Here is a 55,852-nt window from a genome sequence, read left to right on the forward strand (position 1 = left end):
CAGCGCGGCGGCCAGCGCGTCCACCTCGGGTGCCACCACCCAGCCGGCCTCGCCGCGCTGCACCCCGGTCGGCAACGCGACCCGCCCGTCGCCCGGCACGGCGGTGGCCACCTCGGCCGGGCCGGTGCCGGCGGGCTCACGCGGGCCGTCCGCGCCCACCAGGTACGGGATGCCGCCGAGCGCGGTCCCGAGCACCGGCCGCCCGGCCGCCAGTGCCTCGATGATCACGGTGGGCAGCACGTCGTGCCAGGTGGAGGTGGCCAGCACCACGGAGCTGTCGGCGAGCGCCGCGCGTACCCCGGAGCGGTCGAGCTGGCCCAGGTAGAACACGTCGGGCCGCTCGGCGGCGGCCGCCTCGGCGATCGGACGCAGCTCGCCGTCACCGGCGACGCGCAGCGGGCCGAGCGCACCCACCGGGTGCCGCCGCCACGCCGCGAGCAGCAAATCCAGGCCCTTCTCCGGGCTGAGTCGCCCCATGAAGAGGAAGCCGTTCCCGGCCGGCGCCGGGGTGCCGGGGTCGGGCACCGCGTTCGGCTTGACCACGATCCGCTCGTCCGGGATGCCGTAGTCGCGCAGATGATCAGCGACGGCCGTGGTCAGCGCGACGTACCGGTCCACCGACTTCCACGTGGGGCGGTGCACGGCGAGGGTCGTCGCCATCAGCGCGCTCTGCGCCCGGGAGTCGCGGTAGCAGCGGTGCACGATCGCCGGCACGCCGAACGCCCGGCCCCGGCAGTCCTGGCAGATCACACCGTCGCGGAAGTAGAGGCCCGAGGAGCAGACCTGCCGGTAGTTGTGCACCGTCTGCACCACCGGCACGCCGCGCCTGTGCGCGGTCCGCACCACCCAGGGCGAGAGCAGAGGGTACGGGTTGTGCAGGTGCAACACGTCCGGCCGGTGCTCGGTGAGCAGGCGGTCGAGGTCGTGCTGGGCCTTCGGCGCCCAGATCGGCGAGATCGGCAGCAGCGCCTTGGCCGGCTTGGACATCGACGGGATCTCGTCCGAGCTGCGCAGGAACGGCAGCACCTCCACACCGGCGGCGGTGAGCTGGGCGATCTCCGCGTCGACGATGGTGTTCTCGCCGGAGGGCTGGGCTTCCCGGTACCGGTTGTGCGCCACCACGATTCTCACGGGAAAGAAGGCTACCGTTGGACGATGCCCGAACTTCCGGAGGTGGAAGCGCTCGCCGGTTACCTGCGCGAGCGTGCGGTGGGCCGCCGCGTCGAGCGGTTCGAGGTCGCCGCGATCAGCGCGCTGAAGACGTACGACCCGCCGCCGAGCGCGGTCGCCGGCCGTACGGTCACCGGCGCCGGCCGGTACGGCAAGTTCCTGGACGTCCGGTTCGACGAGGGACTGCACCTGGTGGTCCACCTGGCCCGGGCGGGCTGGCTGCACTACCGGGAGGCGTTCCCGACGGCGACCCCGCTACGGCCCGGCAAGGGCCCGATCGCGGTGCGGGTACGCCTCGACGACGGCTCCGGCTTCGACCTGACCGAGGCCGGCACCCAGAAGAAACTGGCCGCCTACCTGGTCACCGATCCGGCGCAGGTGCCGGGCGTGGCGAAACTCGGGCCGGACGCGCTGGAGGCGGACCTGCCGACCTTCGCCGAGCGGCTGCGCAGCCGCCGGGGTCAGGTGAAGGGTGTGCTGACCGACCAGTCGGTGCTGGCCGGGGTGGGGAACGCGTACTCGGACGAGATCCTGCACGCGGCGCGGCTGTCACCGTTCGCGATCACCGACCGGCTGACCGACGACCAGCTCGCCGGTCTGCACGCGGCGACGCGCGCGGTCCTCGGCGACGCGGTGAGCCGGTCGACGGGGCAGCGGGCCGCGGAGCTGAAGGGCGAGAAGCGTTCGGGCCTCAAGGTACACGCCCGGAAAGGCATGCCGTGTCCGGTCTGCGGCGACACCGTGCGGGAGGTCTCGTTCGCCGATTCGAGCCTCCAGTACTGCCCCACCTGTCAGACCGGCGGCAAGCCGCTGGCTGACCGAAGGTTGTCCCGCCTCGTACGGTGAGTAACCGGATTCGCCGGTTACCGAGTGGAATCGACCCGCGATCACCGAAGGTCCGGTCCGCCCCTCTACCCGAGCCGTCATCCATCGGTATAGTGGCTCGGTCCCCGGCTTCACAACTGATTCGGAGCCGGCCAGATCTCACCGAGTACCAACGGAACGGCTTCCTCGCGGGGGCCGGTCCGGGCCGGACCCGCGTGGGAGACTGGGACGGTGAGCGACCCGGGTCCTCACGGCGAGTGAGGGCGCGGGTCATGCGGGAGGACATGGGTTGAGGTGACGACAAGCCTCCAGCGCCCGGTAACCGACAGAGGCCGGAGCAAGAGCGTGCGGCACGTCGACAGCTTTGAGATCCAGCCGCCGACTCCGCCGTCGCACAACGGCGTACCCCGGTTGGCGTGGGCCCGCGCGCGGCGCCGGGTGTCCCGGTGGCACCGGCCCTACATCGCATTCCTGCTGCTGCTCGACTTCGGCGCGGCCGCCCTGGCCAGCTTCCTGGCCGTGCAGATCTTCGAGCAGGCCGCCTCCGGCTTCCGGGACGCGCCCGAGGCGTGGTTCTACACAGTGGCGTTCGCGCTCCTGCCGCTCGGCTGGGTGCTCATCCTCTGGGGCAACCGGGCCTACGACCGGCGCTACCTGGGCCTCGGCCCGGACGAGTTCAAGCGGGTGATCCGCGGCGGCGTCGCGGTCGCCGCGACGGTCTCGTTCCTGGCCTTCGCCACGAAGACCACCCTGTCCCGATGGACGGTCGGATTCGCGCTGCTCGGCGCGCTGCTGCTGATCCTGCTCGGCCGCATGATCGCCCGGGCCTGCCTGCACGCGCTCCGCCGCCGCGCCGGCCACGCCGGACACCGGATGGTGCTCGTCGGCACGCTGCCGGAGTGCCTGGAGGTCTTCACCACTGTCACCCGGAACCCGTCCGTCGGCCTCGTGCCGGTGGCCATCCACCTCACCGACGGGTACGCCGCCGCGCGCGGCCTGGAGACCCCGGTGCCGGTGTACGCGGGCCGGGACGTGCTGGCCCTGGTGCGTGAGGTCGGCGGCGACACGATCGCGGTCTGCGGCTCGGCCAGCGCCGAGCCGGGCGAGCTGCGCCGGCTGGCCTGGCAGCTTGAGGGCTCCGGCGTCGACCTGGTGGTCGCGCCCCAGCTCACCGACATCGCCGGCCCCCGGGTGCACATCCGCCCGATCGAGGGCCTTCCGCTGCTGCACGTCGAGGAGCCGACCCTGTCCGGGCCGGCGCTGCTGGCCAAGAACCTGATGGACCGGGTCGCCGCCGGGCTGGGCCTGCTGCTGCTGGTCCCGCTCTTCCTCGCCGTCGCCGTCGCCATCCGGATCTCCGACCGCGGGCCGGTCTTCTTCCGCCAGCCCCGAGTGGGCCACGAGGGGCGGACGTTCCGGGTCTGGAAGTTCCGGACCATGTACGTCGACGCCGAGGAGCGGCTGGCCGGCCTGGTCGACCAGAACGAGACCGACGGCATGCTGTTCAAGATGAAGCAGGACCCCCGGGTCTTCCCGGTGGGCCGCTTCCTGCGTGCCACGTCGCTGGACGAGCTGCCCCAGCTGATCAACGTGCTCTGGGGTGAGATGTCGCTCGTCGGCCCGCGCCCGCTGCCCGCCGACGACGGCGACTTCCTCGGCGACGTGCGGCGCCGGCTGCTCGTCCGGCCGGGCATGACCGGTCTGTGGCAGGTCTCCGGCCGCTCCGACCTGTCCTGGGACGAGGCGGTCCGGCTCGATCTCTACTACGTCGACAACTGGTCGCTGGCGTACGACCTGAGCATCCTGTGGCGGACCGTGGGCGTGGTACTGGCCCGCAAGGGCGCGTACTAGCGCTACCGGCCGGCACCCGGCAGGATCGCTGCGTGGGTGGCAACCTCTCCGCCGTCTTCGCCGTCGTCTCGCTGGTCACCGCACTGGCCGCGGCGCTCTGGGCGGTGCTGCGGCTGCGCGGCCGGCGGGGCATCGCCACCGCCACGCAGCGGGCCACGTACGAGGTGCTGCACACCGCGGGGCTCGCCGCCGAGCCGCTGCGCGCCGGCCTGACCGCGGCGGACGCGGCGAAGGCCGTACGCCATCTGCGGGCCCTGGTGGGCGCGGCCGGGCTGGCGCTGACGGACCGGAACGCGTTGCTCGCGGTCGACGGGCAGGGCGCGCACCACGGCGACCAGCTGGTCGCGGCGGCCCGGCGGGCGGCCGAGGCCGGGCGCTCCACGGTGCTGGGCGAGTCGGACCTGCGCTGCGATCTGGTCGACTGCCCGGTCCGCGGCGCGGTGGTGGCGCCGCTACGCGCCGACGGGCGGGTGGTCGGGGCGCTGGTGGCGGTGGCCGACGAACGCCCGGCTCCGGGTCTGGTGCAGGCGACCCTGGAGACCGCGCACTGGGCGGGTGACCAGCTCGCGCTGGCCGAGCTGGAGTCGTCGCGGGAGCGGCTGGCGCGGGCCGAGGTACGCGCGTTGCGCGCCCAGATCAGCCCGCACTTCATCTACAACGCGCTCACCGCCATCGGTTCGTTCGTGCGCACCGACCCGGAGCGGGCGCGGGAGCTGATCCTGGAGTTCGCCGAATTCACCCGGTACTCGTTCCGGGCGCACGGCGAGTTCACCACGCTCGCCGAGGAGCTGCGCTCGATCGACCGCTACCTGACCATCGAGCGGGCGCGCTTCGGTGAGCGGCTCCAGGTGCACCTTCAGATCGCGCCGGAGGTGCTGCCGGTGACGCTGCCGTTCCTCTGCCTCCAGCCGCTCGTGGAGAACGCGGTACGTCACGGGTTGTCCCGCAAGCCGGGCACCGGCATGGTGAGCATCGAGGCCCGGGACGCGGGCGCGGAGTGCCACATCACGGTGGAGGACGACGGGGTGGGAATGGATCCGACGACGCTCACCGCCGGCATCGCCGAGGTGTCCGGCGCGGCCGGCGACCCGGCCGACGACCCGGGGCAGCACGTCGGCCTCTCGAACGTGGACGAACGGCTCCGGTCGGTCTTCGGGGACGGTTTCGGCCTGGTCGTGGAGACCGGCCTGGGTTCGGGTACGAAGGTCAGCATGCGCGTGCCGAAGTTCCACCCGGGCGTCCGGGCGTCGTCGTGACCGTCACCGGCACCGGTTTCCTCCGGGTGCTGGCGGTGGACGACGAGCCGCCCGCGCTCGACGAGCTGGCGTACCACCTGCGCGCCGATCCCCGGGTGGCCCGGCTGCACACGGCCGGGGACGCGACCGAGGCGCTGCGCGTGCTGCGCGACGACGACGTCGACGTGGTGTTCCTCGACATCCGGATGCCCGGGCTGGACGGCATGGAGCTGGCCCGGGTGCTGCGCCGGTTCGCCCGGCCGCCGGCGATCGTGTTCGTCACCGCGTACGACGACGGCGCGGTGGACGCGTTCGACCTGGGCGCCACCGACTACGTGCGCAAGCCGGTACGCGCCGAGCGGCTGGCCGAGTCGCTGCGCCGGGTGATCGGCTCCCGGGTGGTGCCGTCGCATCCGGCCGCGCTGGCCCGGTCGGAGGAGGATCCGACCATCCCGATCGAGCTGGCCGGCACCACCCGGATGCTGCCCCGCTCGGCGGTGCGGTGGGTGGAGGCGCAGGGCGACTACGCGCGGCTGCACACGGCGGAGGGGTCGCACCTGGTCCGGGTCTCGCTGGCGACGCTGGCCGAGCGCTGGGCGGACGCCGGGTTCGTCCGGATCCACCGCTCCTATCTGGTTCAGCTGCGGCTCATCGCCGAGCTGCGGCTGGTCAACTCCGGCTACGTGGTGGTGATCGACGAATCCGAGCTGCCGGTGAGTCGCCGGCACACCCGGGAGCTGAAGGACAAGCTGGTCCGCGCCGCGAAACAGGACTGGAGCCGCTGAGGAACGGGGGCGTCGGGAGCACTGACGTACGATGTACGGCAGACCGTACGACAGGGTGGAGGACCGCATGTCCGACGACCGCTTCGACGCCGCTACCGAATTCGACCGCCAGCTCGACCGCCTCGTGCAGCTCGGGTACCCGGCACCGGCCGGGCAGACCGAGAATGAGTTCCGGGCGCTGCTCACCCCGCTGCGCGACGCGGCGGTGACCGGCTCCGCCGGGTCGGCCGGTCCCACCGACGCCCGGGTGCCGTTCCTGCTGGTAACCACGCGGGAACTGGTGCCGGTGCCGGAACGGATCGCGCTCACCACGCTCGCCGGCAAGCGCAAGACCGGCGTCCTCGACCGGAACTTCCCCGCCGACGACCTGCCCACCTTCCACCCGATCAAGGAGCTGGAGGTGCCGCCCGGGCCCGCGTACCTGCTCTTCGACGTGGACCGGGGCGAGGAGTACCGCAACGTGCCGCCGTCGGCCGCGCTCGAGGACATGACCACGAAGGACCGCCTGCCGATCACCATCGACGAAGGGCTGGCGTTCGTCACGCTGCACCCACAGGCGCTCGCGAGCAACAGGTGCTTCTCGCTCGTGGGGTCGCGCTGCGGCGACCGGCGGGTGCCCGCGCTGTGGATCAGCCAGGGTGCGCCGAAGCTCGGGTGGTGCTGGTTCGGCAACCCGCACACCTGGCTCGGCTCGGCGACCGCGAATCCGGTACGGGTGGGGCTGAGCTGACGCTGTCCACAACGACTCCACGCCATCCACCGGGTTATCCACAACCGTGAAGCGTTATCCACAGGTTGTGCACAGGGCTCGGAACCGTGCTCTTGACAATCCCGCTCAGCGGGCGAGACTGCCGGGGGTGACCGGAGCCGCGGAACAGCAACCGTCGGGGCGGCCCGCCGAGGCCGCCCCGGTTCCCGGCCCGCGCGCCTCCACACCGGCCGGCGAGCCGGAAAGCGGACCGGCCACCGCGCCGAAGCGGACCCGGATCGTGCTGGCCGAGGTCTCCCGGACGGGCGACCCGGCCGACCGCACCCGGTCCGAGCTGACCCAGCAGACCCCGGTCGGCGAGACGCTCGTACAGGGTCTGATGCGCGCCCAGCTCTCCCTCGCCCTGCGGCTCAGCCTGCTGGTGCTGATCGGGCTCGGCGGCCTGCCCTGGCTGTTCGCCATCGCGCCCGCCGTCGGCCGGGTCACGGTGCTCGGGGTCAACCTGCCGTGGCTGCTGCTCGGTGTCGTGTCCTTCCCGTTCCTGATCGTGGTCGGCTGGGCGTACGTGCGGCTGGCCGAACGCAACGAGCAGGACTTCGTCGACCTGATCCGACGGCCGGAACGCTGATGTCCAACGGCTACGTGGTCCCGGCGATCGTCGCCGTCACCCTGGTCACCGTCGGCATCGGCTTCTACGGGCTGCGGCTGGCGCGGACCACCTCGGACTTCCTGGTCGCGTCCCGCGCCGTCAGCCCGACCTGGAACGCCGCCGCGATCGGCGGGGAGTACCTGTCGGCGGCGAGCTTCCTCGGCGTCGCCGGGCTGATCCTCAAGTACGGCGTGGACGTGCTCTGGTACCCGGTCGGCTTCGCCGCCGGATACCTCGCGCTGCTGCTGTTCGTGGCCGCGCCGCTGCGCCGCTCCGGCGCGTTCACACTGCCCGACTTCTGCGAGGTACGGCTCGGCTCCCGCCGGCTGCGCACGCTCGCCACCGTCTTCGTGATCTTCATCGGCTGGCTCTATCTGGTGCCGCAGTTGCAGGGCGCCGGGCTGACGCTGGCCACGCTCACCGGCTCGCCGTACCCGCTCGGGGCGCTGCTCGTCGCCGTGGTGGTCACCGCGAACGTGGCGCTGGGCGGCATGCGGGCGATCACCTTCGTGCAGGCGTTCCAGTACTGGCTGAAGCTCACCGCACTCGCCGTACCCGCGATCTTCCTGGCGTTGCAGTGGCAGGCCGACGCCCGCCCGGCGGTGACTCCGCCCGACGGGCCGACGTTCCGGACCGCGACCACAGTGGTGGTCGAGCACCGCGCGACGCTCACCCTGCCCGACGGCGACATCCGGGAGGTACGCCCCGGCGACCGCCTGGAGTTCGCCGCCGGTGACCCGGTGCCGGAGGTGTCCGGCGCGGCTACCGGCGCCACCGAATGGCTGCTGCCGGACACCGCGGGCGAGGACGACCGGGGACTGTTCGCCACGTACTCGCTGATCCTGGCCACGTTCCTCGGCACGATGGGCCTGCCGCACGTGCTGGTCCGCTTCTACACCAACCCCGACGGCGCCGCCGCCCGCCGCACCACGCTGGTGGTGCTGGCGCTCGTCGGCGTCTTCTACCTGCTGCCCACCGTCTACGGCGTGCTGGGCCGCATCTACACCCCGCAACTGCTGGTGAGCGGCCAGACCGACGCGGTGGTGGTGCTGCTGCCCGGGGCGGCGCTCGGTGACGGCACGACCGGCCGGCTGCTGGCCGCGCTCGTCGCGGCCGGGGCGTTCGCGGCGTTCCTGTCCACCTCGTCCGGCCTGCTCACGAGCGTCGCCGGGGTGATCTCCACGGACGTGCTGGGACGCGGCTCGGTGCGCGGCTTCCGGATCGCCACGGTGATCGCCGGCGCGGTGCCGGCGGTACTCGCCCTGAACGTCTCCGGGCTGGACGTGTCGCAGGTGGTGGGGCTCGCGTTCGCGGTGGCCGCGTCCAGCTTCTGCCCGCTGCTGGTGCTCGGCATCTGGTGGCGCGGCCTGACCGACCTGGGCGCCGCCGCCGGGGTGCTGGTCGGCGGCGGCGCGGCGGTCGGTGCGGTGCTGCTCACCGTGCTCGGCCCGCCGCTGAGCGGGTGGCCGGCGACGCTCACCACCCAGCCGGCCGCGTGGACGGTGCCGCTGGCGTTCACCGTCATGGTGGTGGTGTCGATGGCGAGCCGGCGGCGGCTGCCCCGCGACGTCGGCGCGACAATGCTCCGCCTGCACACCCCGGAGTCGCTCCGCTTGTAAGGAAGGGCCCCCTCTTAACGCCTGCGGTAGAGCAGGGGCCCCCGCTTAACACTTCGGCGTGGTCCGCCTCGCCGGCGGACGGGAACACCGTCCTCCGGCGGGAGCGGGCGCTGGCCGGAGCCCGATACGGTCGGACCATGACCGACCAGCACCCGGCGCTCTCCCTCCGTGGCTTGGCCAAGCGCTTCGACACCAAGGTCGCGGTGGCGGGCGTCGACCTCGCCGTGCCGACCGGCTCGTTCTACGGCCTCCTCGGCCCGAACGGGGCCGGCAAGACCACCACCCTCTCCATGGCCGTCGGCCTGCTGCGGCCCGACGCCGGTGAGGCTCGGGTGCTCGGGTACGACGTCTGGGCGGACCCGGTCCGCGCCAAGAGCCTGCTCGGCGTGATGCCGGACGGCGTACGCCTCTTCGACCGGCTGAGCGGGGCGGAGCTGCTGGCGTACCACGGTCTGCTGCGCGGCATGGACCCGGCGGTGGTCGACCAGCGCGCGGCGGAGCTGCTCGACGTGCTGGCGCTCGCCGACGCCGGCCGCACGCTCGTGGTCGACTACTCGGCGGGCATGAAGAAGAAGATCGGGCTGGCCTGCGCGCTGCTGCACGGCCCGCGCCTGCTGGTGCTGGACGAGCCGTTCGAGGCGGTCGACCCGGTCTCGGCGGCGCTGATCCGCGACATCCTGCACCGGTACGTCGGCGGCGGCGGCACGGTGATCTTCTCCAGCCACGTGATGGAGGTGGTCGAGCGGCTCTGCTCCCACGTGGCGATCCTGGCCGAGGGCCGGATCAAGCGGGTCGGCACGCTGGCTGAGGTGCGCGGCGACCGGTCGCTGGAGGACGTCTTCGTCGAGGTGGTCGGCGGCCGTACCGCGACCGGCGAGGAGTTGTCGTGGCTGTCCCGGTGACCGTCCCCGAGCGTCCGGCCCGGCGCGTGTCGGCCTGGCACTTCGTCCGGCTGAAGCTGCGGGTGCTCGGCAACAACTTCCGGGGCCAGACCTGGCGGGTCGCGCTGTTCGTCCTCGGTGTGCTGTTCGGGCTCTGGTTCGCCGCCGTCGGGTTCTTCCTGCTCGCCGTGCCGGGGCTGGCCGGGGAGTCGCGGTACGCGCTGATGATCGCCGCCTTCGGCGGGGGCCTGCTGACGCTCGGCTGGCTGCTCCTGCCGCTCGTCTTCTTCGGCGTGGACGAGACGCTCGACCCGGCCCGGTTCGCGTTGCTGCCGTTGTCCCGCCGCACCCTGGTCACCGGTCTGCTCGCTGCCGCCCTGGTCAGCGTGCCGGCCCTGGCGACGGCGATCACGGCGGCCGGGCTGGTGGTCACCGCGGGCGTACTCGGTGGATGGGCGGCCGCCCTGGTCGGCGCACTCGGCGTGGTCCTCGGGCTGCTCGTCTGCCTGGCCGGCGCCCGCGCGCTCACCAGCGCGTTCGCGGCGATGCTGCGGTCCCGCCGGGTACGCGACCTGGCCGCCGTGCTGCTCGCGGTGCTGGCCGCGCTGCTCGGCCCGCTGCAGTTGCTGGTGCTCGCCGCGGTACGGCAGACCGACTGGGATCGGCTGGACGGCGTGGCCCGGGTGGTCGGCTGGACGCCGTTCGGCGCACCGTGGACCGCCGGTGTCGACGTGGCCGAGGGCCGGGCCGGCGCCGCGGTGGTGAAGCTGCTGATCGCGGTCGCGACGCTCGGCGTACTCCTGTTCTGGTGGTCGCGGTCGCTGGAGTCGGCGATGGTGGGCACCGCGAGCAGCGGCCCCGCGCGGACGCCGCGCGGGGTGGCCGGCGGCGCGGTCGCGCAGCTCTTCCCCCGCGCGGTGGGCTGGGCCCGGCGGGACCGGTTCGGCGCGCTCGTCGCCCGCGAGTGCCGCTACTGGTGGCGGGACGCCCGGCGACGGGCCAACCTGATCACCGTCGCCGTGGTCGGTGTGTTCGTACCGGTGATGGTGAACCTCGGCGGCTTCTCGTTCAGCACCGAGGGCGGGGCGGCGTTCGGCGGCGCCGACTCGTCGCCGGCCCTGGTGAGCCTCAGCATGATCTTCGTCGGCGCGCTCGCGGCGGTGACGCTCGCCAACCAGTTCGGCTTCGACGGCAGCTCGTACGCCGCGAACCTGATCGCCGGTGTGCCCGGGCGGGTGGAGCTACGGGCCCGGATGGCCGCGTTCTCGATCTACGTCGTGCCGATGCTCCTCGTGATAGCGGTCGCGCTGGCCGTCGTCCTCGGCCGGCCCGAATGGCTCGGCGTCATGGGTGGCGCGTTGTTCGCCGCGTACGGCTGCGGGCTGGCGATCAACGCGCTCGTGTCGGTGCTCGGCGCCTACTCGCTGCCCGAGTCGAGCAACCCGTTCGCCCTGAACAGCGGCGCGGGATTCACCAAGGGCCTGCTCACCCTGGTCTCCATGGTCGGCTCGGCGGTGGTGGCGGTGCCGTTCGTGGTGGGCGCCGCACTGCTCGGCGACGTGTGGCTCTGGCTGGCGCTGCCGGTCGGCCTGGCGTACGGCGGGGGCGCGGCGCTGCTGGGCGCGTACATGGCGGGGGACACGCTCGACCACCGGCAGCCGGAGCTGCTGGCTGATGTCACGCCGAGGCGCTGATGCCTGTCGGCCGGGGCGTGCGCACGTACACCCGCTCTGCCGCGTCACCGCGTGGCAGTGGTGGAACCGCCGGCGCCGTGGGCGTTCCGCCGAGCCTCGCCCGGTCGCGGGCGGCACAATGTTTCACGTGAATCCAGACCCGGGCGCGCAGATCCACTCCACCGACCCGTTCGCGGCGCCGGCCGCGCAACGCTCGCCGGTACGCCGGCTGCGCGGACGGCTGGCCGCGCCGGTGACGCTGTGGACCGCGCCCGGCCCGGCCGGGCTGACCGTCTCCTCCACGCTCGTGGCCGAGGGCGAGCCGGACCGGCTGCTCGGCCTGGTCGATCCGGAGTCGGACCTGTGGGCGGCGGTCGAGGAGGCGGGACGGTTCGCGGTGGCCCCGCTGGGCCCGCAGCACCGGCAGCTCGCCGACCGCTTCGCGGGCCTGTTCCCGTCGCCCGGCGGCCTGTTCGCGCTCGACGCCTGGACCGAGACGCCGTACGGCCCGGTGCCCGCCGACGCCGGCGGGTGGGCGGGCTGCCGCCTGGACACCGCCCGTGAGTACGGCTGGGGTCTGCTGGTCGAGGCCACCATCGAGTCGGTGGACCTCCCCCGGGACACGTCCCCGTTGCTGCACTACCGGGGCCGCTACCACGACCTCCCCGCCTGACCCCTCGCTCCGGCGGCGACCGGTTAGCGGAGTGACGTGGGTCACTGGGCGCAGTGGGGGTGCCGTTCGGCGCAGCCGTTCGCCGCCCGGCGGCGGAGCCTTCCCGGGCCGGGAGCGCGCTCTCTACCGTGCGCGAAACTCCCCCACGCCTGCGAAGGTGGTGATCCACAGATGTCCACGGACACTCCCGCGTCCGCACCCGCCGAGTCGGCGGCGGAACGGTACCTCGCCGTCCAGCGGTCGGACGAGTTCGCCGGGTTGCGTCGCGCGCTACGCGGCTTCGTCTTCCCGATGACCGTCGCGTTCTTCCTGTGGTACGCGCTCTACGTCATCCTCTCCGCGTACGCGCGGGGATTCATGGGCACGAAGCTGATCGGCAACATCAACGTCGCCCTGGTCTTCGGCCTGCTCCAGTTCGTCTCCACATTCGTCATCGCCTGGCTCTACTCGCGGTTCGCCAACCGACGGATCGACCCGGTCGCCGACCGGATCCGCGACGAGATCGGGGAGGTGACCCATGAACACGGTCCTCGCGGCTGAGGCGGGCAGCACCACCGCCCGGAACCTCACCATCACGCTGTTCCTGGTCTTCGTGGCGATCACGCTGGCGATCACCGTCTGGGCCAGCCGGCAGACCAAGACCGCCACCGACTTCTACGCCGGCGGCCGGTCGTTCTCCGGTTTCCAGAACGGCATGGCGATCGGCGGCGACTACATGTCGGCGGCGTCCTTCCTGGGCATCGCCGGCATCATCGCGCTCTACGGCTACGACGGCTTCCTCTACTCGATCGGCTTCCTGGTCGCCTGGCTGGTGGCGCTGCTGCTCGTGGCCGAGTTGCTGCGTAACTCCGGCCGGTACACGATGGCGGACGTCCTGGCGTTCCGGATGCGGCAGCGGCCGGTGCGGACCGCGGCGGCGGTCTCCACCATCACGGTGTCGATCTTCTACCTGCTGGCCCAGATGGTCGGTGCCGGCGCGCTCGTCGCCCTGCTGCTGGGCATCAAGCCGGGAACCACTTTCCTCGGCATGGACGCCGACACCGCCAAGGTCGCCACCATCATCCTGGTCGGCGCTCTGATGGTCATCTACGTGACGGTCGGCGGCATGAAGGGCACCACCTACGTCCAGATCGTCAAGGCGTTCCTGCTGATGGGCGGCGCGCTGGCGATGACGCTGCTGGTGCTCGCCAAGTACAAGTTCAACCTCTCCTCACTGCTCGGTGACGCGGCCAGCGCCTCGGGCAAGGGGGCGGCGTTCCTGGAACCCGGGCTGCGCTACGGCGTGGAGACACCCGGCGACGCGCTGAAGACGTTCTACAGCAAGATGGACCTGCTCTCGCTGGGCATCGCGCTGGTCCTCGGTACGGCCGGCCTGCCGCACATCCTGATCCGCTTCTACACCGTGCCGACCGCGCGGGCGGCCCGTAAGAGCGTGCTCTGGGCGATCGGCATCATCGGCACGTTCTACCTGCTCACCCTGGCGCTCGGCTTCGGCGCGGCGGCGATCGTCGGCGGCCAGGCGATCACCGAGCAGGACAAGGCGGGCAACACAGCGGCACCACAGCTCGCCGAGGCGCTGGGGGTGGACTTCCTCGGCGGGGACCTGGGCGGCGCGACACTGCTGGCGATCATCGCGGCGGTCGCCTTCGCCACGATCCTCGCGGTGGTCGCCGGGCTCACCCTGGCGTCGTCGTCCAGCCTGGCGCACGACTTCTACGCCAACGTGATGAAGAACGGGCAGGCGTCGGAGCGGCAGGAGGTGAACGTCGCCCGGATCTCCGCGCTGGTGATCGGCGCGGTCTCCATCGTCCTGTCGATCTACGCGCAGAACCTGAACGTGGCGTTTCTGGTCGCGCTGGCGTTCGCGGTCGCCGCCTCGGGCAACCTGCCGGCGATCCTCTACAGCCTGTTCTGGAAGCGGTTCAACACCTCGGGCGCGGTCTGGGCGATCTACGGCGGCCTGCTCGCCGCCGTGGTGCTCGTCTTCTTCTCCCCGGTGGTCTCCGGCGCACCGACGGCGATGTTCCCCGACCACGACTGGCAGTGGTTCCCGCTGTCCAACCCGGGCATCATCTCGATCCCGTTCGGTTTCCTGTGCGGCTGGCTCGGCACGATCCTGTCCAAGGAGAGCGACGAGGAGAAGTACGCGGAGCTGGAGGTGCGCTCGCTCACCGGAGCCGGCGCGCACTGATCACCACGGTCGAGCGGGGCCCCTGCCTTACGCGGGGGCCCCGCCTCGCGTGTATAGGCTGACCGCCATGAAGGTCGCTCCCCGCTTCGGTACCGGACACCGCATCCTCGTCACCGGCGGAGCCGGTTTCGTTCCGTCCCACCTGGTCGACCGGCTCGTCGAGCGCGGCTGCGACGTCGTGGTGCTGGACAACTTCGTCACCGGGTCCAAGGACAACGTGGCCCACCTGCTGGACAGGCCGACCTTCACGCTCGTCGAGGCGGACATCTCCGACGGCCTGCCGCAGCACCCGGCGATGGCCGAGCGGTTCGACGCGATCCTGCACATGGCGTCCCCGGCCAGCCCCACCGACTTCGAGAAGCTGCCGGTGGAGATCCTCCGGGTCGGCTCGGTGGCCACTCTGGCGCTGTTGGAGCGGGCCACCGACGACGGTGCCCGGTTCCTGATGGCCTCCACCTCCGAGGCGTACGGCGACCCGAAGGAGCACCCGCAGCGCGAGACGTACTGGGGCAACGTCAACCCGATCGGCATCCGGAGCGTCTACGACGAGGCGAAGCGCTTCTCCGAGGCGGCCACCATGGCCTACCACCGGAGCCGGGGCACCGACACCGCGATCGTGCGGATCTTCAACACGTACGGTCCGCGGATGCGCCCGGACGACGGCCGGGCCATCCCGACGTTCATCTCCCAGGCGCTGCGCGGCGAGCCGATCACGGTGCACGGCACCGGCAACCAGACCCGCTCGATCTGTTACGTCGACGACCTGGTACGCGGCATCCTGCTGCTGCTCGACTCGACGGAGACCGGGCCGATCAACTGCGGCACCGAGCACGAGATGTCGATGCGGCAACTGGCCGAGACGATCGTGTCACTCACCGGAAGCGCGTCCGAGGTGAGCTACATCACTCGCGCCTCGGACGACCCGGAGATGCGCCGCCCGGACCTGACCCTCGCCCGCGAACTGCTCGGATACGTGCCGAGCGTCACGCCCGACGACGGCCTCCGGCGCACGATCGAGTATTTCCGCGGGCGGCTCGGGTACTGAACCGGACGGGGACGCGGCTGACATCGGCGCGCGTACGAGGGCGTCGGTGGCCCCGCCGACCTACCCTCGGTTACATGTCAGCGACCTCGTCTGCCGGCGCGCCGATCCCCCGACACCTGACCCGGGGCGCGGGCCGCGCCCCGGTTCCCGGCTCCGGCCGGGCCGCCACCGGTCGCGCCCGGCCCTCGGACACCAGGTGGTACCCCGCACACGACGAGGCGCCCCGCTCGGGCGGTCCCGGCGGCCCGGTGGGACCGACCGGTCCCGGTGGTCCGGGTGGCGGCGGTCCGGGCCGGCCCGGGCGGCGTGGCCCCCGGCCGCACTGGGGGCGCATCGGCCTGGTGGCCGGCGTCGCGGTGCTGGTGCTGGCGCTGCTCGGCGGCCTCGGCGCCTGGTTCTACGCCCGCAACCTGGACGACGACCTGGCGCGCACCGACCCATTCGCCGGGATCACCGGTGGGCGGCCGGCCAAGCAGGTCGAGGGCGCGTTCAACATCCTGCTCGTGGGCAGCGACTCGCGGGATCCGGACGCCCCGGTCGACGGAAGCGGCAAGTGGCGCGCGGACACCGTGATCGTCATGCACATCCCGGCCGACCACAAGCGCGCCTACCTGGTCTCGGTACCCCGCGACCTGTACGTGCCGATCCCGGAGAGCGCCGGGGCGTCCTGCGACTCCGGCTCGCGCAACAAGATCAACGCAGCGTTCGCGTTCGGCGGCCTGCCGTTGGCGGTGAAGACCGTCGAGTGCTTCACCGACGTACGGATCGACCACGTCATGGCGATCGACTTCGGCGGCTTCAAGGAGGTCACCGACGCCCTGGGCGGGGTGGATCTCAAGGTGGAGCGGACCATCACCTCGATCCACAAGCCGTACCGGACGTTCACCAAGGGCGTGAACCACATGAACGGCGCCGAGGCGCTGGACTGGGTCCGGCAGCGCAAGCAGTTCCCGGACGGCGACTTCGCCCGGATGCGGCACCAGCAGGAGTTCCTGAAGGCACTGATGGACAAGGCGGCGAGCACCGGGACGCTCACCAACCCGAAGAAGCTGAACGACTTCCTCCGGGCGGTGACCGCCGCCGTCACGGTCGACCAGGGATTCTCGTTGACCGACATGGCAGTGCAGTTCCGTAGCCTGCGGGGCGACAACCTGACGTTCGTCACCAGCCCGCACCTGGGCGGCCAGACCATCGACGGCCAGTCGGTGGTGGTCTCCGACCGGGAGAAGGCGCTGGCGATGTACAAGGCCATCGCCGCGGACCGGATGGCCGAGTGGATGCAGGCCAACCAGAAGGGTTCGGGCGACAACGCGGGCGGCTGACGCCGCCACGACATGACCGGTGTCGTGCCTCAGGACCTCGCCACCACCGAGGCCAACCGCCGACCGGCCCCTTACCCCTGCCCATTCGGCCACAACCCGAAGCTGTCGGAGGGTATTGACGGGAATTGCGCCCCTACGAGGTCGCAAAAACGGGAACAGATACGTAAAGTGGTCCCGCCCCCGATCACCGAGCTGGAGCACGAATGTCGGTCCAGACCAGCCGTCGCCCGCAGTCACCGGCACCCGGATCATCCGGCCGGGTCCCTCCGGTCATCCCCACACAGCCCGGTTCCGGCGGTCGCGGCCCCGGCGGTCCGAAGAAGGAGCGCACCAAGCGCAAGGACCCGCTCTGGGCGAAGCTCACGCTGGTGCTCGGCGCGGTGCTCATGGTGACCAGCGGCGTCGCGATCGTCGGCAGCAAGGCGGTCATCGGCCAGGCCACGAACAACATCGCCCAGCGCAACCTGCTCGGCGAGGCCGGCAAGACCGACGCCGAGGGCGGCAGCAGCCTCGAAGGCCCGATCGACATGCTGCTGCTCGGCGTGGACGCGCGGGCCCGGTGGGCCGCCGACGACGTCCGGTCGGACACGATCATCATCCTGCACATCCCGGCCAGCCACGACCAGGCCTACCTGATCTCGATCCCCCGGGACACCGAGGCCCGCATCCCGGCCTTCGAGAAGAGCGGCTACCCGGGCGGCGTCGACAAGATCAACGCCGCGTTCTTCCACGGCGCGCAGAAGGGCGGCGGCTGGGAGGGCGGTGCCCAGCTCATGGCCAAGACGATCAAGGGCATGACCGGCATCAGTTTCGACGGCGCCGCGATCATCAACTTCGGCGGCTTCAAGAACGTCATCGACGCGATCGGCACGATCAACATCTGCGTGACCCAGGACGTCTCGTCGCTGCACATGTCGTACGTCGACGGCAAGCCGATGTGGAACGCGGACGCCAAGAAGACCGGCAAGAGGATGAAGCCGGTGAGCTACGAGAAGGGTTGCCAGGAGATGGAGGGGTGGCAGGCGCTGGATTACTCCCGGCAGCGCAAGACACTCCGCAACGGCGACTACGACCGGCAGCAGAATCAGCAGCAACTGATCAAGGCGATGGCGAAGAAGGCGACCCAGAGCGGGACGTTGACCAACCCGATCAAGCTGAACGCGCTGATCAAGGCGGCCGGCGAGGCGTTCGTCCTGGACACCGGCGCGATCTCGATCGAGGACTTCATCTTCACCATGAAGGGCGTGACCGGCAACGACCTGGTCATGCTCCGTACCAACGGCGGCACGTTCAACGGCAACGGCGAACGGGAGCTCCTGAACGAGGTCAGCATGGAGATGTTCCGGGCGGTGAAGAACGACAAGCTGGCCGAGTTCGTGGTGAACAATCCGGACGTCCTCTCCACCCGAAAATGACCTGCTGACCTGCTGACCTGCGCGAAAGCGCCATCGGCCGGCCGATCCCCTAGTAGCCTGACGTGAGCGGGTCTCATGTCGCGGCTACGGGGGGATCGTCACGTCCAGGCCAGCACGGAACCGACGCGGGCGGGGTGGACCCGCCCGCTGGGCGCGGTACCTGCTCGGCGCCGGGCTCGTCCTGGTCCTGCTCGCCACGCTCGGCGTCGCCGGGCTGCACTGGCTCACCTCGCGCTACGACCGCACGGTGGCCAAGGAGCAACTGCTCGACCCGGCCGCCCGGAAGAAGCGGACAGACCTGGACGGCGCGCTCAACTACCTGCTGATCGGCTCGGACCACCGGCCCGGCGCGAACCCGGAGGACCAGCGCTCCGACACCATCCTGATCGTGCACGTGCCGGCCGGGATGCGGCAGGCGTACCTGATCTCCGTGCCGCGCGACCTGCTGGTCGCGCTCCCCGCGGCACCCGGTTTCCCCGGCGGCCCGGACAAGGTCAACGCCGCGTACGAGCACGGCGGCGGCGGTGAGGGCGGCGCACGGCTGCTCAGCACCACCCTGAGCCGGCTCACCGGCATCCGCTTCGACGGCGCGGCCCTCGTCGACTTCGCCGGCTTCAAGCAGGTGATCGACCAGCTCGGCGGCATCCGGATGTGCGTGGACACGCCGGTACGTTCGATCCACACCCGGCACCAGTTCGACACCGGCTGCCAGCAGATGGACGGCGCGCGGACGCTCGACTACGTGCGGCAGCGCTACGACCTGCCCGGCGGCGACTACGACCGGCAGCGGCACCAGCAGCAGATGCTGCGGGCGGTGCTCGACCGCGCGGGTGAGACGCGGCTGCGCAGCGACCCGGTCAAGCTGGACCGGGTGTTGCGCGCGGCCGGCGGGGCGCTGACCGTGGACACCAACGGCGTACCCCTGGACGAGCTGTTGTTCGCGCTGCGCGGCCTGCCCGCGGACGCTCTGCGCGGGGTGCGGGTGCCCTCCTACCCGCAGACCATCGACGGCGTCTCGTACGTGGTGCTGGACAACGGCGGCGGCGGGCTGTTCACCGCGCTGCGCGACACGCGCGTGCCGGAATGGGCCGGTGCCAACCCGCGCTGGGTCACCCGGCTCTGAGCCGCGTGGGCGACTAGGCTTGGGGACCGTGTTCGGAGCCTCACTACCCAGCGTGCCCGCGTCGGCCGTGCCCGACGACGTCTACCTGCTCGACGTCCGCGAGGACGACGAGTGGGCCGCCGGCCACGCGCCGGCCGCCCATCACCTGCCGATGACCGAGCTGCCCGCCCGGCTCGCCGAGATCCCGCAGGACCGAGACGTCGCGGTGATCTGCCGCTCGGGCGGACGTTCCGCCCAGGTGGTCGGTTACCTCATGCGCAACGGCTGGGACCAGGTGCGCAACGTCGACGGCGGGATGGGCGACTGGGCCGCCGCCGGCCGTCCGGTGGTCACCGACGACGGGCAGCCGGGCCGGGTCGCCTGAGCCGGTGACGCGGCCATGACCGTCCCTCTGGTCTTCGCCCATCGCGGCGCCTCGTACGACCTGCCGGAGCACACGCTCGCCGCCTACCTGCGCGCTCTCGACGAGGGCGCGGACGGGCTGGAGTGCGACGTCCGGCTGACCCGCGACGGGCACCTGGTCTGCGTGCACGACCGCCGGCTGGACCGGACCAGCAACGGCCGTGGACTGGTCAGCGCGCGGACGCTCGCCGAACTGGAGGCGCTCGACTTCGGCTCCTGGCACCGGGCCACGACGCTCGCCGAGGACGACGTGCCGCTCGACGAGTCGCACACCCGGCTCCTCACGCTGGAGCGACTGCTCGACGCGGTGCTGGCCGCCGGGCGGCCGGTCCGGCTGCTGATCGAGACCAAGCACCCGTCGCGCTACCGGGGCGACGTCGAGCGCCGCCTGGTCGAGATGCTGCGCCGGTACGAGCTGGCCGAGCCTCGCCCCGACCATCCCGTCCAGGTGACCGTGATGTCGTTCTCGCCGCTCGCCGTACGCCGGATCCGGGAACTCGCCCCGGCGCTGCCCACCGTGCTGCTGCTGGAGATGCTGCCGCGTCTGCTGCCGCTGGGCCGGCTGCCGTTCGGCACCCGGATCGCCGGTCCCGGCGTGGAGCTCGTCCGGGCCCGCCCACGGCTGGTTCCCGCGCTGCGCGCCGCCGGCAACTCGGTGTACGTCTGGACCGTCAACGAGCCGGAGGACCTGGAACTCGTGCTCGCAGCCGGCGTGGACGGGGTGATCACGGACCGGCCGGCCCACGCGCTGGCCCGGTTGGGCCGGTGAGTCCCGTCGATCGGTACCGGGGACGGCCGACCGGCCGGGGGTGTCCCCGACGCGAACGGCGCGGCACACTCGGGACATGCCGGAGCGAACCGACTACCCCGCCTTCATCGCCGGCCACACCGCAGTGATCAATATGATCAACTCGGGCGAGTCCGGTCTCGCCGTGCTCAGCCAGCTGCTCCGCGAGGTCGAACCGGCGGTCGGCGCGGCCGGGCTGGTCTTCGTGGAGTTCACATCGGCCGGAGGGCGGGTGATCGCGGCGACCGGCCGCGCCGAGTTCGTCCTCGGCCGCCCGCTGCCCGCCACCGACCCGGCCACCGTCTGCCTGCTCGCCGGCCCGCCGGTGCGGGAGGTCCGGGTCGACGCGATCCCTGGTGCGCTCGCCGACGAGGTCGCCGGCCGGGGCCTCTGCCGGATGATCGTGGCGCGCGCCGAGATCGGCGGGCTCACAGTCGGCAGCCTGCACGCGCTCTACCCGCTGGGCGAGCCGCTGCAACCCGCGCAACGCGCCGTCATCGGCTACGTCGCCGCGTGCGTCGCCCACATGTACGGCGACCAGACCGGCCTGCCCGTGCACGGGGACGGCCCGGTCGTGGCGGCCCTCGCCGACGGACTGGCGGTGGTGGACCGGGACGGGCGGGTCCGGCTGTGGAACCCGGCCGCCGTCGAGGTGACCGGCCGCCCCGCGGACGAGGCGCTGAGCCGTCCGCTGCCGTTCCCGCTGCCGCCGCCCGGCCAGGTGCTCGACCACCGGCTGCCCGACGGCCGCTGGCTGCGGATCACCTCCGGCGAGCTGCCCGGCCCGAACGCGCTGCGGGTGGTCAGCTTCCGCGACACCACCGACCAGCAGCGGCGCGACCACGACCGGGATCTGTTCGTCGCGGTGACCAGCCACGAGCTGCGCACCCCGGTCACTGTGATCAAGGGGTACGCGGACACGCTCACCGATCACTGGGACTCGCTCAGCGACGGCGACCGCAGGCAGGCCGCCCGGATCATCGGCCAGCGCGCCAACGAACTGGCCCGCCTGGTCGACCGCCTGCTGACCGCCGCCACCGAGAACCGTCCCGGCGGTGAACCCGCGGCACCGTTCGACCTGGTCGAGGCGCTACGCGCGGCGGTGGCGGACCTACCGGCGGACGTCCGGCACCGGGTCGTGCTCGCCCTGCCCGCCGACCTGCCCAAGGCGCTCGGCGACCGGCGCAGCCTCGCCACGGTGCTCACCGAGCTGGGCACCAACGCCGGGAAGTACTCGCTGCCGGGCACCCCGATCGAGATCACCGCCGAGGCGAACGAGGGGACCGTCTCGTTCCGGGTGGCCGACCGGGGCATCGGCATCCGGCCGGAACACGTGGAGCGGGCCTTCGACCGGTTCTGGCAGGGGGAGTCCGGCGACCGCCGCCGGTATCCCGGCGCCGGGCTCGGTCTCTACCTCGTCCGCCAGATCGTTGAACAGCAGAATGGATGGGTATCCCTCCGGCCCAGAGCCGGTGGCGGTACGGTCGCAGAGGTGCGGCTGCCCCGGGGTTGACCGGGCGCTCCCAGGCGGGGAAGGAACGACGTGTCGACTGGTCCGGCCGAACGGTCGTGGTGCGTGGTGGTGCCCCACGACGCCACCGGCGCGCGCCTGGCCCGGCACCGGCTCGCCGACGAGCTGACCGGTGTCGTACCCCCGGTCCTGGTGGCCGACCTGGTCGCGGTCCTGGCGGAACTGGTCGGCAACGCGGTCCGGCACGCCGACGCGCTGCCCGGCGGCGTGGTGCGGGTCGCCTGGCGCCTGCGCCCGACCGAGCAGGGGCCGAGTGTCGAACTCCGGGTCACCGACGGCGGATCGTGCGCCGGCCCGTGCATGCGTACCGCCGCGCCGGACGCGGCGGACGGGCGGGGACTGCACATCGTCGCCGGGCTCGCCAGCGGCTGGGGCGTGGAACGCGACGGCCTGGGCCAGAGCGTGTGGGCACGGTTCGACCCGGTCCCGGTGCAGCGGGCGGACCTCGTCGCCGCCGGCTGACACACGGCGGGCGGGTCCGGCCCCCACCGCCGAGACCCGGCATCTAGGCTGTCTCGCCATGGGCGAGCGGAGCGGAGCGGGCGCATGAGCAAGCGTCGGAAGAACCAGCGGGCCGTCGAGGCCACCCCGAAGCGGGAGAAGGTGCGCGACGTCTTCGTGCCCCGGCCGTTCGAGGGCCTCACCGACGAGCCGGAGTGGATCGCCCTGCGCGAGCTGGTCCCGGCCGCGTCCGCGCCGCTGCGGCTCACCCCGGAACTGATCGAGGAGTACGGCGACCGGCCGGTCACGCTGGCCACGGTGCTGCCGATGGCCACGCCGGCGATGACCAAGCCGGACGGGCGGGTCTTCATCGGCCTGCAACGGCACCAGCAGTCCGGCGATGTCTCCCGGGACCTGGCCGACGCGCTGATCTCCGCGCTGCGCACCGAGCCGGGCGGCCAGGTGAGCGTGCCACCGTTGCCCGGGCCGGGCCCCCGCCTCCAGGACATCCTGGTGGACGGCCCGCTGGAGATCAGCATGCACGACGGGTTCGACTTCTGGCTCGACCCGGGCGCCGCCGACGACCCGAACGTCCAGGCGTCCCTGGAACGGGCCAACTCGGCGATCTACCCGACCGTGAAGCTGGCCGCCGCGCCGGCCGCGTACTGGTGCCAGGTGTCGGAGAAGGCCCACGTGCGCCTGGTCCTGCCGGAGGACGAGGACGCCGCGCTGGACGCGCTGTCCCGGCTCGCCGCGGCGGGCGCGCTGACGCTCGGCGACGACACGAAGTTCGCGGGCATGTTCCGGGCGCACGGTCGCCTCGCGCCGGTCTGGGACCTGCCGGAGGACACCCCGGCAGGCGAGTGGGAGGCGCCGGTGGCGGAGTTCGCCAAGCGCTACGCCGAGGCGGTCGCGGGGCGGGAGCCGCTCGACGCGGCCGGCCGCCGGGCCCGCCAGGGCCTGCTCGGCCGCCAGCTGACGCTGCGCTGACGTCTCTGGGTCAGGCGGCCCCGCCCTTCTGGCGCACCAGCGGGCAGGACATGCAGCGCGGGCCGCCCCGCCCGGAGCCCAGCTCCGACCCGGCGATGGCGATCACCTCGATGCCGGCTCGTTCCAGTTGCGCGTTGGTCTCCACGTTGCGCTCGTACCCGACGCACAGCCGGGGCGCGAGCGCGAGCGTGTTGTTGCCGTCGTCCCACTGCTCGCGTTCGGCGGTGACCGGGTCGAGGCCGGTGTCGATCACCCGGAGCTGGTCGAGGTCCATCGCGTCGGCGGCGGCCCGCAGGAACGGCGCCGGGCCGTCGACCCGCAGATCGTCGCCGTCCGCGCCGGCGATGACCGTGTACGCGGACAGCTCGTCGGCGACGTTCGCGTACATCAGCACGGCGTCGACGTCGACCATCGTGCAGATCGTGTCCAGGTGCATGGTGGCGCGCTCCTGCGCGATCGGCACCACCAGGATGGTGTGCGCCAGCCCGGCCGCGAACACCTGCCGGGCCAGCCGTTCCGCGCCGGCCGGTGTGGTGCGTTCGCCGACGCCGACGGCGAGCACCCCGGGCGCGAGCAGCAGCACGTCGCCGCCCTCCAGGTGCTCCAGCCGGGGGTGGTAGACGAACTCGGTGCCGGCGAAGCGCGGGTGGTAGCGGTAGATCGCGTCGGTGAGCGTCGTCTCCCGCCGCCGGGCCGGCATGGCGAGGCTCGTCACACCGACCCGGTCGCCGATCCAGACCGACGAGTCGCGGGTGAAGAGCAGGTTCGGCAGCGGGTCGATGACGAAGTCGTGCCGGTCCATGAGCGTCCAGACCAGACCGCCGGGACGGTCGGCGCCGATCCGCAGTTCCTCGTGGGCGAGCCCGGCGGTGAGCACGTCGGCCAGCCCGGCCGGGTCGAGGTACGCCAGGTGGTCGGCGACCCGCCGCCGCAGGGTGTGGCCGAGCCGGCGGGACCGCAGCACCTGGTCGGTCAGCTCGGCCCGGGCGTCCGTCACGGCGAGCGTCTCGACCAGCAGGTCGGCCAGATAGAGCACCTCGACTCCGCGGGACCGCAACGCCGCCGCGAACGCGTCGTGCTCCTCCTGCGCGCGTCCCACCCATGGGATGGCGTCGAACAGGAGGCTGTCGTTGTTGCGTGGGGTGAGGCGGGCCAGTTCCGGTCCCGGACGGTGCAGCAGCACCGTCCCGAGCCGGGCGACTTCGCTGTCCACATAGTGGGTCACCCTCGCAGCCTAGGGCAGGCTTGCGCACCATCTGGAAGAGAAGTGAGGATGAATATGGCATTCATCCGCACTCACTCCGGCGGTCCAACTTGCCGAGCCCCCGGGGGCGCAACGTAGGGTAGTGGAGACATAACTTCGAGAGACCTTTTGCCGGAGGTCGCGATGACTGTCTTTCCCGCTCGTCGAGCCGTACCGGGCAGGGCACTGCCGCCCCGCACGGTGCCGCACTCCCGGGTCGAGCCCACCTCGGTGCTCGAGCCGGCCCGATCGACTCCATTGGAGTGGGCCCGGCGTCGCCGGGCGGAGCGGGGGGCCCGCCGGTTGGAAGCGGCAGGGGCCCGCGCCCTGGGTCAGCTCGACCATCTCGGTCCCGCCTGGCACGTCATCGAGTGGCCCCGGACGGACCCGGCGGACATGCTGCTCGACCGCGGCCGCGACGACCGGGCCGGATTCCTGGCCATCGGCCCGAGCGGTCTGTTCGCGGTCACCATCGCCGACCACGGCCGGGCCCGGGTGCTCGTGGCCGCAGACGTGGTCCAGATCAACGGCAAGCGCCCGCCGTACGTGGCGGAGGCGCGCCGGGACGCCAAGCGGGCCAGCAAGGCCCTCTCCGACGCGGTCGGCCTGCCGATCCCGGTCACCCCGGTGCTGACGTTCGTCGGCTCCGGGGTGATCAGCGTCTACGGCCTGCCGAAGGACTGCCTCATGGCCACCCATCGCGAGCTGGACCGCCTGCTCGTGGCCGGTGGAAACCGGATCAGTCCGGCCACCGCCGAGAAGCTCTCCCGCGTCGCGCAGGCGCCCGCGACGTGGTTCAACGGCACGTACCGTCCAACCGCCGACTACCGGTGGTATGACGAGGGCCGAACGGCCGCTGACAAGCGGGCCGCCCGCCGGTAACGTCTCCGGCGACGCCACGCGGCCCACGGCACCGCCCCCGACTGGTTCCGCCGGTCCGCGCCGTCGCCGGCCGCCCGGCAGCCGATGCTTCCGCCGCACCGACCGGCTAGCGTGGACAGACCGTCGGTGTACATAGGAGGCGCGGTGGCCCACGTCGAACTCTCACTCTCGGAAGTGTTCGCGCCCGCGGCATCCACCGAGCAGGAGTCCGACAACTTCGGGCAGTGGTCCGGCATGGTCTCCCGGGCCGCCGAGCCGTGCCTGCTGATCGACGCCGACACCACTGTCGTGGCGATCTCCTCGTCCGGCTGTGACCTGCTCAGCCTGGGCGCCCCGGAGGACGTGATCGGTCTGCCGCTGCTGGAGGGCGGCCTGCGCCTGGTCGACTTCACGGCGAGCCCGAGCGAGCTGACCGAGCAGGAGACCGACAAGATCCCGCCACTGCTCGCGCTGCACTCGGAACGGCTCGCCCGCGGCCTGCTGCGCGTGCAGGGGCCCGGCTCCGACGCCGGCCGGACGGTCGACGCCATCTCCACACCGGTGCTCACCGACGGCGCGGTGGCCGGCTCGCTCACCTTCCTCTCCGCGGTCTGACCCGCGCCGGACCCGCAACACTTCACCCGGGCCGGTCGTCCGCCTACGATGGCCTCGGCCCCACCCCAGGACGACATCCCTCGATGCCCGAGGACGCCTCCGTGCCCCGCACCCGACACCCCGGACGCCGCCACCGCCCGCTGGCGCTGCTCACGCTGCTCGCGCTCGCCGCCTGCGGCACCCCGCCCGAGCTGAACACGCCGCCCGTCGCCATCACAACCGTCCCGGACCCGTCGGCGTCCACCACGCCCACCCCGGCCGCCGCACCGGTCACGCCGCCCGCGCCGACGCTCTCCCCGTCCGCGCCGGCCTCGGCGGCACCCTGCCGGGGACGGCCGTCCGGCGACCGGATCGTCGCGCTGCTGCGCGGATCCGCAGGCGTACTGCCCCGCGACGTCCGGGTCACCGTGGCTACCGGTCCGCTCTGCGCCGAGGGCTGGCAGTACACAGTGCTGGCGGTCACCGGGCACGAGGAGTTGCAGGTGGTCACGCGCGGCGAGAGCGGCACGCCGAGGCTGGTCACCGCCGGCACGGACGTGTGCGGCGTCGAGGTGCGGACCGTGGCGCCGGTCGGCATCCGCACCCTGGCCTGCGACGGCACGCCGGGTGCGTAGGCTGGTCGGCATGCCGGGAACACCGCCGACCCGCTTCGTCTACCTGGGCCCCGAGGGCACCTTCGCCGAACAGGCCCTGCGAACAGTGCCCGCCGCCGAGCGCGGGGACCGTACACCCGCCCGCAGCGTCGGCGAGGCGCTCGACGCGGTACGCGCCGGGGAGGCCGACGCGGCGCTGGTGCCGCTGGAGAACTCCATCGGCGGCGCGGTCGGGGTGACGCTCGACGAACTGGTCGAGGGCGACCCGCTGGTGATCACCCGAGAGGTGGTCCTGCCGGTGGAGTTCGTGCTGGCCGCCCGCACCGGCACCACACTGACCGACGTGGGCTCCGTCGCGGCCCACCCGCAGGCGTCCACCCAGTGCCGGGGCTGGCTGCGGGAGCACCTGCCCGACGCCACAGTGGTCGACGTGCTCTCCAACGGCGCCGCCGCGGCCGGTGCGGCGAGCGGCGAGTACGACGCCGCCATCTGCGCCCCGATCGGCGCGACCCGGCACCGGCTGGCAGTGCTCGCCGACAAGATCGCCGACCACCCGGACGCGGTGACCCGGTTCGCGCTGGTGTCCCGCCCCGGCCCGCCCCCGCCGCCCACCGGCGACGACCTCACCTCGCTCGCGGTGTGCCTCGCCCACGACCGGGTGGGCGCGCTGCTGGCGGTCCTGATGGAGCTGGCGGTGCGCGGCGTCAACATGACCCGGATCGAGTCCCGCCCGACCGGCGAGGCGCTCGGCCGCTACGTGTTCTTCCTGGACTGCGCCGGGCACGTCGCCGACGTACGCCTCGGCGAGGCGTTGCAGGGGCTGCGCCGGGTCTGCGCGGACGTGCGGTTCCTGGGGTCGTACCCCCGGCACCGCTGGAGCACGGCGGCGGGTGACCAGCAGGCACCGGCGCCGCCCGGCCTGACCGACGCCGACTACGCCGACGCGGCGGCCTGGGTGGCGCGGCTGCGATCCGGCGAGCTGAGCTGACCGGCCCGGGACGACCTCGGCGGACGCCCCGGGCACCGGAGGTCTACTGCAGCAGGCCGCCGAGCATGCCGCCCTGCTGCTGGGAGCCGCTGCCGGCTACCGGAGGCTCCTCCGACGGCTGGACCACGACGAAGCCCTGACCGGCGAAGCTCATCGTGAACGCCTCACCGGTGCTGCGGCCGAGCAGCGTGCCCAGGCCGAGCTGCTCGGCGCGGTGGTAGCCGGTCTGGAGGTTCGCCGACCAGCAGACCGCCGCCTGCGGGTCCACGTACGTCGGCGCGTCCACGTTGAGCACCACAGGGGTGCCCTTGGTGGTGACGGCGATCCGACCGTGGCCGGTGAAGACGCAGTTGAACAGGCCGGACGAGGACGCGAACCCGGCGCCGCCGACCATCTTGATGTCGTACTGGAGCGTCGAGTCGAACGCCAGCACGCTGGAGCCGTTGATGGACAACGCGTCGCCCGGCTCCAGGTCGATGACGTGCACGTCCTTGGCGAAATCGGCGAGGAAGACGTCGCCGTGCCCGGAGACCTTCATCAGCGGCACGCCCTCACCGGTGAGCCGCTGCTTGATGAACTTGCCGATGCCGCCGGAGCCGAGGGCCTGGAACTGGACCTGCCCCTGGTAGGCGACCATCGACCCGACCCGGGCCATCGCCTCGCCGTTCAGTTCGATCTTCAGCATCTTGGAGTTCTGCAACCGCATGCCCGGCTGCTGGGACTCCTTCTCAAGGTTCTCCGCGGAGAACAGCGCGCTGCGCATGGGTTTTCCTCCTGCATCAGGTTCTGCCTGATCCGCAGGTTAGGGGACCGGCGCAACCACCGGGATCAGCCGGGTGGGGAGGCGCCGGAGGCCGATCAGCCCCAGCCCAGGGCGTGCAGGCGCTCGTCGTCGATGCCGAAGTGGTGAGCGATCTCGTGCACCACTGTCACCGCCACCTCGTCGACGACGTCGTCGTCGGTGTCGCAGATCGCCAGGATCGGGTTGCGGTAGATCAGGATGCGGTCGGGCAGCACGCCGGAGTAGTCCCAGCCGCGAGAGGTGAGCGCGTGCCCCTCGTACAGGCCGAGCAGGTCCTCACCCGGCGGCGGGTCGTCCTCCACCAGGATGACCACGTTGCTCATCAACCCGAGCAGTTCCTCGGGCACCTCGTCGAGCGCCTCGCCGACCAGTTCCTCGAACCGGTCCCGGCTCATCTCCACGGCCACGCGGCCCGGTCACTTCCTCCCGGTCGGGCACACCGCACGGCGAGGGCGTCCCGCAGGACACCCCCGCCGTGCCGTACGCGATGTCAGGCGAGACGGGCGTCCAGCGTGATCTGGGCGCCCGGCGACAGCAGCCGAGAGATCGGGCAGTTCTCCTTGGCCGCCTCGGCGAGCTTGGTGAACTCGGCCTGGTCGATGCCCGGGACCTGGCCCACGGTCTCCAGGTCGATGCGGGTCACGGTCATGCCGGCGTCGGTCTTGTCGAAGTGCACCTTGGCGGTGGTCTCCACCGCCGTCTCCTGCGCGCCGGCGTCGGCGAGCTGCTTGGAGAGAGCCATCGAGAAGCAGCCGGCGTGCGCGGCGCCGATCAGCTCCTCGGGGTTGGTGCCCTCGCCCTCCTCGAAGCGCGACTTGAAGGAGTAGTTGCCGGACAGGCCGCCCTTGCCGGTGCGGACGGTGCCGGACCCCTCGGTGAGGTTGCCCTGCCAGCGAGCGGATGCGGTACGGATAGGCATGGCACCGACGCTAACCGAAAGCGGGCCGCCCCGCACCGGACCTCGGGTCGCGACTCCGGCCGGCGGGAGCGGGCTGTGCCATGATTCGACGCAGGCCCGCGCACGGGAAGGGTGGCCATGTCGCAGGATCTCCCCGTTCCCCGACAGGACAAGCGAATCCCCATGCAGGACAACAGGTCCGACGACACCACGATCGTCGAGTGGGGGGACGCCGAGCCGGAGTCGTCCGGCCGGGCCGCGCGCTCGCTCGCCGCGTTGGGCCGGGACCGTCGCCTGCCGCCGGTGCTCGCCGGGCTGGGCGCGGTGGCCGCGATCGCCTCGCTGATCGGCGAGTGGCTGGCGATCACGGTGCCGGCCGAGAACCGGGGCGACGACGGCCCCACGCAGCTGACCAGCGGGATCTCCGAGATCGGCGGGTTCGGCACGGCGTACCTGGTGGGCCTGCTCGGATTGTCGGTCGTGGTGGGGCTGGCGCTGCGCGGCGCCCCGGCGGTACGGCAGCACGCCCGGCTGGCCGGGCTGGGTCTCGCGGCGGGCGTGCTCGGGGTGCTCGTCGCGACCGCCACCTCCCTCGAACAGCTGGCCCGGCGCATCCTGTTCTTCGTCGGCGAGCAGCGCCTGGAGGTCGCGCACGGACGCGGCCTGGTCAGCGCGTTCGGAGCGGTCGCCCTGCTGGCGGCCGCACTGCACCTGGCCGGACGTTCGGCCGGCGAGTCGCCTGCCGACGGGGAGCCGGACGACGACCGGCCCGAGCGCCGCCGGGCGGACACCGACGACGTGCCGCCGGCCCCGGCGGACCTGACGGTGCAGCCCACGGCGCCGTTCGCCGGCCCCGAACGGTCGTACTGAGCCAGGTCCGGCAGCGCGTCCGGCGGCCACCGGAGCTTCGCCCGCGATTCGCCGGAAAGCCGTGGTTGCCGCCCGTTCCGCGAGATACGGTTGCTGCCCGCCGTCCCATGGTCGCGGCACCGAGGACCTGGTCGGCCGGCGTGACGGCGGCGGGCGAAGGAGGAACCATGACCCGCCCGGGACTGCCCAAGCTGATCGCCACCGACCTCGACGGCACGCTCGTCCGCAGCGACGAGACCGTCTCCGCGTACACCCACCGGGTGCTGGACCGGGTGCGGTCCGCCGGGATTCCGGTGGTCGGCGCGACCGGCCGCGGACCGCGCCTGACCGAACTCACCCGCAACGACATCCGGGCGGCCGACTTCCTGGTGATGGCCGGTGGCGGCCGGGTGGTGGACCAGAGCGACCCGGAGGGGCCCCTGGTGCTGCGGGACGAGCGGCTGCCCGGCGAGGTGCTGGCCCGCATCCTCACCGACCTGGAGGCGGCGGTCGGCCCGCTCACCGTGATGGTGGAGGCATCGGACGAGCACGAGGCGCCGCTCTGGGGCGACTACCACCCCAGCTGGCCCTACCCGGACCGGTTCGAGGCGCGCAGCCGGGTCGATTGCTTGTCCTGCGACGTGATCAAGGCGTTCGCGCGTACCGCCGACCACCACGTGGACGAACTGCTGGCCGCCGCGCGGGCGATCGTGCCGCCGGACGTGGCCACGCTCACCCAGGCCGGGCTCAGCTTCGTCGAGATCTGCCCGCCCCGGACCGACAAGGCCAGCGGGCTGAGCGTCGTCGCCGAGCGGCTCGGCGTCGACCCGGCCGACGTCCTGGTCTTCGGTGACCAGCCGAACGACCTGCCGATGTTCGACTGGGCGGGATGGGCCCGGGTGGCGGTGGCGAACGCCCACCCGGAGGTTCGCGCCGCGGCGGACGAGATCACCTTGCGCAACGACGAGGACGGGGTCGCGGTCTACCTGGACCGGCTACTCTCCCGGTGATGGAAGATCCACCTCGGCTCGTCGCCTCCGACATCGACGGCACGCTGCTGCGCGACGACCGGACGCTCAGCCCGCGTACCGCCGCGGTGCTGGCCCGCATCAACGCCGCCGGCACCCCGGTGGTCCTGGTCACCGGCCGTCCGATCCGCTGGCTCCAGATGGTGTACGAGCAGCTCACCGAGCCGCTGCCGGCGATCTGCGCCAACGGTGCGGTGGTGTACGACCCGGTCACCGACCAGGTGCTGCGCGCCGACCCGCTCGCCCCGGAACTGCTGGCGGAGGTGGCCCGGCGGCTACGCGCCGAGGTGCCCGGGGTGAGCCTCGCGGTGGAGATCGTGGACAGCCGGCAGATGCGGCACGAAGTGCAGTACCCGCTGCGCTGGGACGCCGACCGCGATGCGATCCGGGCGGTCGAGTCGCCCGAGGAACTGCTGGCCGCGCCCGCGGTGAAGCTGCTGGCGCGGGCCGGTGAGCAGGATCCGGACGTCTTCGTGCGAGTGGTGGCGGGCGCGCTGAAGGGGCTGGCCGAGGCGACCCACTCGTCGTACAGCGGGCTGATCGAGATCTCGGCGGCCGGCGTGACCAAGGCGGCCGGCCTCGCCTGGTACGCGGAGCGGCTGGGCGTGCACGAGCGGGACGTGCTGGCCTTCGGTGACATGCCCAACGACGTGCCGATGCTGGCCTGGGCCGGACGTGCGGTGGCAGTCGCCAACGCCCACCCGGCCGTACGGGAGATCGCACACGAGGTCACCGGGCCGAACACCGAGGACGGCGTCGCGGCGTACCTGGAGAAGGTCTTCGAGCTGGACTGACCGGCCGGGGCGCGTGACGCGCCCCGGCCGGCGGGGTTACAGGTACTGGCCGGGGGCGTGGCCCTCGTTGTTGCCGGGCATCCCCGGCATGCCCGGCATCATCCCGGCCGGGCCGCTCGGCAGCGCCTGGCGGCCGGACCGCATCTGCTCCAGCTGGACCCGGGCGGCCATCTGCTGGGCCACCAGCGCGGCCTGGATGCCGTGGAACAGCCCTTCCAGCCAGCCCACCAGCTGGGCGTGGGCGATGCGCAGCTCGCCCTCGCTCGGCGCCTGCTGCTCGGTGAACGGCAGCGAGATCCGCTCCAGTTCCTCGCGCAGCTCGGGCGCGAGTCCCTCCTTCAGCTCGACGATCGAGCGCTCGTGGATCTCCCGCATCCGGTGCCGGCTCGCGTCGTCGAGCGGCGCCGCCTTCACCTCCTCCAGCAGCTGCTTGATCATGCTGCCGATCCGCATCACCTTGGCCGGCTGCTCGACCAGACGGGTCGGGTCCTCGCCCTTGCCCTCGTCGGTCTGCACCGTGCCGACCGGGCGGCCGTCCGGCCCGACCACCACCACGGTGCCGGGGATGCCATCGTTGGCCTGTTCGTCGTCGTGTGCGGCGGAGTGCGCTTCGGTCATGGCACCCATCTTTACCCACGCCGGCCGCGTGCACGCGGCCGGACCGGGTGACGCTACCGTCGCCGCATGCTCTCCGACCCGCGCGAGGTGCTGACCCGCCCGTCCCCGCCCCCGGACGCCACGGTCTCCTACGGCGACCACCCGGACCAGTGCGCCGACCTGCGCCTTCCGGCCGGCGACGGGCCGCCCCGGCCGCTCGTGGTGGTGGTGCACGGCGGGTTCTGGCGGGTGGAGTACGACCGGACCCACACCGGCCCGATGGCGGCGGCGCTCGCCGCGCTCGGCCACCCGGTTGCGCAGATCGAGTACCGCCGGACCGGCGGGCCGGGCGGAGGCCGGCCGCACACGCTCACCGACGTCCGCGCCGGGATCGCCGCGCTGCCGGGACTCGCCGCCGCCGCGCTGCCCGGCCGGGTGGCACAGGTGCCGCCGATCCTGGTCGGTCACTCCGCGGGCGGGCACCTGGCCCTGTACGTGGCCGCGCACGCCCCGGAGACGGTCGGCGGGGTGCTCGCGCTGGCACCGGTGGCCGACCTCGCGCAGGCGTACCGGCTGGACCTGGACGGTGGGGCGGTGGCCGCGCTCCTCGGCGGCGGCCCGGACGACGTGCCGGACCGGTACGCGGCGACGGATCCATCGGCATTGGTACCCATCCGATCACGCACGGTAGTAATCCACGGAAATCGGGATGCCCAGGTTCCGATCGCGATCAGCCGGTCCTGGGTGGCGGCGGATCGGGCCGCCGGAGGCACCGCCACGCTCGTTGAGCTGCCTGAATGCGAGCATTTCGGGCTGATCGCGCCGGGCTCGGCCGCGTGGCCCCGGGTCGTCGAGGCGTTACTGTCGCTTCACGATGATCTTCCGGGCATTGACGCAGCGTCGCCGAGCAGGTAGAACGCCGAAGGGGTGTGCACCATGGCCACCCTGTCGGGGAGGAAATCGGTGGCACAGATGAACCGCAGGCGGGCGCTGCAACTGCTGGCCGCGCTGGGTACCACCGGACTGGCGGCGGGTTGCGGATCCGGGGACGACTCCGGAGAGCAGACCGGATCCGGCAGCCCGATCAAAGTCGGGCTGATCGTGCCCGGCAGCGGAGCGAACAAGGCCGTCGGCGACGAGATCACCAACGGCTTCCAGCTCTTCCTCGGCATGCGAGGTCAGCAGATCGCCGGCCACCCGGTCACGCTCGTGACCGCCGAGGAGGGCGAGACCGCCGCCACCGGCAAGGCCGCCGTCGACCGGCTGCTCAAGGAGGGCGTGCTCGCGCTCACCGGCGTGGTCAGCCCGACCGTGATGACCGGCATCAAGAACGCGGTCGAGGAGGCCCGGGTGCCCCTGCTGGGCTCCAACGCCTCCCCGTCGACGCTCCAGGGCGTCGTCTACATCTGGCGCACGTCGTACGTGCTGACCGAGCCCGGCGAGGCGCTCGGCGAATACCTGCGCCAGAAGCTGGACGCCTCCAGCCGGATCGCCATGTTCGGCACCCGCGGACCGGGCAGCCAGGACGTCATCGAAGGGCTGCGGCGCGCGTACGAGCGGGGCCGCCGGCTCACCGACGACCCGATCTTCACCGAAGACGACCCCAACCCGTCCCGGACGCTCTACTCCGGGCCGATCCGCAAGGCGCTCGAGCGCGAGCCGGACGCGGTGTTCTGCCACTACTCCGGGGCGCAGGCCGTGCAGTTCGTCAAGCAGCTCTACGCCCAGGGCTACCGGGGACCGATCTACGCCCCCGGGTTCCTCACCGAGGGCACCGCGCTCGACCAGCTCGACGACGGGGAGAAGGGCCGCGAGCGCAAGCTGATCCAGTCGTACGGGATCGAGACCGCGCTGAACTACTCGGCCGACCTCAACAACACCGCGAACCGGATCTTCGCCTCGGCGTACCGGAAGACGTTCAACTCGGCGCCCACCACGTACGCGATGGCCTCCTACGACGCCGCGCTGGTGCTGGACAAGGCGATCCGGCTGGCCGGGGCGAACCCCTCACCGCAGCAGGTCAACCTGGCGCTGGGCAAGATCGGTCAGGTGGACAGCCCACGCGGCACCTGGCAGTTCAACCAGACCCGTACCCCGCAGCAGAAGTGGTACCTGCGCCGGGTGCAGACCGACGGCCGGCTGCTCTCCAACGTGGTGATCAACGAGCTGGCGACGCTGGGCTGACCGGCACCGACACACGCGCGAAGGGCGGTCTCCCACCGGGGAGGCCGCCCTTCGCGTCGAGGCGTGGCTCAGTGCCGCAGCTCGGCGATGCAGCACTTCACGCTGCCACCGCCCTTCTTCAGCTCGGCCAGCTCCACCGGGACCGGGTGGTAGCCGGCCGCCTTCAACTTGCCGGCGAGCCGGGTCGCCTCGTTGTTCAGCACCACGTTGAGCCCGTCGCTGACCAGGTTGAGGCCGAACGCCAGCGCGTCCTCGTCGTCGGCGACGATCGCGTCCGGGAACAGCTGGGCCAGCACCTTCTGGCTGGCGGCGGAGAAGGCACCCGGGTAGTAGACGACGTTCTCGTCGTCGATCGAGGCCAACGCGACGTCCAGGTGGTAGAAGCGCGGGTCGACCAGGTGCAGCGAGACCACCGGCCGTCCGAGCGCCTCCTGCGCCTCGGCGTGCGCGGCCGGCTCGGTCCGGAAGCCGTACCCGGCGAGGATCAGACCGCCGTGCGCCTCCGGCAGGTACGCGAAGTCGCCCTCGCCCTCGTTGGTCTCGCTCGGCGCGATGAACCGCCAGCCGTGCTCCTCGTAGAACGCCCGGTGCGCGGCGGCCTCGGCCGCCCGCTGCTCGTGCTTGAACCGGGCGCCGTAGACGGTGCCGTCGACCACGAAGGCGCCGTTCGCCGCGTAGACCATGTCCGGCAGGCCCGCCTCGGGGGTGAGCAGGTGCACCTCGTGGCCCAGCGCGACGAGCGTCTCCCGCAGCCGGTCCCACTGCTTGACGGCCAGGCCGGCGTCGACCGGCGTGGTCACGTCCATCCACGGGTTGATCGCGTACTCGACCGTGAAGTGCTCGGGCGAGCACATGAGATATGTCCGCTTTCGCGAGACTCGCTGCTGGTTCACGGTCACCAAGAGTAGGTACGGTACAACTTTGGTAACAGCCACAAGCATTGCTTCCCGGGAGCAGAACGTTGCAGATAGACGCGGTCGACCAGCGAATCATTGCGTTGCTCGTCGCGGATGCTCGCGCCTCGTACGCGGACATCGGCAGCCGGGTGTCACTCTCCGCCCCCGCAGTCAAGCGACGGGTCGACCGCCTCCGATCCGCCGGGGTGATCCGGGGATTCACCGCCGTCGTCGACCCGGCCGCGGTCGGCTGGACCACCGAGGCGTTCGTCGAGCTGTTCTGCGCCGGCCGGACCACCCCGGCGCAGATCGGCGCCGCCGCCCGCCGGCACCCCGAGGTCGTCGGCGCGTACACCGTCTCCGGCGAGGCGGACGCACTCGTGCACCTGCGCGCCGCGGACATCGCCCACCTGGAGGAAGCCCTCGAACGGCTGCGCGCCGAATCGTTCGTCACCTCGTCGCGCAGCACCATCGTGCTCTCCCGGCTGGTCGAGTCCCCCGGCGTCGGCCCGTCAACGCCTTGACCTCAACCCCGCTTCATGTCGTGCACTGACACCGTGACCGGCGAGAGGCGAGGGGGCGGCATGCGTGCGGTGTGGCTGCGGGAGTTCGGCGAACCGGAGATGCTCGTGCCCGGGACGGCGCCCGACCCGGCACCCGGACCGGGCCAGGTGCTCGTCGACGCGGCACACGCGAACATCACGTTCGTCGAGACGATGTTCCGGGCCAGCGGCTTCGGGCCGTTCGGCGCCGAACCGCCGGTGATCGGGCAGCGCTTCCCGCTGGAACGCGCCGCCGACGCGCACGCCGCGATCGAGGCCCGGGAGACAGTCGGCAAGACGCTGCTCGACGTGCGCTGATCCGGCTCAGAGGTACATGCCGGTGCGGTGCTCCTGCGCCCGGGCCGGCTTGTCGCCCTCGCCGAAGAAGCGCTTGCCGCCGAACTCGCCGTGCAGTCGGTCGTCCAGCTCGTCGGCGAGCCCGGTCATCACCTGCACCGCGAGCATCAGGTGGGTGGCCTGGAAGTTGCGGCCGAACACCGGGATCGACGCCCACACCGTGTCGTCGGCGCAGTAGAGCCGGCCGATCGGCATCCGGTTGGTCAGCTCGGAGAGCTTCACGTAGAGGCGCTCGGTCGGCTCGACCTCGGTCAGCACCGGCGAGAAGACGTCCACCAGCGGCGGATTGTCGCGTACCCGGACGAAGACCATGGCCGAACCGGCCCGGATGTTGATGTCACCGTCGGAGTCGACCTGGAGCTGGTCGGACGCGGACTTCAGCATGGTCGACACGACCGTGCGGACCCGCTCCTCCAGGGCCAGCACGTCGTTCTCGCCGGACTGCGCGGCCGCCGCCGCGGCCAGCGCCTCGTCCAGGTCGGCCTCGACGTCCCGGTCCGGGCCGAACTCGCCGCGCGCGGTACCGAGCGGCTCCACCGGCAACGCCTCGCCCTCGGCGTCGTGCACCAGGTAGACGAGGAAGGCCGGGTGCGGGGCGCCGTAGACGTCACGCAGCGTCCGGGACAGCACAGCGGCCAGCCGGGTGGCCTCGTCGGTGCCGCAGTCCAGCCCGAACTGCTCACCCGAGCCCGGCACCACACCCGGCGGCGACCAGCCGAGCGCCACCATGTCGGCCACCGCGGCCCGGTCCAGCCGGTAGCCCTGCGGCAGGGTGGCGTTGCCCACCGCGCGGGCCGAGAGACGCCCCTCCTCGCCCGCGTCCACGCTCACCGAGTAGACGGCGTCGCCGGTGCCCGAGGCGGTCGGGTCGAGCGTGACCTCCAGGTGCCCGCCGGAGGGCAGCCCGCGCAGCCGGTCGGCGAGCGCCCGGGCGAACTCCCGCCAGGCCTCGGTGACCTTGGCCCGCAGATCAGCAGTGGTCGGCTCGTCGAGCAGGATCGACTCGTGGTGCTCCGGCGCGCTGCCGGTGGCGTGGTGCTCCGGCTTGCCGCCGGCAGGCTTGTCGACCGGCGCCGAGGGGTGGTCTGCCGTCATGATCGCCTCCGTCCGTTCCCGCCACCCTACCCACGCGCGAAGGGGACCGAATCCCGTGCGAGGCGCTAATCCCCAGGTGTGGAACCGCCCAGGTCGACGGGCCAGGAACCGGCCAGGGCGCTGAGCCGCTCGGCCGCCGCGGCCGGGTCCGCGCCGCGCCCCACCGCCAGCCCGAGCAGGTACGCCGTGACCGGCGCACCCGGCCGGACCACCTGGTGGGCCACGTCCCGCGCCACGTCGAGCACCATCGGCACGGGCACCCCCGCCGGGTCCAGGTCCAGTTCGGCGCAGACCGCAGTGACCCAGTCGTCCAGCACCGTCATCTCGTCCACTCCTCCGCCCGGCGTACGTCCTCGTCAGTGTCGCAGTCGAACCACGGTGGCGGCCCCGAGCCGGACCAGGACACCTCCCGTACGACGAGGCCGGCCAGCAGCCCGCGTACCGGCGCGCCGTCGAGCGAGCCGCCCCGCGTCACGGCGAGCCGGTCGAGGGCGGCGCGTAGGTCCGCGAACCGCCAGATCGCGCAGAGGTGCTGGCGGCGCCCGTCCCCGTCCACGTAACAGGCGAGCGCGGCGGTCTCACCCGCCAGCGCCTCCTGCCGGGCGGCGGCCGGAGCGTGTTCCGGCCCGGCCGTCGCGGCCTCCTCCTCCGGTTCGGCGGCCAACGCGTCGTCCGGTCCGGCGGCGGACGCGTCAGTCGAGCCGTCGTCCGGTCCGGCGGCGGAGGCGTTGTTCGAGCCGTCGTCCGGTCCGGCAGTCGGGGCGGCGAGGGCGCGTCGCAGCCCGGCCACCGCTGCGGTGGTGAGCAGCGGCAGGTCGGCGGCGAGCACTGCGACTGTCGTCGTACCGGGGTCGAGCAACGCCAACCCGGCTGCTGTGGCGGCCACCGGACCGCCGCCGGGCGGTTCCTCCCGGGTCGTCCGGACTCCCTCGGGCACCGGGCCGGACGAGCCGACCACGATCCGCTGGTCCGCGTCGGCCACCGCGCCCAGCACCCGGTGCAGCATCGACCGGCCGCCGACCGCGCGGGCCGGCTTGTCCACGCCGCCCATCCGCCGGGCCGCGCCACCGGCGAGCAGGATCGCCGCGTACCCCGTCACCGCCTCACCCTAGCCACAGCCGCGACCGCCGCGTCCCGGCTCGGACCTCCGCCCGGGGTTGTTGGCGGCTTTCCGACGTTGATCCACTGCTCTCCGCCGACGTGGTGGCATCCAGGGCCCTCCGATGCCGCCACCTCGCCGAACTGGTGTCGATCATCGGACCTGGGCCGGACGGGACCGGGCCGGGGCGGCGAGGGCGGGAAGGTGCGGGGCGAGGTGCGGGCGGCGGAGCGCCCGGGAAGGATGGCGGCATGGGACGGGCGACGGATCGGCGTGGTGTGCTGCGGATCGACCTCGACGCGGCCGCTGACGGACGGGGGCGGATCCGCCGGCAGGACACCCTGGCCGTGGAGGAGCCACTGGAGATCCGCGTCGGCACGGCCGGGCCGGGCCGACGCCGTCCGCTGGCGGTGACCATGCGTACGCCCGGCGACGACCTGGACCTGGCGATCGGATTCCTGCTCACCGAAGGGTTGATCCGGTCGGCGGAGGACGTGCACACGGCGCAGCTCTGCGCCGGGGCGGAGACCCCTAACACCTACAACGTGGTCGACGTGGTGCTCTCGCCCGGTGTGCCGGAGCCCGTGACCGACCCGGCGCGCAACTTTTACACCACCAGTTCGTGCGGCGTGTGCGGCAAGGCGAGCATCGAGTCGGTGCGGACCCGCTCGCGGTTCGCGGTGCGGGACGACCCGCTGGTGGTCACCGCCGACCTGCTGGCCGGGCTGCCGGACCGGCTGCGCGCCGCGCAGCGCGCCTTCGACCGCACGGGCGGCCTGCACGCCGCGGGACTCTTCACCCCCGCCGGGGAGCTGGTCGTGCTCCGCGAGGACGTCGGGCGGCACAACGCGGTGGACAAGGTGCTCGGCTGGGCCACCCGGGAAGGGCGGCTGCCGCTGGCCGGACACGTGCTGCTGGTCTCCGGACGGGCCAGCTTCGAACTCACCCAGAAGGCGTGGATGGCGGGCGTGCCACTGCTCGCGGCGGTGTCCGCACCCAGCACGCTCGCTGTCGAACTGGCCGAGGAGGCCGGGATGACGCTGGTCGGCTTCCTGCGCGGACCGACCATGAACGTCTACACCGGTGCGGCGCGCGTCGGCGGCTGACCGCAGTCCTGGACGGGGCGGATCCGGCAGGCGGGTGAGCGGTCACCGGCGGGACCGGTCCGGCGGACGGGTGAGAGCGGTCACCGGCGGGGCCGACGTCGGCGGCGCCGCAGCACCCCGCCGTCGCCGGAACCGGGCCGCCCGTCCAGCCCGGACGGCGCGACGCCCCGCCGGAGCGCCTCGTCGAGCAGCACCGCGAGCGAGTAGCCGGGGTGAGCGGACAGCACCCGTTCCAGCGCGACAGCGGCCAGTGCCCCGTGCCCCGAGCGCCACGCGGCGAACGCGAGCAGGCAGCCCGGCGCGGCGATCAGGTCCGGCTCGGCACGTCGCAGCACGTCGGTCCAGAGGCTGATGTCGGCGTCCCGGCCGTCGGTGCGGGACCAGGCGTGATCACGTACCGCCACGTGGGTGAGAAGCACTGTCAGCCAGGCCGCCTCGTCGTCGTCCAGCCGCTCGCCGCGCCGCTGGCGGCGGAAGGCGGCACGCACAGCCGCAGTGCCAGCCGTGCGCACGGCCCGCGGCTCCCCACCCGGCACGAGACCGCCGGCCAGTGCCTGCGCGTCACCGCCCGGCCCGGGATCGACGGCCGGAACCGGAAACTGCCCACCCGGCCCGGAATCGACGGCCGGAACCGGCGACTGCCCACCCGGCCCGGGGCCGTCGGCCGGCGCGCCACCGGCCGGGCTCGCGTCCGACGGAGCGGGCGGCCGTCCGGTGAGCGCGGCCAGGCGGATGCGCGCCCGACCGGTGGCGCGGCGCATGGCGAGCCGGACCGGCCCGTCGAGCGGGGACACCTGCGCCGCGAGTGCGGCCCGGTCGGGCAGGGCGACCTGACCGGCGAACACGGCCGCCGCGCTGACCTGGCTGGCGGCGGGGTCGTGCGGGGTGCCCTCGGGCGGGCAGCAGGACGGCTCGGTGCACAGGTACGAGAACCAGCGGCCCTCGGTGACCCGCAACGCGTCGAGCACGACCAGGCCGGTGGCGGTCAGCGCGTCGCCGATCGCGTCCACCACACCCGTCACCCGGGCGGCCGGACCGTAGCCGACGACGGTGGCGGCGTCGGCGTCCTGCCGGGCCGCCACCTGAGCCAGGTGCCGGGCCGCCGGGCCGGGGTCGGCACCCGGTGCGGGCAGGTCACCACGGGCGGCGAAGACGACGCGCCGGCCGCGTACCGCGACCACCACGACGCTGTCGGCGGGATGGAAGCCGAGCAGATAGGGCACGGCCGCGACCATGTCGGCCGGCGAGCGGACGGAGAGACGCGCTGACTCGGTGGAGTTCATGCCGGGAGCGTCCGCGGTCGCGCCCCGCCGCGTCCGCCCCTGTGGACGACACGCGGTCCATCCACAGATACGGAGCGTATCCGCCCAGCTCAGCGGCGATCGGGGGCGCCGCTCGACAACCGGATGTCCGGGGTAACCGCTACCTTGCGCACATGGACCTGGCGTACCTGCGGGCACACCCGGAGCACCTGCCGACCTTCCTGACCCACCAGCGGATCCGGGAGACCCCGGTCTCCGGCGGTGACATCTGCGCCGCCTCCCGGCTCACCCTCGACGACGGGCACTCGGTGTTCGCCAAGACCTGGCCGGAACGGGCGGCGCGTCCGCTGCCGGAGGGCTTCTTCGCCGCCGAGGCGGCCGGGCTGCGCTGGCTGCGGGAGGCCGGCGCGGCGCCCGTACCGGATGTCCTCGTCGCGTTGCCCGACCTGCTGGCGCTCGACTGGGTGGAGCCCGGCGAGCCGACGCCGGAGGCCGCGGAGGCGTTCGGCCGCGACCTGGCCGGGCTGCACCAGGCCGGGGCACCCGCCTTCGGCGCGGACTGGCAGGGGTTCATCGGCGCGCTGCCGCAGGACAACACGCCCGACCCCGGCCCCTGGCCGGACTGGTTCGCCCGCCGCCGCCTGCTGCCCTACCTGCGCTTGTCGGTCGACGGCGGTGGGCTCGACGCCGCCGGGGCGGCGCTCGTCGAACAGGTCGCCGAGCGGATCGGCGAGTTCGGCGGCGACGAGCCGCCGGCCCGGCTGCACGGTGATCTCTGGCCGGGCAACCTGCTCTGGGGCGCCGACGGCCGGGTCTGGCTGGTCGATCCGGCCGCGCACGGTGGCCACCGCGAGACCGACCTGGCGCAGCTCGCGCTGTTCGGCGGTCCGCCGCACCTGGACCGGATCATGACCGCCTACCGGGAGGCGTGGCCGCTGGCGGACGGGTGGCGGGAACGGGTGCCGCTCCATCAGCTGCATCTGCTGCTCGTGCACACCGCGATCTTCGGCGCGGCGTACGCGGACGCGGTCCGCTCCACCGCCCGTGCCGCCCTCCGGTGGCCCGACCGCGCTACGGTCGACAGATGAGCGACCCCCGGACGGCCGACGGCGGCCTCGCCGACCGGTACGGCCGTGTCGCCCGGGACCTGCGGGTCTCGCTCACCGACAAGTGCAACCTGCGCTGCACCTACTGCATGCCGGCGGAGGGCCTGCCCTGGCTGGCCGGTCCGAAACTGCTCACCGACGACGAGATCATCCGGCTGGTGGGTGTCGCGGTGTCCCGGCTCGACATCACCGAGGTGCGCTTCACCGGCGGTGAGCCGCTGATCAGGCCGGGCCTGCCGGGCATCGTGGCGGCGGTCGCCGCGCTCACGCCCCGGCCGCGCATCTCGCTGACCACGAACGGCATCGGCCTGGCCCGCATGGCGCCGGCGCTGCGTGCCGCCGGGCTGGACCGCGTCAACGTCTCGCTCGACACGCTGGACCGGGACCGGTTCACCGCGCTGACCCGCCGCGACCGGCTCGCCGACGTGCTCGCCGGGCTGGCCGGGGCCGCGGAAGCCGGGCTGACCCCGGTGAAGATCAACTCGGTGCTCATGCGCGGCACGAACGACGACGAGGCGCCCGCGCTGCTCCGGTTCGCGCTCGTGCACGGCTACGAGCTGCGGTTCATCGAGCAGATGCCGCTCGACGCCCAGCACGGCTGGGACCGTTCGACAATGGTCACCGCCGACGAGATCCTGGCCTCCCTGCACACCGCGTTCGCGTTGACGCCGGACCCGTCCGAGCGCGGCGCGGCGCCGGCCGAAACGTGGCTGGTGGACGGCGGGCCGGCCCGGGTCGGGGTGATCGCCAGCGTGACCCGGCCGTTCTGCGGCGACTGTGACCGCACCCGGCTCACCGCCGACGGCCAGGTGCGCAACTGCCTGTTCGCCACCGAGGAGTCGGACCTGCGCGGCGCGATGCGCGACGGCGCGGACGACGAGGAGCTGGCCCGCCGCTGGCGCGCCGCGATGTGGGCCAAGCGGGCCGGGCACGGCATCGACGACCCGACGTTCCTCCAGCCCGCACGCTCGATGTCGGCGATCGGAGGCTGAGGGTGGAACTGACGGTCCGCTACTTCGCCGGTGCCCGCGCGGCCGCGGGACGGGCCGAGGAGACCGCATCCGCCGGCCGGTCCCTGGACGAACTCCTCGACGACCTGGCCGCCCGGCACGGCGAGCGCCTCGCGGTGGTGCTGAAGGCGGCGAGTTTCCTGGTCGACGGTGTGGCCTGTCATGATCGACGGGCACTGTTGCCGGCCGGGGCGACGGTGGACGTGCTGCCGCCCTTCGCGGGCGGCTGAGGGGGGCACCCGTGCTGGCCATGGCGACATTCCTGGGCTTCGTCGTGCTCGTGATCGGCCTGATCCACCTCTACCTGTGGAAGCGGCTGGTCCGGGACACCACGCGCCCCGGGCGGTGGCGCCGGGCCGGTGGGGTGGCGATCGTGGCGCTGGCGGTGCTCGTACCGGTGACCATGGCGGGCACCCGCAACGGCTGGTACTGGCTGGCCTGGCCCGGTTACCTCTGGATCGCGCTCATGTTCTACCTGCTGGTGCTGCTGCTGGTGCTGGAGGTACCGACCGCAGTGGCCCGGCTCGTGCTGCGCCGCCGGGCCCGCTCGGCGATCGCCGCCGGCCCGGAGCCCGAGCCCGTGCTCGTCGGCGCGGCTTCGGCGGAGGGTGCGGCGCCGCCGCCGGTCGACCCGGCCGACGCGCCCCCGGCCGGCACCAGCGCGCCGGACCACGACCCCTCCCGGCGGCTGCTGCTCGCCCGCGGGGCGGCGATCTTCGCCGGGCTCACCGCCGTCGGCGTCACCGGGTACGGCGTCCGCACCGCGATGGGTCCGCCGCAGCTCGACCGGGTGCAGATCCCGCTGGCGAAGCTGCCCCGCAGCATGGACGGGCTGCGCATCGCCACCGTCTCCGACATCCACCTCGGGCCGCTGCGCGGCCGGGCGCACACCGAGCGGATCGTCGCGATGATCAACCGGATGGACGCCGACCTGGTCGCCGTGGTCGGTGACCTGGTCGACGGCACGGTGGCCGAGCTGGGCGAGGCCGCCGAGCCGCTGCGCGACCTGCAGTCCCGGTACGGCAGCTTCTTCGTCACCGGCAACCACGAGTACTACTCGGGCGTCGAGGAGTGGATCCGCGAGGTGGACCGGCTCGGCCTGCGGGTGCTCCAGAACGAGCGGCAGGAGATCCAGGCCCGGGGCGGCGTACTGGACCTGGCCGGGGTGAACGACGTGAGCGCCGCCGGCACGGGGTTGGCCGCGCCCGCCGACTACGCCGCCGCCCTCGGTGACCGCGACCCGAGCCGGCCGGTGGTGCTGCTGGCGCACCAGCCGGTGGCCGCGCAGGAGGCGGCGAAGTTCGGCGTCGACCTCCAGCTCTCCGGGCACACCCACGGCGGCCAGATGGTGCCGTTCAACCTGGCGGTGAAGCTCGAACAGCCGGTGGTCTCCGGTCTCGGCGAGGTCGACGGCACGAAGGTCTACGTCACGAACGGCGCCGGTTTCTGGGGCCCGCCGGTGCGGGTGGGCGCGCCTCCCCAGGTGACGCTCGTCGAGCTGCGCACGCAATAGCGTGCATGGGCCGCCGAGTCCAGCACCGCATTGCTCAGGTCACCCGTACGCGTGGCGACGGGCGGGCGGGGGACCGGACGTGACAGGATGCGGCGTGCCTCCGTTCAGCGCCGCACCCCCCGGTGGCCTCCCGCCGTACGTCGCGGATCTGCACATCCACTCGAAGTACTCCCGCGCGTGCAGCCGCGACCTGACCCTGCCGAACCTGGCCTGGTGGGCCCGGCGCAAGGGCGTCGGCGTGCTCGGCACCGGCGACTTCACCCATCCCGCCTGGTACGACCACCTGCGCGAGACGCTGCACCCGGCCGAGCCGGGCCTGTACCGGCTGTCGCCCGACGCGGAGCGGGACGTGGCACGGCGGCTGCCGCCCCGGCTGGCCGGTGCGGCGGAGGCGGACCCGGTCCGGTTCATGCTGAGCGTGGAGATCTCCACGATCTACAAGCGCGACGACCGCACGCGTAAGGTGCACCACCTGATCTACCTGCCGGACCTGGACGCGGTGGCCCGGTTCAACACCGCGCTGGGCCGGATCGGCAACCTCGGCTCGGACGGCCGACCGATCCTCGGGCTGGACTCCCGCGACCTGCTGGAGATCACGCTGGAGGCGAGCCCGGACGGCTATCTGGTGCCCGCGCACATCTGGACGCCCTGGTTCTCCGCGCTCGGCTCGAAGTCCGGCTTCGACGCGATCGCCGACTGCTACGCGGACCTGGCCGAGCACATCTTCGCCGTGGAGACCGGTCTGTCGTCCGACCCGGAGATGAACTGGCGGGTCGGCAGCCTGGACCGCTACCAGCTGGTGTCGAACTCGGACGCCCACTCGCCGCCCGCGCTGGCCCGGGAGGCCACGGTTCTCACCGCGGCCCGCGACTACTTCGCCATCCGTGAGGCGTTGCGTACCGGCGACGGGCTGGCGGGCACCGTCGAGTTCTTCCCGGAGGAGGGCAAGTACCACGCCGACGGGCACCGGCTGTGCGGCGTGAACTGGTCGCCGGAGCGGACCCGCGAGGCGGGCGGACGCTGCCCGGAGTGCGGCAAGCCGCTGACGGTGGGTGTGCTCAGCCGGGTCGAGGAGCTGGCGGACCGCCCGGCGGGGCACCGGCCGGCGCACGCGCGCGAGGTGACCCACCTGGTGCCGCTGGCCGAGATCCTGGGCGAGCTGAACCGGGTCGGCGCGCGGTCGAAGAAGGTCGAGGGCAAGCTCAACGAGCTGATCGCCGCGCTCGGCCCGGAGTTGGAGATCCTCACGCGTACCCCGATCTCCGAGATCAGCCGGGTCGGCGGTGAACTGCTCGCGGAGGGCATCGGCCGGCTGCGCCGCGGCGACGTGCGTCGGGTGCCGGGCTTCGACGGGGAGTACGGCGTGATCACGCTGTTCGACCCGGCGGAACTGGGCGCAGCGGGTGCCCGGGCCGGGCAGGAGACCCTGTTCGACGTACCGGTGCCCGCGCCGCGGCGACCGGCGGAGTCGGCGCCGAAGCCGAAGGCCAAGCGCCCGGCGGCGGCCCGGCCGGAGCCGAAGCGCACGCCGCCGTCCGCGCCCCCGATCGCGCCGCCGCCGTCTCCGCACGAGCCGTTCGAGCCGATGCTCGCCGGGATGGAGGAGGTCGGTACCGGTCTGCTCGACCGGCTGGACGCGATGCAGCGGGTGGCCGCGTCGGCGCCCGGTGGTCCGCTGCTGATCGTGGCCGGTCCGGGTACCGGCAAGACGCGGACGCTCACGCACCGGATCGCGTACCTCTGCGCGGAGCTGAACGTCTTCCCCGATCAGTGCCTGGCGATCACGTTCACCCGGCGGGCGGCCGAGGAGCTGCGGCACCGGCTGGACGGGCTGCTCGGCCCGGTCGCCGAGGACGTCACCGTGGGCACGTTCCACGCGCTCGGCCTGACCGTGCTGCGGGAGAACGCGGCGGCGGTCGGGCTGCCGGCGGACTTCCGGATCGCCGACGACGCCGACCGTGCGGCCGCGCGCGCCGAGGCGGGCGAGGACGACGAGCGGTACGCGGCGTTGCTGCGCAAGCGGGACCTGGTCGACCTGGACGAGCTGCTGACGCTTCCGGTGGCGCTGCTCAGGGGTGACCGGAAGCTGGTGCGCGAGTACCGCGAGCGATGGAGGTGGATCTTCGTCGACGAGTACCAGGACGTCGACGCGGTGCAGTACGAGCTGCTGCGGCTGCTCAGCCCGCCGGACGGGAACCTGTGCGCGATCGGCGACCCGGACCAGGCGATCTACTCGTTCCGGGGCGCCGACGTGGGCTACTTCCTGCGGTTCTCGCAGGACTTCGCCGACGCGCGGCTGGTCCGGCTGAACCGCAACTACCGCTCCTCGGCGCCGATCCTGGCCGCCGCCGTGCAGGCAATCGCGCCGTCGTCGCTGGTGCGCGGTCGGCGCCTCGACCCGGCCCGGCTCGACCCGGAGGCGCCGCTGGTCGGCCGGTACGCGGCGAGTTCGGTGGCCGACGAGGCCGACTTCGTAGTCCGTACCGTGGACGAGCTGGTCGGCGGGCTGTCCCACCGCTCGCTCGACTCGGGCCGGATCGACGGGCGGGCCACCTCGCTGTCCTTCTCCGACATCGCGGTGCTGTACCGCACCGACGCGCAGGCCGCGCCGATCGTGGACGCGCTGGCCCGGGCGAACATCCCGGTGCAGAAGCGCTCGCACGACCGGCTGCACGACCGGCCCGGCGTGCCGGCCATCGCCCGCGAGCTGCGCCACGCCGGTCTCGACGGTTCGCTCGCCGCCCGGGTACGCCAGGCCGGCCAGATCCTGGCCGAGCGCTTCGCCGTGCCCACGCTCGACGGCACCGGCGCGGTACGCCCCGAGGACGTCCGCACGGCGGTGGACCTGCTCACGCCGCTGGCCCGGCGCTGCGGCGACGACCTCGCCCTGTTCCTCAACCAGCTCGCCACCGGCGCGGAGGTGGACGCGCTCGACCCGCGCGCCGAGGCGGTCACGCTGCTCACGCTGCACGCCGCGAAGGGGCTGGAGTTCCCGGTGGTGTTCCTGGTGGGCGCCGAGGACGGCCTGTTGCCGCTGCGGTGGCCCGGCTCCGAGCCGGACGACGACGCGGTGGCCGAGGAGCGGCGGCTGTTCTTCGTCGGGCTGACCCGGGCGCAGGACCGGCTGTACGTCAGCCACGCGGGCCGCCGCGCCCGGCACGGGGCGGAACGCGACACCCGCCCGACACCGTTCCTCGACGTGATCGACCCGGCGCTGTTCGAGCGCCTGGACGCGACCGAACCCCGCCGTCCGAAGGACCACCAGCTCCGGTTGATCTGACGGCACTTCTCAGGTGAGGACGGCGGCGAGCCACGCGCCGCCGAGCAGCGCCGGGCCGAACGGCACCGGTGTGTCCCGGCGTACCCGGCCGGCGGCGAGCAGGACGAGCACCGCCACCCCGGCGAGCACGTGCGGCAGGAGCAGCCCGAGCCGCAACGCCGGCCAGCCGAGCCAGCCCAGCGGCAGCCCGAGCGCGGCGGCGAGCTTCACGTCGCCGAAGCCGAGCCGGGCGCGGGGCAGCAGCGCCAGCAGCGCGTACCCGGTGAAGGAGAGCGCGGCACCGGCCGCCGCGACGGCCAGGCGGCGCGGCTCGCCGGTCGCCGCCGTGGCAGCGGCCGGGCCGAGGCCGCCGCCGAGCGCGACCAGGCCGACGAGCGGGTCGGGCAGCCGCAGCGCTGTCACGTCGGTGACCACGAGGACCAGCCCGGCGGCGGCGACCAGCAGCAGTGCGGGCAGCGCCGGATCGGCGGGCCGGGCGGCGGCGAGCCCGCCGAACACCACGACGCCGACCAGGGCGAACGTGTATCGGCAGGGGACGCCGCCGGCGGGACCGGTGACAACGGACCGGCCGACCGGGACCGCGGCCCACCCGGCCGCCGCACCCAGCAGCGCGATTCCCGTCACCAGCAGCGCCGACACGGGCGGGACGCTACCGCCGGGCCGGTTCCCCCGCCGTCCCGTCGACGGCTGGTGGCGGGGACCGCCGGGGTCGCTCGGTGCTCACCACCAACGCCACGCCGACCACGATGACCGCGCCGCCCATCAGCACCTGCGCGGTGATCGGTTCCGCGACGAACAACGCGCCGAGCGCCACCCCGAGGAACGTCGACGGTCGGGGCCGGTCCCCGCCCGCCGTCCGCAGCAGGACCACGAGCAGCGGCACTGTGGCGACGAGCAGCGCCGCCACGCCGGAGGGTACGGCGGTCCCGGCCGGGCCGGACTCGGCGAGCACCACCAGACCGTTGCCGCCGGCCGGCAGCAGCACGCCGACGAGCGCGGCGGAGCCGACACGGCGCACGGGCACCCGCAACGCGCCGGGTCCGCGCCGCAGGCGCAGCACCACGGCGAGCACGACCGCGGCGGCGGCGAATCGCATCGCCGCGGAGACGAGTGGCGGCAGCGACTCGACAGCGACCCGGATGCCGAGGTAGGTCGAGCCCCACAGCAGGTAGACCAGCACGAGGGCGGTCCAGATCAGCGCGGTGCGGGTCGGCGGCGTCGCGGAATCGACAACGTTCGTCGCACTCTCGGGGCGTGAGCTCATCGTGGGACCGCGCTACGGTGACCACGGCGTCGGCGTCCTTAGGTGGTGGCCGGCCTCTCAGCACTGGCGTACGCAGGAGGCGTTCATGTCGAACTTCGGTCCACCGGGCGGCGGCTCTCCCGAGCCCTGGGGACGGCCCGACGACGGCTACGCCCCGCAGCCCGATCCTCGCTTCACCTCGCAGGGCGACCCGCGTTACGCCCCGCACTCCGACCCGCAGTACGGCCCGCCGACCCAGCAGTACGGCCCGCCGGCCCAGCAGTACGGGCCCGACGACCGGTACGGCCCGCCCGGCCAGCAGTACGGGCCCGCCGACCGCTACGGCCCGCCGGCCGATCAGTACGGGCCGCCGACGCAGCGCTTCGAGCCGGGACCGGCCTGGTCCCCCGGGCCGCCGCAGCAGGGCCACTTCGACGGCCCGTACGCCGGGTCGCCGTACGGCGCTGGTCAGCAGCCGTACGCCGAACCGGCGCCGCTGAAACGCGGGAAGGGCCCGCTGCTGGTGGTCGTGATCGTGCTGGCGGTGCTGCTGCTGGGCGGCGCCGGGGCGTACTGGATGCTGGGCCGGGACGAGCAGACGCCGACCGGCGGGACGACCGCTGTCACCCCGCCGGCCGCGGATCCGAGCGAGGCGCCGCCGAGCGAGCCGGCCGACACGACGCCCACGACGGCGGCTCCGGCGTCCTCCACCGATCCGCGCTTCGTCAAGGCGGGTCAGTGCGTCGCCAACGAGGGTGGCGGCGGCCAGCCGAAGCTGGTGATCGCCGACTGCGCCCCGAAGACGTACGAGGTGCTGAGCCGCATCGACGGCGCGACGAGCGGCAAGAAGGACGCGGAGGCGAAGTGCGGGAAGGTGGCCGGTTACACCGACTGGTACTTCTTCGACAGCGAGCTGGACACGCTCGACTTCGTGCTGTGCCTGAAGCGCCGCTGACGCTCCGGAGACGCCGGTAGCCAAGACTAGGGCTGTCTAGCATTCACGCTAGACAGCCCTAGTTTTTGGTCGAGGCCGACACGCAGTAGCCGCCTCTACGCGCATCTAGCCTGGCCGCTAGAGAACCCGATACTGTGCGATTCGTGGATCCGGTCCGCAACCCGTACGCACCGGGCGCCGGCCAGCGCCCGCCCGAACTCGCCGGGCGGGGGCGGGAACTGGACGTCTTCGACGTGGTGCTGGAACGGATCGCCCGCGGCCGCCCCGAACGCAGCCTGATGCTCACCGGCCTGCGCGGAGTGGGCAAGACGGTCCTGCTCAACACGCTGCGCTCCGAGGCGATCAACCACCTCTGGGGCACCGGCAAGATCGAGGCCCGGCCGGACCAGTCACTGCGCCGGCCGATCGCGGCCGCGCTGCACATGGCGGTCCGCGAACTGGCGCCCCGGCACCGCGCCCCGGACCGGATCGACGCGTTCCTCGGCGTCCTCAAGGCGTTCGCGCAACGGTCCGTACCGACCGGGCGCGGCGGCGCGGCACCCAAGCTGCGCGACCGCTGGCAACCCGGCATCGACGTACCGGCGAGCAGCGGCCGCGCCGACTCCGGTGACATCGAGATCGACCTGGTCGAGCTGCTCAGCGACGCGGCGGGGGTCGCCACCGACGTCGGCACCGGCATCGCGATCTTCATCGACGAGATGCAGGACGTCGGCGCCGAGGACGTCTCCGCACTCTGCGCCGCCTGCCACGAGCTGTCCCAGCTCGGCGCGCCGCTCATCGTCGTGGGCGCGGGCCTGCCGCACCTGCCAGCCGTGCTCAGCGCGGCCAAGTCCTACTCCGAGCGGCTCTACCGCTACCAGCGCATCGACCGGCTCGACCGGATCGCCGCCGACCAGGCGCTCTGCGCGCCGGCCGAGCGGGAGGAGGTCGAGTACGAGCAGAAGGCTCTCGACCTGCTCTACGAGTCCTCCGGCGGCTATCCCTACTTCGTCCAGGCGTACGGGAAGGCCACCTGGGACCACGCACCCCGCTCGCCGATCACCGCGGCGGATGTCCGGGTCGCCGCGCCCGAGGCGGAGGCCGAACTGGCTGTGGGTTTCTTCGGCTCCCGGTTCGAGCGGGCCACACCCGCCGAACGCGAATACATGCGCGCGATGGCCACGCTGGCGCTGGTGGACGGCGAGGAGGGCGGCCGGGACGACATGGACGCGGCGGTGCCGACCGCCGAGATCGCCCGCGCGCTCGGCCGCAAGCCGGCCAGCCTCTCCCCGGCCCGGGACACGCTGATCAAGAAAGGGCTGATCTACTCCGGCGAGCGGGGCACCGTGGCGTTCACAGTGCCGCACTTCGGCCGCTACCTGCGCACCCAGCCCGCCTGACGGCTCCGGCAGCGTCGGCCGTGGTCGCAGGCTCAGACCCGCGACCACGGCGGCGGGAAGACCACCTCGCCGGCCGGCGGTGGCGGCTCTCCGCTCGCCGACGCCGGCAGCACCAGCGCCTGCCACGGCTCCCCCAGCCCCGACCATGGACTGGTCAGGCCCAGCCGGTCCGCCGGGCCGAACCCGAACCGGCGGTAGTAGGCCGGATCGCCCAGCACCACCACCAGGCGTTCGCCCAGCTCGGTCGCGGCCTCCAGCGCCGCCTGCACCGCCGCCGTACCGTGCCCCAGCCGCTGCCGGTGCCGCGCCACCGCAACCGGACCCAGCGCCAACGCCGGCCAGGTGCCGCGTTCGGAGCGGACGCCGACGCGCGTGAGCAGCGCGTACGCCACCACCTCGCCGCCGTACTCGGCGACCATGGCCAGCTCCGGGATCCACGCCGGGCTGTGCCGCAGCTCCTCGACCAGGCCGACCTCGGGCGGGGTCGCCACGTCGGGCCGGGCGAAGGCGGCGGCCAGCACCCGGGCCACCGGCGCCTCGTCGGCCGGGCCCTCCGGGCGCAGTCGCAGCGTCGTCACCCGCGCGACCTTACCGAACGCGACCGGTCCATCCGCGACGGTCGCTGAAATCGATACCGTTCGGACGTCCACGTCGGCCGATACCTTTCGTGTGTTGCGGGGATGACGAGGCCCCCGACGGGGTAAGACTGAGCCATGAAGCCCGTGCGCTCCCTCGCCCGAGTCATGTTGAGCGGCATCTTCGTGGTCAGCGGCGCCCGCAACCTGCGCAACCCGGAACGCCTGGTGCAGGCCGCGGAACCGGTCACCGGGAAGCTCGCCCCGATGATCCAGAACGTGCACCCCCGGATCCCCACCGACACGGTCTCACTCATCCGGGCCAACGCCGCCACCCAGCTGGTCGGCGGCCTGATGCTCGCCACCGGCCGGTTCACCCGTCCGGCCGCGCTGGTGCTCGCGGGGACGCTGGTCCCGACCACCGCCGCCGGCCACGCCTTCTGGACCAACGACGACCCGGCCGCCCGCAACAACAACCAGATCCACTTCCTGAAGAACCTCGGCCTGCTCGGTGGCCTCCTCCTCGCCGCCGCCGACACCGAGGGCAAGCCGGGCCTGCGCTGGCGCGCCGGCCACCGGATCGACCACTCGCGCCGGTCGGTCAAGCGCGCGGTCCGCACCGCCCGCCGCGAGGCGAAGATCGCCGTACGCTCGGCGGCGACAGCCCGACGCATGCCCGGCTGACCAGGCATTTCGTACGGCCACCACCCCCCGCAAGGCCACCAATCACCTGAACCGTCCGAGACCCGTTGACGCGGCGGAAATGTCGCAAACACGTGTGGGATCGGACACGGTCGCGTAACGCGGGAGGCAACAACGTGAGGCACCGTTCTAGGCTCCGTTCTGGACCTGGACGGGTACGACGATCTTGGTACGGGGGTGGCCACGCCATGCCGACGACAGTCGGTAGACGGACCAACCGCCTCGCCCCGACCTCCCGCGTCGACCGCCGGATCGTGGTACGTCTCGGCGTCGTCGCCGCCGTGTCGTACGCCGCGTGGCTCGCCATCGGCGCCTTCGGACGGCCGTACAACTTCTTCGACATGAAGATCTACCACGGCGCGGTGCTGTGGTGGGCGGGCGGCAACGAGCTGTACGACTTCGTCGCGCCGTCGACCACGCTGGGCTTCACCTACCCGCCGTTCGCCGCCCTGGTCATGCTGCCGATGTCCTGGCTGCCGCTGGGCGGCGCCGGTTCCGTGAACGCGCTCGCCAGCATCGGCGCGCTCGCTGTCGTCCTCGCCGCGCTGCTACGCCCCATCGTGGACCGGCTCGGCTGGCCGCTCTGGTTCACCGTCGGCATCGCCACCCCGCTCGCCGTGGCCGTCGAGCCGTCCCGGGAGACGGTCGGCTACGGGCAGGTCAACCTGCTGCTCTTCGCGCTGGTCATGGCGGACATGGTGGGGCTGCGCTGGCGAGCCAGGCGGGGCACCCACTACGAGACGGCGGATTCGCCGCTGGCCCGGTTCCTCTACAGCGGCGCCTGGGCCGGCGTGGGTATCGGGCTCGCCACAGCGGTCAAGCTCACCCCGGCGCTGTTCGTCGCCTACCTGATGCTCACCCGGCAGTGGCGGGCCGCGCTCACCGCTGTGGGCACCACGATCGGCGTGACCATCGCGACGTTCGGCGTGCTCGGTGAGGAGTCCCGCGCGTACTTCGCCGGTGTGCTCTGGCAGACCGAGCGGGTCGGCGCGGCGGACATGACCGCCAACCAGTCCCTCGCCGGTCTGCTGGCGCGGCTGTACGACTCGATCGAGACGCCCGGCCTGCTCTGGCTGGCGTTCTCGGTGCTGATCCTGGCGCTGGGCCTGTCCCGGGCGATGAGCGCCCGCGCCGACGGCGACGAGCTGACCGCGTTCACGCTGGTCGGGCTCACCGCCAACGTGATCAGCCCGATCTCCTGGTCGCACCACCTGATCTGGGTCATCCCGGCGATCATCGTGCTGGCCGACGCCGCGGTACGCCGACGCGAAGCCAGCCGCGGCCTGCCGCCGCGCGCCACCGGCGGCCCCTCGGCCAACGGGGTGCCGGCACTGCGCCCGCCGATCTGGTATCCGACGCTGACCGGCCTCCGCCACGGCGTCGGTGCGCTCGGGCTCTACCTGCTGTTCGTGATCTCACCGATCTGGCCGTACGAGCACCAGCTTCCCGAGGTGTCCCACTACCAGGACGGCCTGTTCGGCGCCCTGATGGAGAACTCCCTGGCCATCGCGCTGATCGTGCTCGTCGCGGCGCTTCCGTGGCGTCCCGGTGCCGAACCGGCGTTCTACCACGACCGGCTGATCCGCACCGCCGCGCCCACCGCCCGGCGCTGAGCACTCAGGGGCAGTTCACCCACTCCTCGGTGCCGTCGTCGAAGACCTGGCGCTTCCAGATCGGCAGCCGCGCCTTCACCTCGTCGACCAGCCGTGCGCAGGCGGCGAACGCGGCCGCCCGGTGCGCCGTGCTGACGGCCGCCACCAGGGCCACGTCCCCGATCTCCAGCGGGCCGATCCGGTGCGACACCGCCACCGCGTACACCTGCGGGTCGGCCGCGACCTCGGCCGCCACCTCGCGCAGCACCGCCTCGGCGGTGGGGTGGCCCTCGTACTCCAGCCGGGTGACCCCCCGCCCGTGGTCGTGGTCGCGGACCACGCCCTGGAAGGACACCACCGCGCCGGCCCGGCGATCGGCGACCGCCGCCTCGTGCGCGGCCAGGTCGAGCGCCCGGTCGGACACCGCGCCGAGCATCACACCTGATCCCAGTGTCACGACGTCTCCCGTCGGCTCGTTCGTCGCGCTCACCCCGAGCGCTCCCCGGCGGTCAGTGGCAACGGCACGAGCGGCACCCGGTCACCGGCCGCGCCGCTCGTGCCGGGCCGGATCACCGCGAACCCGTCCGCGCCGGCCAGCCCGCGCAGCATCGCCGAGCCGACGTGCCGCACCGGGTACGCGGTGCCGGCCACCCGGTCCCAGCGGGCCAGCGCCAGATGGGTGTAGTCGCCGCGCCCGGGAATCGGCTCGGCCAGTGTCACGTGCGGCAGCACCGGCATCTGCCGGCCGGTGAGACCGGCGAGCAGGGGCGCGACGAGCGACACGAGCGCCACCACCGCTGACTGCGGGTTGCCGGGCAGACCGGCCACGAACCGCACCCGCCCGTCGCCGTCCACCAGCCGGGCGAGCAGCATCGGGAAACCCGGGCGCACCGCCACGGTGTTCACCACGTAGTCGGCGCCGAGCGCCTCCAGCGTCGGGTGCAGGTGGTCGACCGGGCCGTGCATGGTGCCGCCGGTCGTGCAGACCAGATCGACGTTGGCGAGCGCACCCCGCAACGCCGCCACGTGCGCGGGCAGCGTGTCGGCGACCGGGCCGACCACGTCGGCGGCGCGCACCTGGCAGCCGTAGCGGCGCAGCCAGGCCGGCACCGACGGACCGAGCGCGTCACGGACCCGCCCGGCGCCGGGCGGACCGGAGGTGAGCAGCTCGTCGCCGAAGACCAGCAGCGCGGCCCGGGGTGGACGGCGGACCCGCAGCGTGTCGTGCCCGCAGGAGGCCGCCAGGCCGATCACCGCCGGGTCCACCGGCGTGCCCGCGGGCAGCAGTTCCTCCCCGAGGGACGCCTCCTCGCCCGGCTCCCGCCACTCCGGCGCCGGGCGGGGCGAGCCGGACACCAGGCCGTCCGCCGT

58 protein-coding genes (2 of these 58 cut by a window edge) are annotated in these 55,852 nt (G+C 73.1%); 42 read left to right on the forward strand and 16 right to left on the reverse strand.

Annotated features, from left to right (window positions below; all coding sequences use genetic code 11):
* A protein-coding gene (locus C569_RS0119435) for a glycosyltransferase family 4 protein (RefSeq protein ID WP_026268373.1) crosses the window boundary here: on the reverse strand, positions 1-1,131 show its 5' portion. 120 nt of this gene lie to the left of the window's left edge; the window shows 1,131 of its 1,251 coding nt (coding positions 1-1,131); its start codon is at positions 1,129-1,131; its stop codon lies off the left edge, out of view.
* A 24-nt stretch (positions 1,132-1,155) separates the two neighbouring features.
* On the opposite strand from C569_RS0119435, the gene C569_RS0119440 reads away from it, so the two are divergent.
* The 21 genes from C569_RS0119440 (at position 1,156) to C569_RS0119540 (ending at position 23,317) form a co-directional block, all read left to right on the forward strand.
* Entirely contained in the window at positions 1,156-2,016 is an 861-nt protein-coding gene (locus tag C569_RS0119440; protein ID WP_026268374.1) for an Fpg/Nei family DNA glycosylase, read from the forward strand.
* A gap of 324 nt (positions 2,017-2,340) precedes the next feature.
* Positions 2,341-3,846, forward strand: coding sequence for a sugar transferase (locus C569_RS0119445; protein WP_018787440.1), 1,506 nt, complete (start codon positions 2,341-2,343; stop codon positions 3,844-3,846).
* 32 nt (positions 3,847-3,878) lie between these two features.
* On the forward strand, positions 3,879-5,102 hold the full coding sequence (locus tag C569_RS0119450) for a sensor histidine kinase (RefSeq protein WP_018787441.1): 1,224 nt from the start codon (positions 3,879-3,881) through the stop codon (positions 5,100-5,102).
* Complete coding sequence (locus C569_RS0119455; protein WP_018787442.1) at positions 5,099-5,866, forward strand: LytTR family DNA-binding domain-containing protein; 768 nt, start codon at positions 5,099-5,101, stop codon at positions 5,864-5,866. The genes C569_RS0119450 and C569_RS0119455 overlap by 4 nt, the downstream gene beginning before the upstream one ends.
* A 67-nt stretch (positions 5,867-5,933) precedes the next feature.
* Positions 5,934-6,596, forward strand: coding sequence for a DUF5701 family protein (locus C569_RS0119460; RefSeq protein ID WP_231394837.1), 663 nt, complete (start codon positions 5,934-5,936; stop codon positions 6,594-6,596).
* A gap of 256 nt (positions 6,597-6,852) precedes the next feature.
* Positions 6,853-7,203: a hypothetical protein gene (locus C569_RS0119465; protein WP_051090505.1), complete on the forward strand. Its 351-nt coding sequence runs from the start codon at positions 6,853-6,855 to the stop codon at positions 7,201-7,203.
* Positions 7,203-8,843, forward strand: a complete 1,641-nt coding sequence (locus C569_RS0119470; protein ID WP_018787445.1) for a cation acetate symporter — start codon at positions 7,203-7,205, stop codon at positions 8,841-8,843. The genes C569_RS0119465 and C569_RS0119470 overlap by 1 nt, the downstream gene beginning before the upstream one ends.
* Positions 8,844-8,980: 137 nt before the next feature.
* Complete coding sequence (locus C569_RS0119475) at positions 8,981-9,745, forward strand: ABC transporter ATP-binding protein (protein WP_018787446.1); 765 nt, start codon at positions 8,981-8,983, stop codon at positions 9,743-9,745.
* On the forward strand, positions 9,730-11,418 hold the full coding sequence (locus tag C569_RS0119480) for a hypothetical protein (protein ID WP_018787447.1): 1,689 nt from the start codon (positions 9,730-9,732) through the stop codon (positions 11,416-11,418). Before C569_RS0119475 ends, C569_RS0119480 begins: the two co-directional genes overlap by 16 nt.
* Positions 11,399-12,070, forward strand: coding sequence for a flavin reductase family protein (locus C569_RS0119485; protein WP_369753770.1), 672 nt, complete (start codon positions 11,399-11,401; stop codon positions 12,068-12,070). The genes C569_RS0119480 and C569_RS0119485 overlap by 20 nt, the downstream gene beginning before the upstream one ends.
* Positions 12,071-12,241: 171 nt before the next feature.
* A complete protein-coding gene (locus C569_RS0119490) occupies positions 12,242-12,610 on the forward strand; it encodes a DUF485 domain-containing protein (RefSeq protein WP_018787449.1) in 369 nt (122 codons plus the stop codon).
* Positions 12,588-14,261, forward strand: a complete 1,674-nt coding sequence (locus C569_RS0119495) for a cation acetate symporter (protein WP_018787450.1) — start codon at positions 12,588-12,590, stop codon at positions 14,259-14,261. Before C569_RS0119490 ends, C569_RS0119495 begins: the two co-directional genes overlap by 23 nt.
* A 67-nt stretch (positions 14,262-14,328) precedes the next feature.
* Positions 14,329-15,306: an NAD-dependent epimerase/dehydratase family protein gene (locus tag C569_RS0119500; RefSeq protein WP_018787451.1), complete on the forward strand. Its 978-nt coding sequence runs from the start codon at positions 14,329-14,331 to the stop codon at positions 15,304-15,306.
* A gap of 74 nt (positions 15,307-15,380) precedes the next feature.
* Entirely contained in the window at positions 15,381-16,628 is a 1,248-nt protein-coding gene (locus tag C569_RS0119505; RefSeq protein WP_026268377.1) for an LCP family protein, read from the forward strand.
* Between the two features lie 203 nt (positions 16,629-16,831).
* Positions 16,832-18,043, forward strand: a complete 1,212-nt coding sequence (locus C569_RS0119510; RefSeq protein ID WP_018787453.1) for an LCP family protein — start codon at positions 16,832-16,834, stop codon at positions 18,041-18,043.
* 187 nt (positions 18,044-18,230) lie between these two features.
* On the forward strand, positions 18,231-19,166 hold the full coding sequence (locus C569_RS0119515) for an LCP family protein (RefSeq protein WP_051090504.1): 936 nt from the start codon (positions 18,231-18,233) through the stop codon (positions 19,164-19,166).
* Between the two features lie 28 nt (positions 19,167-19,194).
* Positions 19,195-19,530: a rhodanese-like domain-containing protein gene (locus tag C569_RS0119520; protein WP_026268379.1), complete on the forward strand. Its 336-nt coding sequence runs from the start codon at positions 19,195-19,197 to the stop codon at positions 19,528-19,530.
* Positions 19,531-19,545: 15 nt separating this feature from the next.
* A complete protein-coding gene (locus C569_RS0119525; protein ID WP_018787456.1) occupies positions 19,546-20,337 on the forward strand; it encodes a glycerophosphodiester phosphodiesterase family protein in 792 nt (263 codons plus the stop codon).
* Between the two features lie 76 nt (positions 20,338-20,413).
* Entirely contained in the window at positions 20,414-21,868 is a 1,455-nt protein-coding gene (locus tag C569_RS0119530) for an ATP-binding protein (RefSeq protein ID WP_018787457.1), read from the forward strand.
* A 30-nt stretch (positions 21,869-21,898) separates the two neighbouring features.
* Positions 21,899-22,348, forward strand: a complete 450-nt coding sequence (locus tag C569_RS0119535) for an ATP-binding protein (RefSeq protein WP_018787458.1) — start codon at positions 21,899-21,901, stop codon at positions 22,346-22,348.
* Between the two features lie 84 nt (positions 22,349-22,432).
* Entirely contained in the window at positions 22,433-23,317 is an 885-nt protein-coding gene (locus C569_RS0119540; RefSeq protein WP_018787459.1) for a DUF5926 family protein, read from the forward strand.
* 10 nt (positions 23,318-23,327) lie between these two features.
* On the opposite strand, the gene C569_RS0119545 is transcribed toward C569_RS0119540, so the two are convergent.
* On the reverse strand, positions 23,328-24,542 hold the full coding sequence (locus C569_RS0119545) for an arginine deiminase (protein WP_026268380.1): 1,215 nt from the start codon (positions 24,540-24,542) through the stop codon (positions 23,328-23,330).
* Positions 24,543-24,704: 162 nt separating this feature from the next.
* On the opposite strand from C569_RS0119545, the gene C569_RS0119550 reads away from it, so the two are divergent.
* The 4 genes from C569_RS0119550 to pheA all read left to right on the forward strand — a co-directional run bounded on the left by C569_RS0119550 (position 24,705) and on the right by pheA (position 27,617).
* A complete protein-coding gene (locus tag C569_RS0119550) occupies positions 24,705-25,442 on the forward strand; it encodes a hypothetical protein (RefSeq protein ID WP_026268381.1) in 738 nt (245 codons plus the stop codon).
* 144 nt (positions 25,443-25,586) lie between these two features.
* A complete protein-coding gene (locus C569_RS0119555) occupies positions 25,587-26,036 on the forward strand; it encodes a hypothetical protein (protein WP_018787462.1) in 450 nt (149 codons plus the stop codon).
* Positions 26,037-26,119: 83 nt separating this feature from the next.
* On the forward strand, positions 26,120-26,650 hold the full coding sequence (locus C569_RS0119560) for a hypothetical protein (protein WP_018787463.1): 531 nt from the start codon (positions 26,120-26,122) through the stop codon (positions 26,648-26,650).
* 10 nt (positions 26,651-26,660) lie between these two features.
* Complete coding sequence (gene pheA / locus C569_RS0119565; protein ID WP_026268383.1) at positions 26,661-27,617, forward strand: prephenate dehydratase; 957 nt, start codon at positions 26,661-26,663, stop codon at positions 27,615-27,617.
* A gap of 43 nt (positions 27,618-27,660) precedes the next feature.
* Here the strand turns inward: pheA and C569_RS0119570 are convergent, their stop codons facing one another.
* From C569_RS0119570 to C569_RS0119580, 3 genes are all read right to left on the reverse strand, one after another.
* Entirely contained in the window at positions 27,661-28,380 is a 720-nt protein-coding gene (locus C569_RS0119570) for an AIM24 family protein (protein ID WP_018787465.1), read from the reverse strand.
* 95 nt (positions 28,381-28,475) lie between these two features.
* Positions 28,476-28,820 (reverse strand): metallopeptidase family protein, encoded by a 345-nt coding sequence (locus C569_RS0119575; RefSeq protein WP_026268384.1) that lies wholly within the window; start codon positions 28,818-28,820, stop codon positions 28,476-28,478.
* A gap of 89 nt (positions 28,821-28,909) precedes the next feature.
* On the reverse strand, positions 28,910-29,338 hold the full coding sequence (locus tag C569_RS0119580) for an OsmC family protein (protein WP_018787467.1): 429 nt from the start codon (positions 29,336-29,338) through the stop codon (positions 28,910-28,912).
* Positions 29,339-29,500: 162 nt separating this feature from the next.
* On the opposite strand from C569_RS0119580, the gene C569_RS0119585 reads away from it, so the two are divergent.
* From C569_RS0119585 to C569_RS0119595, 3 genes are all read left to right on the forward strand, one after another.
* Positions 29,501-30,187, forward strand: coding sequence for a hypothetical protein (locus C569_RS0119585; RefSeq protein WP_018787468.1), 687 nt, complete (start codon positions 29,501-29,503; stop codon positions 30,185-30,187).
* 167 nt (positions 30,188-30,354) lie between these two features.
* Positions 30,355-31,176: an HAD family hydrolase gene (locus C569_RS0119590; protein WP_018787469.1), complete on the forward strand. Its 822-nt coding sequence runs from the start codon at positions 30,355-30,357 to the stop codon at positions 31,174-31,176.
* Entirely contained in the window at positions 31,176-31,988 is an 813-nt protein-coding gene (locus C569_RS0119595; protein ID WP_026268386.1) for an HAD family hydrolase, read from the forward strand. The genes C569_RS0119590 and C569_RS0119595 overlap by 1 nt, the downstream gene beginning before the upstream one ends.
* Positions 31,989-32,024: 36 nt before the next feature.
* Here the strand turns inward: C569_RS0119595 and C569_RS0119600 are convergent, their stop codons facing one another.
* Positions 32,025-32,615, reverse strand: coding sequence for a bacterial proteasome activator family protein (locus tag C569_RS0119600; protein WP_026268387.1), 591 nt, complete (start codon positions 32,613-32,615; stop codon positions 32,025-32,027).
* A 57-nt stretch (positions 32,616-32,672) separates the two neighbouring features.
* Here C569_RS0119600 and C569_RS0119605 point away from each other — a divergent pair, with 57 nt between their 5' ends.
* Positions 32,673-33,500: a S9 family peptidase gene (locus C569_RS0119605; protein ID WP_018787472.1), complete on the forward strand. Its 828-nt coding sequence runs from the start codon at positions 32,673-32,675 to the stop codon at positions 33,498-33,500.
* Positions 33,501-33,548: 48 nt separating this feature from the next.
* A complete protein-coding gene (locus tag C569_RS0119610; RefSeq protein WP_026268388.1) occupies positions 33,549-34,769 on the forward strand; it encodes an ABC transporter substrate-binding protein in 1,221 nt (406 codons plus the stop codon).
* Positions 34,770-34,837: 68 nt separating this feature from the next.
* Here C569_RS0119610 and ddaH read toward each other — a convergent pair whose 3' ends face one another.
* Positions 34,838-35,671, reverse strand: coding sequence for a dimethylargininase (ddaH, locus tag C569_RS0119615; protein ID WP_341844948.1), 834 nt, complete (start codon positions 35,669-35,671; stop codon positions 34,838-34,840).
* Between the two features lie 59 nt (positions 35,672-35,730).
* Here ddaH and C569_RS0119620 point away from each other — a divergent pair, with 59 nt between their 5' ends.
* On the forward strand, positions 35,731-36,189 hold the full coding sequence (locus C569_RS0119620; RefSeq protein ID WP_026268389.1) for an Lrp/AsnC family transcriptional regulator: 459 nt from the start codon (positions 35,731-35,733) through the stop codon (positions 36,187-36,189).
* 60 nt (positions 36,190-36,249) lie between these two features.
* Positions 36,250-36,525 carry a zinc-binding dehydrogenase gene (locus C569_RS33780; RefSeq protein WP_018787476.1) on the forward strand — a complete coding sequence of 92 codons (276 nt, stop codon included), beginning with the start codon at positions 36,250-36,252 and terminating at the stop codon, positions 36,523-36,525.
* Positions 36,526-36,531: 6 nt separating this feature from the next.
* Here the strand turns inward: C569_RS33780 and C569_RS0119630 are convergent, their stop codons facing one another.
* The 3 genes from C569_RS0119630 to C569_RS0119640 form a co-directional block, all read right to left on the reverse strand.
* A complete protein-coding gene (locus C569_RS0119630) occupies positions 36,532-37,659 on the reverse strand; it encodes a hypothetical protein (RefSeq protein ID WP_018787477.1) in 1,128 nt (375 codons plus the stop codon).
* Positions 37,660-37,724: 65 nt separating this feature from the next.
* The gene (locus tag C569_RS0119635) at positions 37,725-37,982 is read right to left on the reverse strand and encodes a DUF6457 domain-containing protein (protein WP_026268390.1); all 258 of its coding nucleotides are present in this window, start codon (positions 37,980-37,982) and stop codon (positions 37,725-37,727) included.
* Positions 37,979-38,758 (reverse strand): molybdenum cofactor guanylyltransferase, encoded by a 780-nt coding sequence (locus C569_RS0119640; protein WP_018787479.1) that lies wholly within the window; start codon positions 38,756-38,758, stop codon positions 37,979-37,981. Before C569_RS0119640 ends, C569_RS0119635 begins: the two co-directional genes overlap by 4 nt.
* A gap of 251 nt (positions 38,759-39,009) precedes the next feature.
* On the opposite strand from C569_RS0119640, the gene fdhD reads away from it, so the two are divergent.
* The gene (fdhD, locus tag C569_RS0119645; protein WP_026268391.1) at positions 39,010-39,864 is read left to right on the forward strand and encodes a formate dehydrogenase accessory sulfurtransferase FdhD; all 855 of its coding nucleotides are present in this window, start codon (positions 39,010-39,012) and stop codon (positions 39,862-39,864) included.
* Between the two features lie 80 nt (positions 39,865-39,944).
* Here the strand turns inward: fdhD and C569_RS0119650 are convergent, their stop codons facing one another.
* The gene (locus C569_RS0119650; protein ID WP_018787481.1) at positions 39,945-41,147 is read right to left on the reverse strand and encodes a DUF4192 domain-containing protein; all 1,203 of its coding nucleotides are present in this window, start codon (positions 41,145-41,147) and stop codon (positions 39,945-39,947) included.
* Between the two features lie 152 nt (positions 41,148-41,299).
* On the opposite strand from C569_RS0119650, the gene C569_RS0119655 reads away from it, so the two are divergent.
* The 5 genes from C569_RS0119655 to C569_RS0119675 all read left to right on the forward strand — a co-directional run bounded on the left by C569_RS0119655 (position 41,300) and on the right by C569_RS0119675 (position 48,035).
* Complete coding sequence (locus C569_RS0119655; RefSeq protein WP_018787482.1) at positions 41,300-42,214, forward strand: fructosamine kinase family protein; 915 nt, start codon at positions 41,300-41,302, stop codon at positions 42,212-42,214.
* Complete coding sequence (gene moaA, locus C569_RS0119660) at positions 42,211-43,224, forward strand: GTP 3',8-cyclase MoaA (RefSeq protein WP_018787483.1); 1,014 nt, start codon at positions 42,211-42,213, stop codon at positions 43,222-43,224. The genes C569_RS0119655 and moaA overlap by 4 nt, the downstream gene beginning before the upstream one ends.
* 2 nt (positions 43,225-43,226) lie before the next feature.
* The gene (locus C569_RS0119665) at positions 43,227-43,472 is read left to right on the forward strand and encodes a MoaD/ThiS family protein (protein ID WP_018787484.1); all 246 of its coding nucleotides are present in this window, start codon (positions 43,227-43,229) and stop codon (positions 43,470-43,472) included.
* A 20-nt stretch (positions 43,473-43,492) separates the two neighbouring features.
* Positions 43,493-44,755, forward strand: a complete 1,263-nt coding sequence (locus tag C569_RS0119670) for a metallophosphoesterase (RefSeq protein ID WP_036346331.1) — start codon at positions 43,493-43,495, stop codon at positions 44,753-44,755.
* 94 nt (positions 44,756-44,849) lie between these two features.
* The gene (locus tag C569_RS0119675; protein WP_018787486.1) at positions 44,850-48,035 is read left to right on the forward strand and encodes a UvrD-helicase domain-containing protein; all 3,186 of its coding nucleotides are present in this window, start codon (positions 44,850-44,852) and stop codon (positions 48,033-48,035) included.
* A 9-nt stretch (positions 48,036-48,044) separates the two neighbouring features.
* On the opposite strand, the gene C569_RS0119680 is transcribed toward C569_RS0119675, so the two are convergent.
* Together C569_RS0119680 and C569_RS0119685 are read right to left on the reverse strand one after the other, a co-directional pair.
* A complete protein-coding gene (locus C569_RS0119680; RefSeq protein WP_018787487.1) occupies positions 48,045-48,674 on the reverse strand; it encodes an A24 family peptidase in 630 nt (209 codons plus the stop codon).
* A gap of 10 nt (positions 48,675-48,684) precedes the next feature.
* Positions 48,685-49,299, reverse strand: a complete 615-nt coding sequence (locus C569_RS0119685) for an EamA family transporter (protein ID WP_018787488.1) — start codon at positions 49,297-49,299, stop codon at positions 48,685-48,687.
* 85 nt (positions 49,300-49,384) lie between these two features.
* Between C569_RS0119685 and C569_RS35075 the strand changes: the two genes are divergently transcribed.
* Positions 49,385-50,233: a hypothetical protein gene (locus C569_RS35075; protein ID WP_018787489.1), complete on the forward strand. Its 849-nt coding sequence runs from the start codon at positions 49,385-49,387 to the stop codon at positions 50,231-50,233.
* 143 nt (positions 50,234-50,376) lie between these two features.
* On the forward strand, positions 50,377-51,612 hold the full coding sequence (locus C569_RS0119695; protein ID WP_018787490.1) for an ATP-binding protein: 1,236 nt from the start codon (positions 50,377-50,379) through the stop codon (positions 51,610-51,612).
* A gap of 32 nt (positions 51,613-51,644) precedes the next feature.
* Here C569_RS0119695 and C569_RS0119700 read toward each other — a convergent pair whose 3' ends face one another.
* Positions 51,645-52,190, reverse strand: coding sequence for a GNAT family N-acetyltransferase (locus C569_RS0119700; RefSeq protein WP_018787491.1), 546 nt, complete (start codon positions 52,188-52,190; stop codon positions 51,645-51,647).
* Between the two features lie 135 nt (positions 52,191-52,325).
* Between C569_RS0119700 and C569_RS0119705 the strand changes: the two genes are divergently transcribed.
* Positions 52,326-52,871, forward strand: coding sequence for a DoxX family protein (locus C569_RS0119705; RefSeq protein ID WP_018787492.1), 546 nt, complete (start codon positions 52,326-52,328; stop codon positions 52,869-52,871).
* A gap of 206 nt (positions 52,872-53,077) precedes the next feature.
* Positions 53,078-54,502 (forward strand): glycosyltransferase 87 family protein, encoded by a 1,425-nt coding sequence (locus C569_RS0119710; protein WP_018787493.1) that lies wholly within the window; start codon positions 53,078-53,080, stop codon positions 54,500-54,502.
* A 4-nt stretch (positions 54,503-54,506) separates the two neighbouring features.
* Here the strand turns inward: C569_RS0119710 and C569_RS0119715 are convergent, their stop codons facing one another.
* Both C569_RS0119715 and C569_RS0119720 read right to left on the reverse strand, forming a co-directional pair.
* On the reverse strand, positions 54,507-54,917 hold the full coding sequence (locus C569_RS0119715) for a molybdenum cofactor biosynthesis protein MoaE (RefSeq protein WP_018787494.1): 411 nt from the start codon (positions 54,915-54,917) through the stop codon (positions 54,507-54,509).
* A 50-nt stretch (positions 54,918-54,967) separates the two neighbouring features.
* A protein-coding gene (locus tag C569_RS0119720; protein WP_026268394.1) for a molybdopterin molybdotransferase MoeA crosses the window boundary here: on the reverse strand, positions 54,968-55,852 show its 3' portion. Its footprint extends 375 nt past the window's final position; the window shows 885 of its 1,260 coding nt (coding positions 376-1,260); its start codon lies off the right edge, out of view — the gene reads right to left on this strand; it ends in the stop codon at positions 54,968-54,970.

The organism is Micromonospora sp. CNB394, assembly GCF_000374985.1.
Classification (GTDB): domain Bacteria; phylum Actinomycetota; class Actinomycetes; order Mycobacteriales; family Micromonosporaceae; genus Micromonospora; species Micromonospora marina.

Excerpts from the sequence above, each read along its gene's own strand:
- C569_RS0119440 (WP_026268374.1), top strand. The coding sequence starts at position 1,156 with ATGCCCGAACTTCCGGAGGTGGAAGCGCTCGCCGGTTACCTGCGCGAG.
- C569_RS0119460 (WP_231394837.1), top strand. The coding sequence starts at position 5,934 with ATGTCCGACGACCGCTTCGACGCCGCTACCGAATTCGACCGCCAGCTC.
- C569_RS0119470 (WP_018787445.1), top strand. The coding sequence starts at position 7,203 with ATGTCCAACGGCTACGTGGTCCCGGCGATCGTCGCCGTCACCCTGGTC.
- C569_RS0119475 (WP_018787446.1), top strand. The coding sequence starts at position 8,981 with ATGACCGACCAGCACCCGGCGCTCTCCCTCCGTGGCTTGGCCAAGCGC.
- C569_RS0119485 (WP_369753770.1), top strand. The coding sequence starts at position 11,399 with ATGTCACGCCGAGGCGCTGATGCCTGTCGGCCGGGGCGTGCGCACGTA.
- C569_RS0119490 (WP_018787449.1), top strand. The coding sequence starts at position 12,242 with ATGTCCACGGACACTCCCGCGTCCGCACCCGCCGAGTCGGCGGCGGAA.
- C569_RS0119495 (WP_018787450.1), top strand. The coding sequence starts at position 12,588 with ATGAACACGGTCCTCGCGGCTGAGGCGGGCAGCACCACCGCCCGGAAC.
- C569_RS0119500 (WP_018787451.1), top strand. The coding sequence starts at position 14,329 with ATGAAGGTCGCTCCCCGCTTCGGTACCGGACACCGCATCCTCGTCACC.
- C569_RS0119505 (WP_026268377.1), top strand. The coding sequence starts at position 15,381 with ATGTCAGCGACCTCGTCTGCCGGCGCGCCGATCCCCCGACACCTGACC.
- C569_RS0119510 (WP_018787453.1), top strand. The coding sequence starts at position 16,832 with ATGTCGGTCCAGACCAGCCGTCGCCCGCAGTCACCGGCACCCGGATCA.
- C569_RS0119525 (WP_018787456.1), top strand. The coding sequence starts at position 19,546 with ATGACCGTCCCTCTGGTCTTCGCCCATCGCGGCGCCTCGTACGACCTG.
- C569_RS0119530 (WP_018787457.1), top strand. The coding sequence starts at position 20,414 with ATGCCGGAGCGAACCGACTACCCCGCCTTCATCGCCGGCCACACCGCA.
- C569_RS0119540 (WP_018787459.1), top strand. The coding sequence starts at position 22,433 with ATGAGCAAGCGTCGGAAGAACCAGCGGGCCGTCGAGGCCACCCCGAAG.
- C569_RS0119550 (WP_026268381.1), top strand. The coding sequence starts at position 24,705 with ATGACTGTCTTTCCCGCTCGTCGAGCCGTACCGGGCAGGGCACTGCCG.
- C569_RS0119560 (WP_018787463.1), top strand. The coding sequence starts at position 26,120 with ATGCCCGAGGACGCCTCCGTGCCCCGCACCCGACACCCCGGACGCCGC.
- pheA (WP_026268383.1), top strand. The coding sequence starts at position 26,661 with ATGCCGGGAACACCGCCGACCCGCTTCGTCTACCTGGGCCCCGAGGGC.
- C569_RS0119570 (WP_018787465.1), bottom strand. The coding sequence starts at position 28,380 with ATGCGCAGCGCGCTGTTCTCCGCGGAGAACCTTGAGAAGGAGTCCCAG.
- C569_RS0119580 (WP_018787467.1), bottom strand. The coding sequence starts at position 29,338 with ATGCCTATCCGTACCGCATCCGCTCGCTGGCAGGGCAACCTCACCGAG.
- C569_RS0119585 (WP_018787468.1), top strand. The coding sequence starts at position 29,501 with ATGCAGGACAACAGGTCCGACGACACCACGATCGTCGAGTGGGGGGAC.
- C569_RS0119590 (WP_018787469.1), top strand. The coding sequence starts at position 30,355 with ATGACCCGCCCGGGACTGCCCAAGCTGATCGCCACCGACCTCGACGGC.
- C569_RS0119595 (WP_026268386.1), top strand. The coding sequence starts at position 31,176 with ATGGAAGATCCACCTCGGCTCGTCGCCTCCGACATCGACGGCACGCTG.
- C569_RS0119600 (WP_026268387.1), bottom strand. The coding sequence starts at position 32,615 with ATGGGTGCCATGACCGAAGCGCACTCCGCCGCACACGACGACGAACAG.
- C569_RS0119605 (WP_018787472.1), top strand. The coding sequence starts at position 32,673 with ATGCTCTCCGACCCGCGCGAGGTGCTGACCCGCCCGTCCCCGCCCCCG.
- C569_RS33780 (WP_018787476.1), top strand. The coding sequence starts at position 36,250 with ATGCGTGCGGTGTGGCTGCGGGAGTTCGGCGAACCGGAGATGCTCGTG.
- C569_RS0119630 (WP_018787477.1), bottom strand. The coding sequence starts at position 37,659 with ATGACGGCAGACCACCCCTCGGCGCCGGTCGACAAGCCTGCCGGCGGC.
- C569_RS0119635 (WP_026268390.1), bottom strand. The coding sequence starts at position 37,982 with ATGACGGTGCTGGACGACTGGGTCACTGCGGTCTGCGCCGAACTGGAC.
- fdhD (WP_026268391.1), top strand. The coding sequence starts at position 39,010 with ATGGGACGGGCGACGGATCGGCGTGGTGTGCTGCGGATCGACCTCGAC.
- C569_RS0119650 (WP_018787481.1), bottom strand. The coding sequence starts at position 41,147 with ATGAACTCCACCGAGTCAGCGCGTCTCTCCGTCCGCTCGCCGGCCGAC.
- C569_RS0119655 (WP_018787482.1), top strand. The coding sequence starts at position 41,300 with ATGGACCTGGCGTACCTGCGGGCACACCCGGAGCACCTGCCGACCTTC.
- moaA (WP_018787483.1), top strand. The coding sequence starts at position 42,211 with ATGAGCGACCCCCGGACGGCCGACGGCGGCCTCGCCGACCGGTACGGC.
- C569_RS0119670 (WP_036346331.1), top strand. The coding sequence starts at position 43,493 with ATGGCGACATTCCTGGGCTTCGTCGTGCTCGTGATCGGCCTGATCCAC.
- C569_RS0119685 (WP_018787488.1), bottom strand. The coding sequence starts at position 49,299 with ATGAGCTCACGCCCCGAGAGTGCGACGAACGTTGTCGATTCCGCGACG.
- C569_RS35075 (WP_018787489.1), top strand. The coding sequence starts at position 49,385 with ATGTCGAACTTCGGTCCACCGGGCGGCGGCTCTCCCGAGCCCTGGGGA.
- C569_RS0119705 (WP_018787492.1), top strand. The coding sequence starts at position 52,326 with ATGAAGCCCGTGCGCTCCCTCGCCCGAGTCATGTTGAGCGGCATCTTC.
- C569_RS0119710 (WP_018787493.1), top strand. The coding sequence starts at position 53,078 with ATGCCGACGACAGTCGGTAGACGGACCAACCGCCTCGCCCCGACCTCC.
- C569_RS0119715 (WP_018787494.1), bottom strand. The coding sequence starts at position 54,917 with ATGCTCGGCGCGGTGTCCGACCGGGCGCTCGACCTGGCCGCGCACGAG.